Source organism: Ruegeria sp., assembly GCF_028066395.1.
Lineage (GTDB): Bacteria > Pseudomonadota > Alphaproteobacteria > Rhodobacterales > Rhodobacteraceae > Ruegeria.
The window spans coordinates 1-55,878 of the sequence record NZ_JALCBM010000024.1; the positions used below are offsets into that span (position 1 = coordinate 1).

Below are 55,878 nucleotides of genomic sequence, written 5' to 3' on the forward strand. Positions count from 1 at the left end.
CGCGGCCATGTCACCGGCACGTTCTTTCACCTGATTGCAGAGGCCTCGGCATGAGCGGTTTTGTCTCTTTCATCGGCTCCGGCCCGGGCGACCCGGAGCTGTTGACCCTGAAGGCTGTCAACCGGATGGGCAAAGCCGATGCGGTGCTGTTCGACGACCTTAGCAGCGGTCCGATCCTAAGCCATGCGCGTGAGGATGCCGATCTGGTGGGCGTGGGCAAGCGCGCCGGTCGACCGTCACCCAAGCAGGATCATGTCAGCCGGTTGCTGGTGGAATACGCGCAGACCGGCCAGCATGTGGTGCGCCTGAAATCGGGCGATGGCGGCATGTTCGGACGGCTTGAGGAGGAACTGGTGGCCCTGCGTGAGGCCGGGATCGACTATGAGATCATCCCCGGCATCCCCTCGGCCGTGGCAGCGGCGGCGGCGGCGGGTATCCCGCTGACCCGACGGCTGACGGCGCGGCGGGTGCAGTTTGTCACCGGCCATGATGTCAGCGGCAAGCTGCCCAAGGACCTCAACCTGCCCGCGCTGGCTGATGCGGGCGCGACCACCGTCGTGTTCATGGGCAAACGCACCTTCCCGCTGCTGGTCGAGGCGCTGAATGCCCATGGCCTGTCGCTGGATACGCCCGCGCTGATGGCCGAATCCGTCTCGACCCCCGACCAGGTGTTGCATCGGTCGACCATCGGTGCGCTGTCGGACCGACTGGCGGAAGAGATTGGAACCGCCCCCGCCCTGATCCTCTATGGCCCTTTGGCGGAGTTCGACGATGATTGAGCTGATCCTGATCGGCATCGGCACCGGCAACCCCGATCACGTGACCTTTCAGGGCGCGCAGGCGATCCGCGAGGCCGATCTGATCCTGATCCCGCGCAAGGGTGACAACAAGGCCGATCTGGCCGGAATTCGCGAGCAGATCATCGCGCAGGTCACCGAAACGCCGCCGCAGATCGCCTATTTCGACATCCCGCAGCGCCGGGCTGAGGACGGGTATCTGCGCGGCGTGGACGACTGGCATGACGCGATTGCGCTGCGCTGGCGTGCGGCGATGGATGCGCGTCCGCAGGCGCGCAAGGTGGCGCTGCTGATCTGGGGCGATCCGTCGCTTTACGACAGCTCTCTGCGGATTGCCTCGCGGCTGGACCCGCAGCCGAAAACACAGGTGATCCCCGGCATCACCGCGCTGCAGGCGCTGACGGCGGCGCATGCGATCCCGATCAACGATATCGGTGCGCCTTATATCGTCACCACAGGCCGCCGCCTGCGCGACGAAGGTTGGCCCGCAGAGGCGTCGAAAGTCGCCGTTATGCTGGACGGCGAATGCTCGTTCCAGAGTCTGGAGATGGCAGAGTATGACATCTGGTGGGGCGCCTATGTGGGTATGGCCGAGGAAATCCTGATCAAAGGCCCGCTGGATCAGGTGGCGGATGAAATTCTGCAAACCCGCGCCGCTGCCCGGTCGGAACACGGCTGGATCATGGATATCTATCTGCTGAAAAAGCGCGGGGGCTGACCGGAATTCTGACCCGCGCGCCCATGCGTGACAAACTGCGTGCGCTCATTAGCGATTTCTGGCAACACTCAGGCATCCGACGTCAAAGGAAGGTGCCCCGCGATGAAAGCGTTCCTGTCCGCCCTGTGCCTGCTGGCCCTGCCCGCCTGGGCGACCGAGCCCCTTGCCGGATGGGCCATCTATCCGACCAGCAAAAGCTATGACCAACTGGTCGATGCCACTAAGACGGCGATCAAGGAAAACGGGCTGATCGTAGTGACGCAGGCCGGCCCGACCAAAGCGGCGGCTGCGCGCGGGATCACCATTCCCGGCAATCGGGTGATCGGAGCGTTCAACAATGATTATGCGGTGCGGGTGCTGGAAACCTCGACCGCCGCGATGATCGAGGCGCCAATCCGCTTCTACGTGACCGAAGATGAGGATGGCACCGCCACCCTGTCTTACAAGACGCCCAGCTTTGTCTTTGCCCCCTATCTGCCCGAAGGCAGTGCAGCTTTGGCCGAAATTGCCGAAGAATTGGACAACAGGTTTCAGGATATCGCTGAATCCGCAGTCAAATAGTCACACTGGTGTGATCCGCCTTGCGTCCCGCGCTGTCCTCCGCAATCTGCAATGCAACGCAAATACCCGGAGCATGACTGATGCAGGACCCCTCACCCCGCGCTGCGGATCTTCTGGCCCAACGCCTGTATGAGGCCGGATGCCGCCACGCCTTTGGAATGCCGGGGGGTGAGGTTCTGACGCTGGTCGATGCGCTGGAAAAGGCGGGCATCACCTTTCACCTGACCAAACACGAAAACGCCGCCGGTTTCATGGCCGAGGCCGTGCATCACCGCGACCGCGCGCCTGCCATTCTGGTGGCGACGCTGGGTCCCGGCGCGATGAACGGGATCAATGTGGTGGCCAATGCGCTGCAGGACCGGGTGCCGATGATCGTGCTGACCGGCTGCGTCGATGCGGATGAGGCGCTGACCTATACCCATCAGGTAATGGATCATGCGCAGGTCTACCGCTCGATCACCAAGGGCACCTTCATGCTGACCGCCGATGGGGCCGATATCATCGCCGACAAGGCCGTGTCGCTGGCCAATCAGCCGCGCCCCGGTCCGGTGCATATCGATGTGCCGATCTCGGTTGCCGACATGCGGGTGACGGGCGTGAAAACGCGACGGCTGGCCAAGGCTGCCCCGGTGGCGCCGGGTGGTGAATGTCTGGAACAGGCCCGCCGCTGGGTGGCGCAGGCGGAACGGCCCATCGCCATTGTTGGTCTGGACGTGCTTTATGACGATTCACACTGCATCGTGCAGGCCTTTCTGGAACATTTCGGCATTCCCTTCGTGACCACCTACAAGGCCAAGGGTGTTGTGCCCGAGGATCATCCCTTGTGTCTGGGTGGCGCGGGCCTGTCGCCGCTGGCGGACAAACATCTGTTGCCGCTGGTGGAACAATCCGATCTGGTGCTGTGTCTGGGCTATGACCCGATCGAGATGCGCCCCGGCTGGCGCGAGGTCTGGGACCCCAAAGACAAGCGTGTCATCGACATTTCCGCCGTGGTCAACGACCACTACATGCATCAGGCCGGGCTTAATCTGGTGGCCGATACCGGCACCACGCTGGAGGCCATCGCCAAGGGCAACCCCGCGCGCGATACCTGGGTGGGTGGCGAACCGGCGCAGGTCAAGGCGGCACTGGCGCTGGCCTTTCCCACGGATGAAGACTGGGGCCCGGCAGCGGTGATCGCCGAAACCCGCGCCGCCCTGCCGCCCGAGACGCTGGCCACCGCCGACAGCGGCGCGCATCGCATCCTGCTGAGCCAGATGTGGACCTGCCACGAGGAACGCGGGCTGATCCAGTCCTCGGCACTGTGTACCATGGGCTGCGCGGTGCCGATGGCAATCGGTCTGCAACTGGCCGAACCCGACCGCCCCGTCATCAGCTTTTCCGGCGATGCCGGGTTCCTGATGGTTGCCGGAGAACTGTCGACCGCCGCCGAAATGGGCGGCAACCCGATCTTTCTGGTCTTTGTCGATGCCAGCCTCGCACTGATCGAGCTGAAACAGCGCCAGCGCCAGATGGGCAACCGGGGTGTCGATTTCGACCGCCACGACTTTGCCGCCATGGGCCGCGCCTTTGGCGGCAACGGCCACACCGTGCGCAACCGGGCCGAACTGCGCGCCGCGTTGCAAGAGGCCTTGAACGCCGACCGCTTCACCGTTATCGCGGCTGAGATTGACCGAGGAGGATATGATGGCCGCATCTGAAGGACCCCTGAAGGGCGTCAAGGTTCTGGACCTCAGCCGTATTCTGGCCGGACCCACCAGCACGCAGTTGCTGGGCGATCTGGGCGCAACTGTCATCAAGATCGAAAACCCCGCAACCGGGGGTGACGACACACGGCAATGGGGCCCTCCTTACGTCGAGGATGCAGACGGCAATCGCTCGGACCTGAGCGCCTATTTCATGTCCTCGAACCGGAACAAAAAATCGGTCGCGCTGGATATCGCCACGCCCGAAGGTCAGGCCGAGATCCGGCGGCTGGCGTCCCATGCGGATATCCTGATCGAGAATTTCAAACCCGGCGGGCTGGCCAAATACGGGCTGGACTATGCGACCCTGTCGCAGGAGTTCCCGGATTTGGTCTATTGCTCGATCTCGGGCTACGGCCAGACCGGGCCGAATGCGTCGAAACCGGGCTATGACCTGATGGCGCAGGGATATGGCGGGATCATGTCGCTGACGGGCGACCCGCAGGGCGCGCCGATGAAGGTTGGCGTGGGCATCGCGGATGTGATGTGCGGCATGTACGCCACCGTCGGCATTCTGGCCGCCCTGCGTCACCGTGACCTGACCGGCGAGGGCCAGCAGATCGATCTGGCGCTGGTCGATGCGCAGATCGCCTGGCTGATCAATGAGGGCGTGAATTACCTGACCTCGGGCAATGTCCCGCAGCGGCGCGGCAACGGGCACCCCAATATCGTGCCTTATGATGTTTATGAAACCTCGGACGGGCATGTGATCCTTGCGGTCGGCAATGACAGCCAGTTCCAGCGGTTCTGCGGCTTTATCGGCCATCCCGAACTGGCCGAGGACGCAAGATTTGCCACCAACCCCGCCCGTCTGGAACATCGCGACGCGCTGAATGCCATCCTGCGCCCGGCGGTGCAGACACTGGACACACGCGCCGTGATCGACGGGCTTGAGGCGCTGAAAGTGCCGGTCGGGCCGGTGCAGACGCTGGATCAGGTTTTCGACACCGATCAGGTCGCCGCACGGCAGATGCAGATCGACCTGCAGGCCGCCCCCGGACCGGTGCAATTGATCGGGAATCCCCTGCATCTGTCACGCACGCCTGTAACATATCGCAGCGCGCCACCGGTCTGCGGGGCCGACACTCAGGCCGTGTTGAGCGCCGAAAACCCCTTTGATGATTGAAACACATTGCCTATTTCGGCGGCATGTTGCTGAAACATGCCGTTGAATCGGCGGTTTTTTTCACCTTTCACACACACAGCTTTTCACCAATTCGAGAGCAGGGTCGATACTGTTACGACGCGCCTGCACACTCTGCTAAATCGAACAATGTAGAATTTCGCAATCAGATTGGACCCGAGCATGAAACAAGACGTTTTTGGACAGATGAACACTCTGACCCAGCCCGCAAGTGTCGAGGCGTGGGATGGTGTTCTGCTCGGGTTCATGGCGCATGCGGCGGTCACCCCGCAACATTTGGGCAAAGTGCTGGAGCTTGAGCCGGACTTTGCGCTGGGTCACGCGATCAAGGGTCTGTTCATGGTTCTGCTGGGCCGTCGCGAAATGCTGCCGGTTGCGGTCGAAGCGCTGAACGCGGCCAATGCGGCGATGGCGCGTCAGCCGGTTTCCGCCCGCGAACAGCTCTATGTCGAGGCGCTGTCCCTGTATCTGGCCGGGCATCTGGTGCAGGCCGTGCAGAAATTCGAAGACATCCTGCGCGATCATCCGCAGGACACGCTGGCGATGAAGCTCAGCCATGCGACCCGCTTTGTACTGGGCGATGCGCAGGGGATGCGCCGGTCGATCGAACGAGTGATGCCCACCTATGCGCCGGATCACGCGGGCCGTGGATATCTGCTGGGCTGTCAGGCCTTCGCGCTTGAGGAAACCGGCGCCTATGACAAGGCCGAGATTGCCGGGCGTCAGGCTCTGTGGATGGTGTCGGACGATGCCTGGGGCCTGCATGCGGTTGCGCATGTGCACGACATGACCGGCAATGCCGCACAGGGTCTGGACTGGCTGGCCGGGCGCGAGGACGCCTGGGCCCACTGCCACAACTTCCGCTATCACGTCTGGTGGCACAAGGCGCTGATGCATCTGGATCTGGGTCAGGTCGATCAGGTGATGGAGCTTTATGACACCCATATCCGTCAGGACAAGACCGACGATTACCGTGACATCTCGAACGCAACCTCGCTGCTGTCTCGGTTGGAGCTTGAGGGCGTCAATGTCGGCAATCGCTGGGAAGAGCTGGCCGATCTCAGCGCCGCCCGCACCGAGGATGGCTGCCTGATCTTCGCCGATCTGCACTATCTGCTGGCCCTGACCGGCGACAACCGCACCGATGCAACCGCCAAGATGCTGGGCCGCATCCGCAAGGACGCCGAACAGCCCAAGGACGACACCGCCCGGCGCATGGCCAATCCCGGTCTTTCGGCGGCGATGGGGCTTGAGGCCTTTGGTGACGGGCAATACGAGATCGCCTTCGACCACCTGTCGCATGCGCGCGGATCAATGCAACTGGCTGGTGGCAGTCACGCGCAACGTGATGTATTCGAGCGCATCACAATTGATTCCGGCCTGCGCGCCGGGCGTCTGGACGCGGTTGAGCGCATTCTGGACGACCGTCGCGCCAAACGGGCCGGGGGCGAGGATAACTACGCATTGGCGCGCCGCGCATTGATCGAAACGGCCCGCGACCGCGGCGACGCCCAAAGCGTCCCCGCCGAATAAGACAAAGACCAAGAAGGACAGAAAACGTATGGCGACCATATCGCCCGCTTCTGATTTTGCACCCGCTGCGGCCTCGGCTGCAACCCCTGCCCGCACGCGCGACCCGCGACTGGATTTCTATCGCGGCATCGCGATGTTCATCATCCTGATCGCCCATATCCCCAACGATCCATGGGCGCGCTGGATACCGGCCCGCTTCGGTTATTCCGACGCGACCGAGATTTTCGTGTTCTGCTCGGGCATGGCCTCGGCCATCGCCTTTGGCGGCGCGTTCTTGAAAAAGGGCTGGTGGATGGGCACCGCGCGCGTCGCCTTCCGCATCTGGCAGGTCTATTGGGCGCATATCGCGCTGTTCTTCTTTGTCGCCATGACCATGGCTGCGCTGAACGAGACGGGGTTGTTTGAAAAGAACTATATCTCGTCCCTGAACCTGCAGCATTTCTTCAACGATCCAGCGCCGCAACTGGTTGGGATTTTCACCCTGACCTATGTGCCCAACTACTTTGACATCCTGCCGATGTATCTGGTGGTTCTGGCGCTGATGCCACTTTACATGGCGCTCTACCGCGTCAGCTTCTGGCTGATGGCAGCGGTGTCGGTCGCCATCTGGTTCATCGCCCAGACCGGCGCGCTGGCCCTTCCGGCCGAGCCCTGGTCCGAGCGTCAGTGGTTCTTCAACCCGTTCGGCTGGCAATTGCTGTTCTTCACCGGCTTTGCCTTCATGCGCGGCTGGATACCGGCCCCGCCAGTGTCGAAAACCCTGATCTGGCTGGCGATTGCCTTCGTGGTTCTGTCCGCCCCCTTCGGGTCGTGGAAAGTCTTTACCTGGATCAACACTGCAGCGCCCGATCTGGGTGCGGTGCTCCGCAAGGGCTGGCCCCTGACCGAAGAGCTGCGCGGCAAGACCGAGTTTGGCTTGCTGCGCTATGTCCATTTCCTGTCGCTGGCCTATCTGGGCTGGGTCGCTGCCGGTGAACACGGCCACCGCCTGATCGCCACCGGCCACGGAACGGCGGCGCGCATCTGGCAAGGGCTGCTGGCCGTCATCACCAAGGTCGGGCAGCAATCGCTGGCGGTCTTCGTGTTCTCGATGGCAGCGGCACGCCTGATCGGGGTCGCCCTGGATCAGAGCGGGCGGGATGTTGCCAGCGTCTTTGCCGCCAACATGATTGGCTTTGCCATGATCATCGGCGTGGCCTATCTGGCCGCGTGGTTCAAGTCACAACCATGGAAGTCGAAGAAATGAACTTTACCCGTCGCGCATTCCTGGCCTCGACGACTGCCCTGGCCTTTGCCCCCTCCGCCTATGCGACGGGGGGTGAGGTGCCCTTTGACCGTCAGGACGTGATCGATCTGGCCCGCGATCTGGCCAGCCGTCCTTATGCGGAACGCGAGATGGTGCCGCAGGAATGGCAGGACCTGACATATCAGCAGTACCGCTCCATCCGGTTCCGGCTGGACCGCGCGTTGTGGTATGAGACCGAGACGCCTTTCAACGTCGATTTCTTCACGCCCGGCCTGTACTTCCCGCGCACAGTCAAAGTCTCGACCGTCGAGGATGGCATGACCACGCCGGTCACCTTCGATCTGGCGATGTTCGACAAATCCGAGGACGTGCCCGACCTGCCCATCGACGACACGCTGGGCTTTTCCGGCCTGCGCCTGCGCACCGAAATGCACCGTCCGGGCAAAACCGACGAGTTCTGCGTCTTTCAGGGGGCCAGCTATTTCCGCGCCATCGGGCTGCACGAGGTCTATGGCCTCTCGGCCCGGGGTCTGGCGCTGAAGACCGGCGACCCGGATGGCGAGGAATTCCCCGAATTCATCCGCTTCTGGCTGGAACGGCCCAAGCCCGGGCAGCGAGACATGGTAGTGCATGCGCTAATGGACAGCCCCAGCGTCACCGGGGCCTATCGCTTCACCGTCACCGCCGGGGCCGATTGCGTGATGGATGTCGAGGCGACCCTGTTCCCGCGCACCGAACTGCCCCATGTGGGCATCGCGCCGGGCACCTCGATGTTCCTGTATGATCAGACCAATCACAGCCGGTTCGATGATTTCCGCCCCGCCGTGCATGACAGCGACGGGCTGCTGGTGCGCAATGGCAATGGCGAGGTGCTGTGGCGCCCGCTGGCTAACCCAACCCGGTTGCAGATTTCTTCGTTCGTCGACACAAACCCGCGCGGGTTCGGCCTGATGCAGCGCAAGCGCAAGTTCTCGGATTATGCTGACCTCGAGGCCAAGTATCACAAACGCCCCGGCCTGTGGGTCGAACCCAAGGGTGATTGGGGCAAGGGCTCGGTCACTCTGGTCGAGATCCCCGCCGATCAGGAGATTTACGACAATATTGTCGCCTATTGGCGCCCCGCGACCCCCTATGCCGCAGGGCAGCAGGTCGATCTGTCCTATCGCCTGATCTGGGGCGAGGAGCCGCAGCGCACCCCGATGCCGCGCGTGATCAACACCGCAATGGGCGAAAACACCTTTGGCGAGGGCCGTCTGGCCGTTATCGACTTTGAGCCCAGCGATCTGTTTGAAGACCCCGAAGCGATGACGATCTTCGTCAACTCGCCCCATGCCGAAACCTCGGACGGGGTGTTGCAACGCAACCCCGACACTGGCGGGCTGCGGCTGGCGTTTTCCTTCCAACCGGCTGAGCGTAACCATGTCGAGCTGCGCGCGCAGTTGCTGCTGGACGGACAGGCCGCCTCGGAAGTGTGGCTTTATCGTTGGACCACATGAGCCGCGATCTGCATATCATGCCGCCCGAGGCGTCGCTGGCCATGCCCGCGCAGGATTTCGACCGCGATTTCCGTGACGCGCAGGTGCCTGCGGGGCGTCGCGCCTCGGCGGGGTTCTGGCGGGCACTGGCGTTTTCCCCGGCAATGGCGGCCACGGTGGGCCTGTTCTGGGTCATGACCGACTGGTTCGGCTCTGAAGGGATCAACCTGATCGAGGCCATCCTGCTGGCGTTGATCTCGTTCAACTTTTTCTGGATTTCCTTCACGGTCTGCACCGTTCTGCTGGGCATGGTCTCACTGTCGCGGCAGAACCAACCCAAGCGTGAGGCGCGCCCCCAGCCCCTGCGCGTGGCGCTGTTGATGCCGGTTTACAATGAGGTGCCGTGGAACGTGCTGGGCAATGCCCGCACGATGCTAGAGGATCTGCGGGCGCGTGGTGGTCAGCACCACTATGCCATGTTCATCCTGTCCGACACCCGCGACCCGGACATTGCCGCGCAGGAACAGGCCAGTATCGAGGCGCTGCGCACCACACTCGCCCCCGGGCTGGAGCTGTATTACCGCCGCCGCGAACAGAATACCGACCGCAAGGTGGGCAATATCGCTGATTGGGTCAGCCGCTGGGGTGCTGAGTGGGATGCGATGCTGGTGCTGGACGCCGACAGCCTGATGACGGGCCGCGCCATCTATCGCCTGACCGACGCTTTGGCGCGCGATCCGGGCGCGGGGCTGATCCAGAGCTATCCGCAACTGATCGGCGCGCAATCGGTTTTTGCCCGGATGCAGCAATTCGCCAACGGTGTCTACGGCATCGCCTTTGCCGAAGGTCTGGCCCGCTGGTGCGGGCAGGAAGGCAACTATTGGGGCCATAACGCCATCATCCGCACCAAGGCTTTCGCCTCCAGCGCCGGGCTGCCCAAGCTGCGGTCGTTCGGCGGGCAGGACAAGCTGATCATGAGTCACGATTTTGTCGAGGCCGGTCTGCTGCGCCGCGCCGGATGGGCGGTGCGGTTCCTGCCGCGCATTCGTGGGTCATATGAGGAAACACCCCCCACCCTCATCGACCACGCCCTGCGGGATCGCCGCTGGTGTCAGGGCAATCTGCAACATCTGAAACTGCTGGGCTCGACCGGGTTCCGCGCGGTCTCGCGGTTCCATATGTTCCATGGCGCGGTGGGCTATCTGATGTCGCCCTTGTGGTTTGCCCTGCTGGTGATGTGGGCGCTGATCGGACAGGGCAAGGACTCCTCGGTCCTGCATTACTTCAGCCCCGACAACCCGCTGTTCCCGCAATGGCCCGAGATGTCGGAGACCCGCCATGTGCTGATCATTCTGGTCATGTACGCGATGCTGCTGGCCCCCAAGGTTCTGGGCGTTCTGGCCCTGCCCCTCAGCGGCGTGCGCTATTCCGATTTCGGTGGCGCGGGGCGGTTTGTAACCTCGTTTCTGGCCGAAGTAGTGCTGTCGATCCTCTACGCGCCGATCCTGATGGTGCAGCAGATGATTGCCGTATTCCGCACCGCGCTTGGCCTGCAAAAAGGCTGGTCACCTCAGGCCCGTGACGGCGGCACCTATGGGCTGCGCACGCTGATCCTGTGCCACGCGCTGGAAACCGTCAGTGGAGTGGCGCTGAGCGTGGGTATCCTGGCCGGGCTGGTCTCGGTCTGGCTGGCTCCGATTGCCGTCAGCCTGGCGCTGGCAATCCCGCTTTCGGCGCTTAGCGGCGTGTCCGCTGGTCCGGCCCGCCGCATGGTTGGAATGCGCGAGGACTACCGCGAACCCGCCATCACCCGCTCGGCCCGCCGCTATCGCGGCGAACTGAAGCGGCTGGTCGAGGGCAAAGGCGTTGTGACCCCGGCAGAGTAATCAGCTGCCGGGCAGACCTTCGTACCAATCCACCATCATATCCGCCCAGCCCGTGGGCACGGAATGCCCGCCGGGGAATAGGGCAAACTCCAAAGCGCTGCCCTCGGCGCAGTTTGCCCATTTGCGGCGCATGAACTGGTCGGTGGTGCTGAACCCGGTGGGCTTGGTGTCGGGGCATTCATTGGCCACGCGCCAGATCTCCAACCCTGCGAAGATATCGCCCTGATGGAACCGGCCTCCGCCCAGAATGCGCCCTTCCAGCGGCACCACATTGTCGGTCCAGCCATGAGTGTGGAACATCCGTATCGGCCCCTCGCAGGCCTCGGGGTGCGGTCGCCAGAACCCGCCCGAGACCGGGACATAGGCCGAGAACGTCTCGGGCGCGGCGCAGGCCAGATAGTTCACCATGAACCCGCCTGCCGAGAAGCCGCCCAGAACCACGCGATCGCTGTCGATGCCGAACCGGTCCGCCGCGTCCTCGACCACTTCGGTCAGAAAGGCGGTCTCGTCTCGACCCTCCCATCCGGGGTAGAAGTTCCAGCTTTTGCGCCCGTTGCGCAGCGCCCCTTCGGGTGCCATCACCGCATAGCCGCGATCCAGCAACGGATCGACCATGCCGCGATTGCGCATCGTGCCCGCGCCGCTGCCGCCATAGCCGTGCAGAAACACGACCAACGGTGGGTTTTCTTCGTCGGGCAGCTCGATATGGTATTCGCCGGACGGGGTTTCACACACCCCTTCGTCCGCGCCACAGGCGGCAAAGGCCGATTGCGCCGTCAGGGCCAGGCCAAGCGCCAGCCAATGTTTCACTGTCATCCTATGTCCCCTGTGTAACGATCCACCGGCAGCCCCGCGCGCACCCAGCCCGGCCCGGCAGCCGAGCCCAGCATGCCCTCAGGCACGTCGATGATATTGGAAAACCCCGCTTCGGTCAGGTGATTGCTCAACCGGGCCGAGCGTACCCCCCGCGCGCAGATCAACGCCACCGGGGTGGCGGTATCGCCACCCACCAGTTGCGTCAGCGCCTGCACGAAATCGTCGCGGCGCATGTCCAGCGGTGTGGCGGCCTGCCCGACGCCGGTGCTTTTCCATTCGCGCGGCGTTCGGATATCGACCAGCAGGATATCGCCTGCCAGCGCCTGCGCATGCGCCTCAGCCACGCTCAGCTGCCCACCCGCGTAATCCTGCGGGATCAGACGGTATTCGCGAATGGCAAACCCGGCGGCCGCGGCAGCGCCACCGCCCAAAAGGACCCATCTGCGGGTTCGTTTCGCTGTTTCCGGCACGCCGTCCTCATCTCGCTTTGTTGACCGCTTTTACCATAGCTAGGTCACATATGCCGCGCCGAAATCCCGGGGGCGGATCAAGTTCACGTCATTATCGCCGGGAAAAAATACATCCACCCGATGCGTTTAGACTCGGCTGTTCACCTTGCAATTTCCGGCCAGCCAATAAATTATCGCTAGAAATTCGTTCCAAACGACCGCCCAGACCGGAGTATCGCAATTGTCCCTATTCCTTATCGCGGCCCTTCCCTTTCTCGGCGCTGTCTTTCCCGCCCTGCTGATCCGCGCAGGCCGCAATGCGGCGGCCTCGGCGGCGGGGCTGACCAGCTTTCTGGCCTTTGCCGGGCTGCTGATCCACGCGCCCGCCGTGATGCGGGGCGAGGTTGTGACCGCGCGCTTTGACTGGATACCGGGGCTGGGGCTGAACGCCAATTTCATGCTGGACGGGTTGGGCTTTCTGTTTGCGTTGCTGATCCTGGGCATCGGTCTGCTGATCATCCTTTACGCGCGGTTCTACCTGTCGCGCGAGGACCCGATGGGGCAGTTCTACACTTATCTGCTGCTGTTTCAGGGCGCGATGGTGGGGATCGTGCTGTCCGACAATATCCTGCTTCTGCTTATTTTCTGGGAGCTTACGTCGCTTAGCTCATTCCTGCTGATCGGCTATTGGAAACACCTGCCCGAGGGGCGGCAGGGCGCGCGCATGGCGCTGGCCGTGACCGGATCGGGCGGGCTGGCGATGATCGCGGGGATGCTGATTCTGGGCAATATCGTGGGCTCATACGACCTGAGCGTCATTTTGCAGAACAAAGAGCTGATCCAGTCCTCACCCCATTACCTGCCCGCGCTGATCCTGATCCTGCTGGGCTGTTTCACCAAATCGGCGCAGTTTCCGTTCCACTTCTGGCTGCCGCACGCGATGGCCGCGCCGACGCCGGTTTCGGCCTATCTGCACTCGGCCACCATGGTGAAGGCGGGGCTGTTCCTGATGGCGCGGATGTGGCCGGTGCTGGCGGGGACGGATGCGTGGTTCTATATCGTCGCCACCACCGGGCTGGTGACCATGCTGATTGGCGCGGTGATCGCGCTGTTCAAGGATGACCTGAAGGCGCTGCTGGCGTTCTCCACGGTGTCGCATCTGGGACTGGTGACCATGCTGCTGGGCTTTGGCACCAAGATCGCCGTGGTCGCGGCCATCTTTCACATCATCAACCACGCGACCTTCAAGGCGGCGCTGTTCATGACCGCCGGGATCATCGACCACGAAACCGGCACGCGCGACATCAAGCGGCTGGGCGGGCTGCGCCACCTGATGCCGATCACCTTTACCATTGGCATCATTGCCGCCCTGTCGATGGCGGGCCTGCCGCCGTTGAACGGGTTCCTGTCCAAGGAAATGATGCTGGAAGAGACGGTTCATACCACGTGGCTGAACTCGCATTATCTGGTGCCGGGTCTGGCGCTGGTGGCGGCGCTGTTCTCGGCCGCGTATTCCTTCCGCTTTGTGGGTCATGTCTTCTTTGGCCCCGAGCGTGAGGATTACGCCGCGCACCCGCACGATCCGCCCGTTGGCCTGTGGCTGGCCCCGGCGTTTCTGGTGGTGCTGGTGGTGCTGATCGGCCTGAACTCTGCCGTGCTGGTGGGGCCGCTGGTGGCCACCGTGTCCAGCGCGGTGATCGGGGGCGAGAAGCTGCCCTATTACTCGCTGAAACTGTGGCATGGCTTTACGCCCGCGCTGTACATGTCGGTTGTGGCGACGCTGGGCGGTCTGTTCCTGCTGTCGCTGCACCGCCGGGCCGACCATGTCTGGAACGCCCTGCCCCGGCCCGAGGCCAAGGTGATCTTTGACGCCGTCATCGCCGCCCTGACCCGGTTCAGCCGCTGGATCACGGATGAGCTGCATAATGGCGTCATCAGCCGCTATGCCATCATCCTGATCGCCTTCACCGTGGGGCTGGGATATTACGCCTATGCCACCGGCACCATCGGGCTGGAAACCCGCGTGCCGCTGCCCGCGCAGACCATCCCGATCATCGGCTGGATCTGCCTGGTGGGCGCGACGTTGGCGATCATGTGGTTCCACCGCAACCGTCTGTTGTCACTGGTGCTGATCGGCGTTGTGGGCCTGATCGTGTCGATGGCGTTCAACTATCTCTCGGCCCCCGATCTGGCGCTGACCCAGATCTCGGTCGAGGTGGTGACGATGATCCTGCTGCTGCTGTCGCTGAACTTCCTGCCGACCGAAACCCCGTGGGACAGCACAGCCCCGCGCCGGTGGCGGGATGCGGCGATCTCGGTCGTGGCGGGCCTTGGCACCGGCGGGCTGATCTATGCCTTGATGCTGCGCGATTTCGCTTTCCCGACGATTTCCGAATTCCATCTGGCGAATTCCTACAAGGGCGGCGGCGGCACCAATGTGGTCAACGTGATCCTCGTGGATTTCCGGGGCTTTGATACCTTTGGCGAGATCATCGTGCTGGGCATCGCCGCGCTGATCATCTTTGCCCTGACCGAGTCCGTGCTGGGCACCAATGTCCGCAGCTATCTGCTGAACCGCAAACCGCACTGGCCACAATCGGGCGACGCGCATCCGCTGATGATGGTGGTCGCAACCCGGGTGATGATGCCGATTGCCTTGATGGTCGGCGCCTATATCTTCTTCCGCGGCCACAACCAGCCCGGCGGCGGTTTCATCGCCGGTCTGATCGTCGCCATCGCCTATCTGATGCAATACATGGCCAGCGGTTATACTTGGGCGATCGAGAGGCAGCGGTTCTATTACCACGGCACCATCGGCTGGGGCGTGCTGATCGCCGCCGCCACCGGATTGGGCGCATGGTTCAATGACCGCCCCTTCCTGACCAGCGATTTCGGCTATATTCACTGGCCCCCGCTGGAGGAATTCGAATGGGCCACCGCCATCCTGTTTGACACCGGCGTGTTCCTTGCCGTTCTGGGCGCGGTGATGCTGGCGCTCGACAGCCTGTCGCGGTTTGCATGGCAGCCGGGTATGGCGCAGGAACATCCGATGGATATCAACCCGTTGCGGGACGCTCCGCCAGACGAAGACCAAGACGAAAAGGAGCACGCCTGATGGAAGCGCTGGTAGCCTCTGCCGTAGGCGTTCTGACCGCCGCCGGGATTTTCCTGATCCTGCGCCGCCGGACATTTCCGGTCATTCTGGGCCTGTCCCTGCTGACCTATGCGGTGAACGTGTTCCTGTTTGCCACCGGACGGCTGGCCCTGGATGCGCCCGCCGTTCTGAACAAATACAAGGACGTGCCCTATACCGACCCACTGCCGCAGGCGCTGGTGCTGACGGCCATCGTGATCTCGTTCGGGATGACGGCGGTGATCGTGATGATTGCACTGTCTGCCTATCTATCCTCGAAGGATGACCATATCGACATGACCGCGCAGGACAGCGTGGACGCGCCGGGAGAAGACGCATGAACCATTGGATCGTTGCGCCGATCGTCCTGCCCGCGATTCTGGCCCCCTTCATCATCATGGTCCTGCGCTATCATCTGGACCTGCAGCGCATCTTCTCGGTGGCCGGCGTTGTCGGGTTGCTGGGCATCGCCCTGACCGTCACCGCGCAGGCCATGGGCGGGGATATTCAGGTCTATGAGCTGGGCAACTGGCCCGCGCCTTTCGGCATCGTGCTGGTGCTGGACCGGCTGTCGGCAATGATGGTGCTGCTGACCGCGCTGCTGGCCTTGCCCATTGTGCTATACGCGATTGCATCGGGCTGGGATGACCGGGGCAAGCATTTCCACGCCCTGTTCCATTTCCAGCTGATGGGCGTCTGTGGAGCCTTCCTGACCGGCGACGCCTTTAACCTGTTCGTGTTCTTCGAGGTCCTGCTGATCGCTTCTTACGGTCTGATGACCCATGGCGGCGGTGCGGTGCGGCTGAAGGCCGGGGTGCAATATGTCACCTATAACCTGCTGGGCTCGACCCTGTTCCTGTTTGCACTGGGGACGATCTATTCGGTGACCGGCACGCTGAATATGGCCGATCTGGCCGTCCGCGTGGCCGATATCCCGCCCGAGGACACCGCCCTGCTGCGGGTTGGCGCCGTGCTGTTGCTGCTGGTCTTCTGCATCAAGGCCGCCGTGCTACCGCTGCATTTCTGGCTGCCCGCCAGTTATGCTAATGCGCCGCTTCCGGTGGCGGCGCTGTTTGCGATCATGACCAAGGTCGGGGCCTATTCGATCCTGCGCGTCTATACGCTGGCCTTCGGGCCGGATGTGGCGGTGACCGAGGGGCTGATCGGCGACTGGCTGCAACCGGCGGCCCTGCTGACTCTGGCCATCGGCGCAATCGGCATTCTGGGCACGCAGCATATCGCCCGGATGGTGGCCTTCTGCGCCATCGCCTCGATGGGGACGTTGCTGATCGCAATCTCACTGTTCACACCGGGCGCGACGGCGGCGGCGCTGTATTACATCTACCATTCGACCCTTGCGACCGCGCTGCTGTTCCTTGTGGCCGATCTGGTGATGCAGCGTCAGAGCGGTGCGATTGCGCCAAAACCGCCGATGCCGCAAAGCGGGCTGATCTCGGCCCTGTTCTTTGTCGGCGCAATCGCGCTGGCCGGGATGCCGCCGCTGTCGGGGTTCATCGGCAAGCTGCTGGTGCTGGACGCGGCGCGCGATGCGCCGGATGCCAATGCAATCTGGGCGGTGATCCTGATCGGCTCGTTCGTCACCATCGTGGGTCTGGCCCGCGCTGGCACGATGATCTTCTGGAAAAGCCACGACGCGCAGGTGCCACCGCCCGAAGACGAGGCTGAACCGGCCCCCGCACCCGCGCCCGAGCCGCAACCGGGCCTTGCCTTCACCTCGATCTTTGGCGCGGTTCTGGGCCTTGTGCTGCTGACCATCTTTGCCGGACCCGCTTTGGGATATGCCCGCAAAACGGCCGAGCAACTGTTCTCGCCAGACGCCTACATCACCGCCGTATTGGGAAGGGATGAGTAATGAAGCTGCTGCACCGGATATTCCCCCATCCCCATCTGACGATCCTGCTGACGCTGGTCTGGATGCTGCTGGCCAACAAACCCTCGCTGAACTCGCTGGTCTTCGGGCTGATCCTGGGGATCATCATCCCGTTTATCACTCAGCCCTATTGGCCCGACCGCCCCAAGCTGCGCAACTGGCCGATGATCGTGGAATACATGCTGGTCGTGCTGTGGGACATCGTCATGGCCAACATCACCGTCGCCCGGATCATCCTGTTCAAACGCGACGCGGACCGGCAGCCCAACTGGGTCTGCATCCCGCTTGAACTGCGCACGCCCGAGGCGATCACGGTTCTGGCCGGCACCATCACCATGACCCCCGGCACGGTCAGCTGCGATCTGTCAGCGCAGGGACATAACCTGCTGGTCCATTGCCTGGACGCCCCCGACCCGGATGCGGTGCGTGACGAGATCAAGCAGCGCTATGAACGCCGCCTGAAGGAGATTTTCGAATGATCATGTATGCCATTTACTTCGCCTTCGCCTGTTTCGGTGCCGCAATCATGATGTGCCTGTGGCGGATCATCACCGCCGAAGGGGTCGGCACCCGCGTTCTGGCGCTGGACACGATGGTGATCAACACCATCGCCCTGATGATCCTTTACGGGCTGGATCAGGGCACCGAGATCTTCTTCGAGGCCGCCATGATCATCGCCATGCTCGGCTTTGTCTCAACCGTGGCCTATGCGCGCTTCATGCTGCGCGGCAATATTATCGAGTGAGGGCGGCATGACAGTCATATTCGAACTGCTGATCACCGTCTTCCTGATCGTTTCGGGCATCTTCGGCTTTGTCGGATCGTTCGGCATGATCAAGCTGAAGGACCCGATGTCACGGCTGCACGCGCCCACCAAAGCAACGACGCTGGGCGTGGGCGGCGTGCTGTTGGCTTCGATCTGCCATTCGGTCCTGATCGAGGGGCACCTGTCCCTGCACGAGCTGCTGATCACCCTGTTCCTGTTCCTGACCGCCCCGATCACGGCGCTGTTCATTGCCAAATGGCACATTCACCGCCATGAAAAGCCCGAAGACCTGCCGGACGCGGGCGAGGATGAGCTTTGGGCCACCCACGCGGTCGAACAGGTCGAGGACGTCCCCGACCACAGCACGAACTGAGCGCCATGCACATATCTCCGCTGCCCCTGACCCGCGATCTGGTTCTGATTGGCGGCGGGCACACCCACGCGCTGCTGCTGCGCAAATGGGGCATGAACCCCCTGCCCGGCGCACGCGTCACCGTCATCAACCCCGGCCCCACCGCGCCTTATTCCGGGATGCTGCCCGGTTTCGTGGCAGGCCATTACGCGCGGGAGGAACTGGATATCGATCTGGTCCGCCTGGCGCGCTTTGCCGGTGCGCGGGTGGTGCTGGGCGCCGTGAACGGCATCGACACCGACAAGCGCGAGGTTCATGTACCGGGCCGCCCGCCGGTGGCGTTCGATGTGGCCTCGGTCAATATCGGCATCACCTCTGACATGCCCACCCTGCCGGGTTTTGCGGATCATGCGGTTCCGGCCAAGCCTCTGGGCCTGTTCGCAGCCCGCTGGGGGGACTATCTGAACGGCGCAGGCCCGGCGGCGGTCGCGGTCATCGGCGGCGGTGTCGCGGGGGCCGAACTGGTCATGGCCATGGCCCACGCCCTGCGCGCCAAGGGCCGCATAGCGCAGGTTACCCTGATCGACAGCGCCTCTGCCCTGACCGCGACCGGGGCCAAAACCGCTGCCACCATCCGGCAGGCGATGCAGGCGCTTGGCATCACGGTGATCGAAAACGCTACCATCGCCCGGATCACCTCCGATCATGTCGCGCTGGATGATGGGCGTCAGATCACCGCCGATTTCGTCACCGGTGCCGCAGGCGCACGCGCCTATGACTGGGTGACCAAGACGGGTCTGGACCTGCAGGACGGCTACATCCGCGTCAACGGTTGCCTGCAATCCAGCGACCCGGCCATATTTGCCGCCGGGGATTGCGCGCATCTGATCGAGGACCCGCGCCCCAAGGCGGGCGTTTATGCGGTGCGCGAGGCTCCGATCCTGTTCGACAACCTGCGCGCCGCCTTGGGCGCGGGCCGGATGCGGCGGTACAAGCCCCAAAAGGACTATCTGAAGCTGATCTCTCTGGGTGGGAAATCGGCGCTGGCCGAGCGGTTGGGAACCTCGTTCAGCGGCCCTTTGATGTGGCAATGGAAAAACCACATCGACCAGACATTCATGAACAAGTTCCGCGACCTGCCACAAATGCCAGCGCCCGCCCTGCCCCGCCACCACGCCGCTGGTCTGGCCGAGGCACTGGGGGACAAACCCATGTGCGGCGGCTGCGGGGCCAAGGTCGGGCGTGGAGCCCTGCGGGCTGCGCTGCGCGACCTGCCGCCACCCGAACGCGCGGACGTGACCCCTCTGCCCGGCGACGATGCGGCGCTGCTGCATACAGGTGGGGCGCGGCAGGTCATGACCTCGGACCACCTGCGCAGTTTCACGCTGGACCACGTCCAGATGACCCGCATCGCGGCCGTGCATGCGTTGGGCGACATCTGGGCGATGGGTGCCGCACCGCAAGCCGCCACAGCCACAATCATCCTGCCCCGCATGTCCGCTGAATTGCAGCACCGCACCATGGCCGAAATCATGACCACCGCGCAGGATGTCATGCGACAGGCCGGGGCCGAGATCGTCGGCGGCCACAGTTCGATGGGCGATGAGATGACCATCGGCTTTACCCTGACGGGCCTCTGCGACGGTGACCCCATCACCCTGTCCGACGGTCAGGCAGGGGACGCGCTGATCCTGACCAAACCGCTGGGCAGCGGTGTCCTGATGGCCGCCGAAATGGCCGGTCAGGCAAAGGGGGCGTGGATCGCCGAGGCTCTATCCCTCATGACGCAGCCCCAAAGTGCGGCCGCGCGTCTTCTGGCGGGCGCGCATGCGATGACAGACGTGACCGGCTTTGGTCTGGCAGGACATCTGAATGGCCTGTGCGAGGCTTCAGATTGCGGCGCGGAAATTGATCTGGATGCAATCCCAGTAATGACCGGCGCATTGGAGTTGAGCGCCCAAGGCGTGCGGTCAACGATTTTCGACGAAAATCGTTCCACCGCTCCGGAACTGCCCGAGGGTGGCAAAGCCGACCTGCTGTTTGATCCGCAGACCGCGGGCGGATTGCTGGCCGCAGTCGCGGCTGATCAGGCCGATAGATTGTGCTTGGACCTGCAACAGGCGGGCTACAAGGCAGTTGTGATCGGGCACCTGACCGAAGCGCCCGGGTTGCGGCTTCAAAGCTGATCCAAGACCTGTTCAACCTGCGTGGCGACATCCGACAGTCTCGCAGCATCCAATGTCACGGCTTGGATCTGCGCAATCACTTCTACATTCTGTGCCCGGCGGGATTTGGTGTAGGCCGGGTCGTAATGCTGCTCCATCAAAGCCTGCGTCAACGCGCGCTTGTCGCCCGCATCGATCAGCGCCAACCAACCCTCGACCACCTCATGCCCGCGATGCAAACGCAATGGTGACAGCCGATCCCGCAGCCGCTCGGTGTCGGACAGGATGTCGTCATAGGCCGAAACCAGATAGGCCGCGCGCGCCTTGATCGGGGCAGCGATTGTGATGCGCGGCGCCGCGCGCAGGGCCGACCAGAGGCTGGGCGGCAGGATCAGCGATCCGATCTTGGACGATTCCGCCTCGACCACCACCGGACGGGCCGGGTCCAGACGGCATAAAGCAGCGGCCAGAGCGGATTCGAAGGCTTTCTGACTGGGCTGGCCGCCCGGCATTTCGCCCAGCAATGACCCGCGATGGTTCGCCAGCCCCTCAAGATCCAGCACCTGCACTCCGCGCGCCTGCAACAGCGCCAAAAGATCCGTCTTGGCCGTGCCGGTATACCCGTCCAGCGCCACCAGACGATGCGGCAGCGGATCATCATATAGATATCGGTTCACCAGACGGCGGTAAGTTCGATAACCGCCCTCGACCACCTCGGCCCGCCAGCCGATCTGCTGCAACATCCAGGTGAACGAACCCGATCTCTGCCCACCCCGCCAGCAATAGACCAGTGGCCGCCAGTTGCCCTCATGATGGCTGAGATGGGTTTCGATGTGGTTGGCGGCATTGCGAAACACCAGCGCCGCGCCCAGTTTACGGGCCAGAAACGGGCTTTGCTGGACATAGATCGTGCCAACCCGCGCCCGTTCCTCATTGTCCAGAACCGGCAGGTTGATGGCGCCGGGCAAGTGATCCTCGGCATGTTCCGCTGGGCTGCGGACATCGATGACGGTGTCGAACGGATGCTCGTAAAGCTGCGGCAAGCTGGAGAATTTCAGAACCATATCGGTGGATTAACCCGCATGCAGTGGAAAGGAAAGACGCCGCTCAGCCCTGTGACACCGCTTCGATCAGTTCGGGCCCGCTGGCGCGGTTGGAGTTCACGGCCCGACCGACGCGGTGAAATTCCAGCATATCCTCAGGACCCGGTTTCATCAGTCGTGCCGCACCTTTGCCCGCCTCGCCCAGCCACAGTGGCCAGTCGTCAGGGTTCAGGATCAGCGGCATGCGATGATGGATCACGCTGAGCGATTGGTTCGCAGCCGTGGTCACGATCGCGCAGGTGCCCTGCCGCGCCTCTTCAGGCCCCCAATCCTGCCAGACACCTGCGAAGGCGATAGGTGCGCCATCACGGCGCTGGATGTACCAGGGCTGGCGTTGCCCGTCTTCGGTCTTGGTCCATTCGTAAAACCCGGTCGCGGCAATCAGGCAGCGGCGTTCCCGGCAGGCCGCGCGAAAAGCGGGTTTTTCCGCAATCGTCTCGGCCCGTGCGTTGATCAGCAGCGGTCCGGCATTTTCGGCCTTGTACCAATGCGGCAGGAACCCCCAACGCAGCGCGCCCAGCTTGCGCCCGCCCTCATCGCTGCGCACCACATGCACCTGATTGGTCGGGCAGACATTGTAGTTCGGTGTCTGAGGCGTGTCATTGGCCGGTTGCGCAGCAAACAGCTGCGCCATCGCATCGTTTGGAAGAGTTATTGCAAACCGTCCGCACATCGGTAATGAACTTTCAATAATTGTTTCACACAGGCACAGGGTTCCACGCGGGCATATGGCACAACAAACAGCGAATTCCCTCAAAAGCAAAGCTCTGGGCGATCTGGATGCGGGCAAACTGCCACAGGCGTTGAAGAAAGCCCAGTTGGGGGTCAAGAAATTCCCCAAGGATTCCGACTATCACGCCATTGCCGGTTTCGTGCTGACCGAGATGAAGCGCTACAAGCAGTCGATCCCGCATTTCATCGAGGCTGCGCGGATGAAGCCGGATGATCCGCAATTCGTGGAAAACCTGGCCAATGCCCTGATGCAAACCGGCCAGATCCCGCGCGCGCTGACCTATGCGGAACAGAAGCTGGAGCAGTTTCCCAACAACAAGGAACTGGTCCGTGTCATCGATGAAATCCAGTTGAAGGGTCAGAACTGGCGTCTGATCATCGATCACGCCTCGCAGAGGCTGCAAAGCGATCCCGACAATGCCAAGCTACTGTCAACTCGCGCACGCGCCTATGGCAAGATCGGCTTTGTGGAACACAGCAGCCGCGATATCACACGCGCTTATGAGATTGCGCCCGAGGACATCAGCATTGCGTTTCAGAGGGCTGTCGATCTGCATCAGGCGGGCGATAAAGAGGGCAGCGCAGGTATTCTGCAGGATATTCGGACGCAAGAGCCCCTGCACGCCACGACATTGCTTCAACTGGCCAGCATAGCCTCGAAAGATCAGGTGGATGAGTTGTTCGACGCCACCGAACAGGCGATCTTTGAAAGCGAGCATACAAATTCCGTTCTGGAATTCGCCCAGGCGCACCTGATCTCGAAACGCGACGGGTTGGAGGCGGCCCTGCCGCAATTTGCCATCGCCAACGCAGCGCAACATGACACCAACCCCTATGATTTTGCGGTGGAAGAGAAAAAGCAGCGCCAGATTTGCGACATGTTCCCGGCTGCGGCTGCAAATGTCTCGTCAGGCCATGTCGAAGGGCCGGTGCCGATCTTCGTAATCGGCCAGCCGCGTTCCGGCACGACGTTGATGGAGATGATGCTCAGCTCGGCCCCCGACATTGCCGGGTGCGGAGAGCTGACGCTGGGCGCGGACCTGTCACAGCAACTGGTCGAGGACGGCAACGCCTTCGACACCGATGCCGCCCGGGCGTTCGCCGAAGAGTTCAGGAAACTGATGCCACCGATCCCCGACGGCTCGACCGCCTTTGTGGACAAGATGCCGCATAACTATCAGCGGGTCGGGTTCTTGCTGGCCGCCTTCCCCAACGCCAAAATCATCAACATGCTGCGCGATCCGCGCGATGTTGGTTTGTCGAAATGGATCAGACGCTTCCCCGCGCCGGGTATGCGCTATGCCTCGAACCTGTCGTCCATCGCGCATTCGGCCAATATGTACCGCACATACATGGCGCATTGGGATCAGGTCTTTGGCGACCGTATCCTGACTGTTCCTTACGAGGATCTGGTGGCCGACCCGGAAACCCACAGCCGCAAGGTCGCTGAGTTCTGCGGCATCACCTGGCATGAACAGATGATGCACCCGGAGGAAAACACCAAACAGGTGCGCACGGCGAGTATCGATCAGGTGCGCAACAAGATCTCGACCAAATCCATTGGCGGCTGGCGCAAGGTGGCGGATCAGATTCAGCCGATGCTGGACGGGATCGATCCGCAACTGTGGCCGGAATACGATTTCAGCTGAGACCACGCCGACAAAACCAAACAACGAAAAAGGCCGCCCGGACGGGGCGGCCTTTCTTGTCAGGTGCAGCAGCTTATTTCTGCTTGATCCGCCCGTCCAGATAGGGCTGATACGGTGCGTTCTCGGCCAGATACTCTGCCGTCACATCCGCCAGGTCGGGGCCGAAATCATAGGCGTTCTTGTCATCGCCTTCGAACATCTTGTAACCATCGCCGCCATTGCGGACATAGTTGTTGGTCACCACCAGATAGGTTGCCGCCGGATCGATTGGCACGAAACCGTCACCCTCGGCCACCATGACCTCGGTGATGCGGCCTTCGTTCGGGGCCACGGACGGGTCCCAGACAAAGGTCATGCCGGCAACCTGCGGGAAGCGGCCCTTGACCTCTTCCACCTGGCTGACACCGTTTTCCAGCGCGTCAATGACGCCTTGACCGCTGATCTCGAAGGTCGACAGCGTGTTCTGGAACGGCAGAACCGTCAGCACCTCGCCCATGGTCACTTCGCCCGGATCGATCGAGGCCCGCAGCCCGCCCGCATTGGCGATGGCAAGCTGTGCGCCCTGATCGGCAACACGCGCCAGCATGGCGTCGGCCACCAGATTGCCCATCTCGCATTCCTGCACCCGGCAAACCGCACGGTCGCCTTCGATTGCAGCGGCCGAATTGGCAACCACGCGCTTCTTCATCTCTTCAATCGGGGCGCCCATTTCGGCAACCCGCGCCGCGACATCCGGGTCCGGCGTGACCGAGGCGTCCAGCAGAATCGGCTCGCCTTCGGCAGAGATCAGATTGCCGTCGTCATCGAAGGTCAGAGTGATCTCGCCCAGGAATTTCGAATAGGCATAAGCCTGAACCACCGGCACATCCCCGACCATGGTCGGATAGGGACCTGCCGCGCGCTCTTGCGTGTTGGACAGCAGGGTGTGCGAATGGCCGCCCACCACCAGATCAAGCCCGGGGACCTGTTCGGCAATCTCAAGGTCCTTGGCCAGACCCACATGGTTCAGCGCGATGATGATGTTCACGCCTTCATCCTGCAACGCCGCAACATCAGCCTTCAGACTTTCGATTTCATCCTGAAACACCACATCCTTGCCGGGGCTCGACGTATCCACCGTATCGGTCGCCAGCGCCGAGATGATGCCGATCTTCTGGCCGCCGACCTCAAGCACCACATGGTTTTCTACCTTGTCCTTCAACTCGGCGGACGAGGACAAATCCAGATTGCCCGAAATCACCGGAAAACTGACCGCTTCGATGAAATCCGCCAGACCCTGTGGGCCGTCGTCGAATTCGTGGTTGCCTACAGCCATCACGTCATAGCCGATGGCCTCCATGAATTCAGCCTCAGCCGCGCCTTTGTAGGTGGTGTAGAACAGCGACCCCTGAAACGGATCGCCCGCATCCAGCAGCAGCACATTCTGGTCGGCCAACTCGTCGCGTTTGGTATCCACGATGGTTTTCAGACGCGCGACACCGCCAAAACACTTGCCTTCGGCCTCATCTTCGGCGCCGCAGGTGGAATCGTATTTGTTGATGGATTCGATACGGCTGTGAATGTCATTTGTGTGCAGAATCGTCAGCTTGTACTCGGCCGCGGCCATGCCTGCGGTCAGGCCCAGAACGGCTGCTGACGCGAGAAAACGGGTAAACATGTAGAACTCCCTTATTTGTGATTGCGCAGATCGTGCGCCGAGTATTGCAAAGAGTCAAAGGGGTAAATCCGGCTTGATTCTACCTGCCGCGCGGGGCATCACGGCGCCATGCTGATCTACAAGATTTTCCGGGCCGAGGAATGGGCCACCCTGCAAGCCAATGGCGCATCCGATGGCGCGCCGATTGATGTGTCGGATGGGTTTGTTCATTTCTCGACCGCCGAACAGGCGGCTGAAACCGCGGCCAAACATTTCGCCGGGGCGCAAGGGCTGGTTCTGCTGGCCTGCGAGGCGGATGCGATGGGCGATGAGCTGAAATGGGAAGTGTCACGCGGCGGCGCCCTGTTCCCGCATCTTTACCGTCAGATACACATGACGGATGTGATCTGGTCACGCCCCCTGCCCTTTGAAGGCACCGCGCACGTCTTCCCGGCAGAGATGCAATGACCGGCCACATCGACCCCGACCGCGCCCAGTTCGAGGCCTTCAAGGGGCTGGACCGCGATCACCCGATCGAGATGCTGAACCTCGTCCGATTTCGTGACACCGCCTCTTACCCCGAGGGTCACGCGTTGGCCAATGCCGGGCTCAGCGGGGCTGAGGCCTATGGCCACTACGGGGCCGAGACTGCGCCGATCATTGCCCGCCTTGGGGCGTCGATCCTGTGGCGCGGAACATTTCAGACACTGCTGATCGGGCCCGAGGATGAAGAATGGGATGAGGTGTTCATCGCCCGCTACCCCTCGGCCCATGCGTTTTTGGAAATGGTCACCGACCCGGCCTATCAACAGGCGGTCGTGCATCGGCAGGCGGCGGTTAGGACCTCGCGCCTGATCCGCTGTGCGCCTGCGACAACCGGAGCTTCATTCGGATGAAACTGACCGAAAGACTGGGCCTTGCCGCCCTGCACAAACTGGACCCCGAAACCGCCCATGGGTTGTCGATAAAGGCGCTGAAGGCGGGGCTTGCGCCTGCGCCGGGGCCGGTGACCTCGGCTCGGTTGAAAACCCGGGTTGCCGGGCTGGACCTGCCCAACCCGGTGGGGCTGGCCGCAGGGTTTGACAAGAACGGCGAGGTTCTCGGCCCCCTGTCCCGCGCGGGCTTCGGGATCATTGAGGTCGGCGCAGTGACACCGCGCCCGCAGCCGGGCAACCCCAAGCCGCGCCTGTTTCGCCTGACCGAGGACCGCGCCGCCATCAACCGCTTTGGCTTCAACAATGAAGGGATGGAGGTCATGGCGGCGCGTCTGGCCAACCGCCCCAAGGATGCGGTGATCGGGCTGAATCTGGGCGCCAACAAGGACAGCAACGACCGGCCCGGCGATTTCGCCAAGGTGCTGGCCCATTGCGCCGCGCATCTGGATTTCGCCACGGTCAATGTGTCCTCGCCCAATACCGAGAAACTGCGCGATCTGCAGGGCAAGGCCGCGCTGGGGGCTCTGCTGGCCGGTGTGATCGAAACGCGCGACGCGCTGCCGCGTCCGCTGCCGGTGTTCCTGAAAATCGCACCCGATCTGACCGAGACCGAGTTGCAGGACATCGCCGAGGTTGCCGTGGAAACCGGCGTGGACGCAGTGATTGCCACCAACACCACCCTGTCGCGGGACGGGCTGCAAAGCTCGCATCGGGATCAGGCGGGCGGGTTGTCCGGCGCGCCTTTGTTTGAAAAATCCACCCGCGTGCTGGCACAGTTGAGCCAGTTGCTAGACGGTAAGGTGCCTTTGATTGGTGTCGGCGGCATCAGCACCGCCGAACAGGCCTATGCGAAGATTTGCGCCGGAGCTTCTGCGGTGCAGTTCTATACCGCGATGGTTTATGGTGGCCTGTCGCTGGCCGCCGAGATCGCGCAGGGTCTGGATGGTCTGCTGGCACGGGACGGGTTTGAGACCGTAACGCAGGCCGTGGGCAGCAAACGAGAGGACTGGCTATGATCGAATACTGGCACAACCCCCGCTGTTCCAAATCCCGCGCAGGTCTGGCCTTGCTGGAGGAAAACGGGGCCGAGGTTCAAGTGCGCAAATATCTGGACGATGCGCCCTCGGCGGACGAATTGCGCGCGGCGCTGGCGCTGTTGGGCGGATCGGCGATCGACATGATGCGTACCGGTGAAAAGCAGTTCAAAGAGCTTGGGCTGACCGAGACCTCGCCCGAGGATGCATTGATCAAGGCCATGGCGGAACATCCGATCCTGATCGAGCGCCCGCTGGCCATCGCAGGCGACAAGACCGCCATCGGACGCCCGCCCGAGAAGCTGCTGAACCTCCTCTAGGCCACCTGCGCCTCAAGCCTTGGATAGCGCCAGCCCATGGTCAGGGCGCGAGCGATGTTCAAGACCATCAGCGCCGCCCAGAGACCGTGATTGCCGAAGGCCGGAACCAGCAGGAACAGCGCCACCACATAGATCGCGACCGACTGGATCATCGCGTTGCGCATGGCGCGTGTCCAGGTGGCACCGATGTAGATACCGTCGAACATCCAGCTGGCCACCCCGATGACGGGTGCGAGCGCCGCCCAGAACAGGAAGTCGCGCGCCGCCGCACGGACCTCGGGCGAGGTTGTCATCACGTCGATCAGCGCGGGTCCGGCCAAGAAAAAAACCAACCCCAACACCAGCGCGCCGCCGACGCCCCATTGCATGGTGATCACCGAAGCACGCCGCACGCGCTCCCGGTTGCCTGCGCCGACAGCGCCGCCCACCAGCGCCTCGGCGGAAAAGGCGATGCCGTCCAAGGCCGAGGCGGTGATTTCCAGAAACTGCACCAGCACCTGATTGGCCGCCAGATTCACGTCCCCTAGGTCCGAGCCCACGAACAGGAAGGTGGTGAACGCCCCGGTCAGCAGAACGGACCGCACCATGATATCGCCATTGACCTGCATCATACGGCGCAGACGGGCTCCGTCAAAGATGCGCGGCCAATCGCGCCACTGGTTCCCGGTAAACGCCGCGCGGCACAGCCAGAGGCCCAGCGCCAGACCGGACCATTCGGCGATCAAGGTGGCGATGGCGACCCCTTCGACGCCCCAGCCCAACCCCAGCACAAACCACAGATCCAGCAGGATATTCAGCCCGTTCATCCAGATTTGCAGAAGGAATATGCCACGTGTCCGCTCGATGGCGATCAGCCAGCCGGTTATGGCATAAAGCGCGATCGTCGCGGGGGCGCCCCAGATGCGTATCTGTAAATAGTCCCGCGTCAGCGCCTCGACCTCGGGGCTGGCGGGGGACAGGGCGAAGGCACCCCAGAACAGGCCGACCTGCGCGATGATGAAGATCAGCCCGGCAGTGCCGCCCAGCAGCAGGCCGCGCATCAGCAGCGCCCCGGTCTCGGCCGTATCTCCGGCCCCGCGCGCCTGCGCCACGAGGCCGGTTGTGCCCATGCGCAGGAAGCCGAAAATCCAGTAAATAGCGGTCAAGATCACCGCGCCCATGCCGACCGCCCCGATCGGGGCCGCCTGCCCCATCTGACCGACAACACCGGTATCGACCAGACCCAGAATGGGCACGGTCGCGTTGGACAGCACAATCGGCAGCGCGATTTTCAGCACGCGCCGGTGGGTGATGGGCGCGGCCTCGGGCGGCATGATCAGCTCTGGCCTGCGCGCGCCTGCGGCATCAGGAAATGCCCGGTGCCCTGCGCGAACAGCCGGGCGTGATTGTCCTGCCACGCCTCAACCCGGACCGAGGCGTAGCGCCGCCCGGCGCGGTTGATGAACGCCCGCGCATAGGCGTCACGCGGCAGGCCCGAGCGCAGATAGTCGACGGTAAAGTCGATGGTCTTGGGAAAGCGGATGTTTTCGTCGGTCAGGATATCCTCGGCCCCGATCTCTCCGCTTTCGATGCGGGGGAACAGGTGTTCCCAACTCAGGGTGATCACAGCGGTAACCTCTAAGAAGGCCGCCGTGACGCCGCCATGAAGGGCGGGCAGGAACGGGTTGCCGATCAGCTTTTCGTCAAAATTCAGCACGCCGGTCAGTTCATCGCCGCGGCGGTCGAAATGGATGTTCAGGAACCGGATATAGGGCACCCCTTCGACCAGAGCCGTCAGGGCCGCATCGCGGCGTTGCTTGACCACCTGCATGGGTTCAGGACGAGGACGTGCCATCTATGCGCCCTCCACCGTAAACGCACCGGATGCGGTGGCGACGGGGCGATCCGTGTCCTCATCCGTGGCAGTAGCCCGCACAAAAGCCACGTTGCGGGTGATGTGATAGCAGGTGGCGCGAGTGTGGATGCTCTGACCCGGGGTCGCCGCGCGCATATAGTCGATGCGCAGGTCGATGGTCGCGGTGCCGCCGGGTGCCGAAGGGTGGCTCATGACCGCAGCACCGCAACAGGTGTCCAGCATGGCCGAAACCGCGCCGCCATGGATCACCCCGGTTCTGGGATCACCAATCAGTTGCTCATTGTAGGGCATCGAAATCTCGGCCTCGCCCTCGCCGATATGGGTCAGCTCCAGCCCCAGCGCCTTGGCGTGTGGAATGGCCTCGATGAACTGGCGGGCTAAAACTGTCTTGTCGACCATTGGGTTGGGTCCTGTCCTTGTGCCTGCCCCTATATGCGCCCGCGCCCGGGCAAAGGGCAAGCCCGCCTGTTGCGCTTGACCCCACGACGCCCTAGGTTGCAGCCCAAGGAGATCAGGAATGTCCGGCAACCGTTTGTCATTCAAAGAGATGTGCGCCGAGTTCGACGTGACCCCGCGCACGCTGCGGTATTACGAGTATATCGAACTGCTGCAACCCGACCGCGAAGGTCGGTCCCGGTTTTATGGCCCGCGCGAGGTTGCCCGGATGAAACTGATCCTGCGGGGCCGCAAGTTCGGCTTTGCGCTGGAAGAAATCCGCCAATGGCTGCTGATTTACGAAGATCAGGGCGATCAGGCGCAAATGGCCGCGTTCATCGAAATGGCCGACCGCCAGATGGAGGAACTGCGCCAGCAACGCCAGCAGTTGGACGAGGCGATGGACGCCCTGCAACAGCTGCGTGACCAGACGGTTGGTTTGCTGAAATAGACCCTCCCCACCCTTGACGCAGGGTAAGAAAATTGCGCCCCGCGTGATTTACGTGTTCGGATGTTACGTCAACTTAATTGTGACGCAGCGTCCGCATTACGTAAACGTCATTCATGTGTTGTAAAACGTCCATCGACTGCGCAACTCAACCCGAACGACGCCAGTGATGAGAGTTTGAAACATGACCGAAGACCTGATGACCATCCGCGATATGTGCGAGACATATGACGTCACGCCGCGCACCTTGCGGTTCTACGAGGCCAAGGAGCTTTTGTTCCCGATCCGCGAAGGCCAGAAGCGTCTGTTCACCAAACGCGACCGCGCGCGCCTGAAGCTGATCCTGCGCGGCAAGCGCTTTGGCTTCAGCCTTGAGGAAATCCGCCAGCTTCTGGACCTTTACCATGTGGGCGACCAGCAGGTGACCCAGATGACCCGCACCTATGAGATTGCGTGCGAACGTCTGGCCGACATGGAATCACGCCGCGAAGAGCTGACCCAGGCCATCGACGATCTGAAAGAGCAGTTGCGCTGGGGCGAAAAGGTCATCGCCTCGATGAAACAGGAAAAGAAAGCGGCTGAATAAGCCCTGCCACCCGGACATCTGAATTAAGGGAGCTTCACATGCCCGTCTACAACGCGCCGACCAAAGACACACAGTTCATTCTGCACGACGTCCTGAACATCTCGACCTGGGATGTTCCGGGATATAGCGAACTTGAGCCCGAATTTACCGGCGCGGTTCTGGATGAGGCAGGCAAGGTTGCCACCAATGTCCTGCACCCGCTGAACGTGGTGGGTGATACCGAAGGCTGCCGTCTGGAAAACGGTGTGGTCTATACCCCCACCGGCTTCAAGGACGCGTTCGAGCAGATGAAAGAAGGCGGCTGGACCGGCCTCGACATGCCCGAGGAATATGGCGGCCAGAACATGCCCTATGTGCTGGGCACCGCGGTGGGTGAGATGTTTTCCGCGGCAAATCAGGCCTTTGTGATGTATCAGGGCCTGACCCACGGCGCGGCCTCGGCCATTCTGGCGCATGGGACCGACGCGCAGAAGAACACGTACCTGCCCAACATGGTCAGCTGCGAATGGACCGGCACCATGAACCTGACCGAGCCCCATTGCGGCACCGATCTGGGCCTGATGCGCACCAAAGCAGAACCGCAGGGTGATGGCAGCTACAAGATCTCGGGCCAGAAGATTTTCATCTCGTCCGGCGATCACGACATGGCCGACAACATCATCCATCTGGTGCTGGCCAAAATCCCCGGCGGCCCTGAAGGCATCAAGGGCGTGTCACTGTTCATCGTGCCCAAGTTTATCGTCAACGAGGACGGCTCGCTGGGTGAGCGCAACGGCGTGTCGGTCGGCAAGATCGAAGAGAAGATGGGCATCCACGGCAACTCGACCTGCGTCATGAACTATGACGAGGCCACCGGCTGGCTGCTGGGTGAAGAACACAAAGGCATGCGCGCCATGTTCACCATGATGAACGAAGCGCGTTTGGGTGTGGGGATGCAGGGCCTGGCACAGGCCGAGGCCGCGTTCCAGAACGCTCTGGAATACGCCAAGGACCGCCTGCAGGGCCGCGACGTGACCGGTGTGAAAAACCCGGACGGACCCGCCGATCCGCTGATCGTGCATCCGGATATTCGCCGGAACCTGATGGATCAGAAAAGCTTCACCGAGGGCGCACGGGCCTTCATCCTGTGGGGCGCGACCATGATCGACAAGGCGCATCGCGCGGGTGATAATGACGCGGATGGTCTGATCTCGCTGTTGACCCCGGTCATCAAGGGCTTCCTGACCGATCAGGGCTATGACATGACCGTTCAGGCGCAGCAGGTCTATGGCGGCCACGGCTACATCGAGGAATGGGGCATGTCGCAATACACCCGCGACGCCCGTATCGCGATGATCTACGAAGGCGCCAACGGCGTTCAGGCGTTGGACCTTGTGGGCCGTAAACTGGCGCAGGATGGCGGCAAACACGTCATGGCCTTCTTCGAGATGGTTAAATCCTTCTGTAAGGAAAACGGCGGTAAGGATGAAGCCTATGACAAGGCCTTCATTGAACCGCTGAAAGCAGCGTCCAAGGATCTGCAGGCCGCAGGCATGTATTTCATGCAGGAAGGCATGAAAAATCCCAACAACGCGCTGTCCGGCTCTTATGACTTCATGCACATGTTCGGCCATGTCTGCCTGGGCCTGATGTGGGCGCAGATGGCCAAAGCCGCGCAAGAGGCGCTGGACGGAGGGGCCTCGGACAAGGACTTCTACGAGACCAAGATCAATACCGGCCGTTTCTACATGGCCCGCCGCCTGCCCGCCACCGGCATGCATCTGGCGCGCATCCAAACCGGCGCGGACACGGTGATGGCACTGGATGCAGCGAATTTCTAAACTCACTTTGGGTTCGGGCAACTCTGCCCGGCCCCTTGAAAGGACATCGCATGCCAAAACGCTTTCGCCTGACCCGCCGCTTCCCGGTCGCCATGACCGAAGACGGCTACCGCAAACTGCGCGGTTTCGCCCGCGAGGCTGGTTTGGACGAAGGCGAAGCGCTTTCCTTTCTGTTCGAAAACTTCAACAGCGTGATCAATGAGGAGAACCTGATCCATCGCCTGCGCATCTTCAATTCTGAGCTTGAGGCGCGCAAGCGGTGAGGGTTGAGCAGAACTCGGCAGCCAGCGCGGGCGTCGCGGTTGGATGCCTCCGGCGGGAGTATTTTTGAAAAGATGAAGACGAGATGCGCCCCTGCCATCGGGCAATTGCCGTCAGGACAGGAGCGACTTCACCTTTTACGGTCATCAGCTCTCCAGCCTGTACCGCAAAGCCATCAAAACAGAAGAAAGTTAATTGAAGGTTACGACATCAACTTCATCTTTTCACAAATACTCAATTCCGACCTAACCACGCACACCACGGGAGGGGTGATCGCATGACCATCAAGCTGCACTGTTTCGGAGAGAGCGGAAACTCCTACAAAGCCGCGCTGGCGCTGGAGATGTCCGGGCTGGAGTGGGAACCGGTCTTTGTCGATTTCTTCAAGGGCGTCACCCGCACCCCGAAATACCGCGCCACGGTCAACGAACTGGGTGAGGCGCCGGTTCTGGTCGATGGCGATTTTCGCACCAGCCAGTCCGGGGCCATTCAGGCCTATGTAACCGAGAAATCCGGCAAGTTCGGCGGCAAGGACCGCGACGAAAATTACGAGATTTTCCGCTGGGTGCTGTGGGACAACCACAAGCTCAGTTCAACGGCTGGCATGACGCGGTTTCTGATGAACTTCTTGCCCGAAGAACACCGCAACCCGGATGTGATCGCCTTTAATCAGGGCCGCCTGAAGGCCGCCTATGACATCCTGAACACTCATCTGGACGGTCGCGACTGGATCGTGGGTAACGGCGTGACCAATGCCGATCTCAGCTGCTGCGGCTACCTTTATTACCCCGAACCATTCGGCTTTGATCGTGCCGACTGGCCCCATATTGACGCCTGGCTGACGCGCCTCAGCGAACAGCCCGGCTGGAAACACCCCTATGACCTGATGCCCGGCAACCCGTCGGATCGAGCTTGAGGAGAAGACCCATGACCGAAGCCTATATCTATGACGCCCTGCGCACCCCGCGCGGCAAGGGTCGCAAGGATGGCAGCCTGCACGAGGTGACCTCGGTGCGCCTGTCCGCGCTGACCCTGAACGCGATGAAAGAGCGGAACAATCTGGAAGGCCACGCCGTCGAGGATGTGATCTGGGGCAACGTCACGCAGGTGATGGAACAGGGCGGCTGTCTGGCGCGCTCGGCGGTTCTGGCATCCGATCTGGACCAGTCGATCCCCGGCTTGGCGATCAACCGGTTCTGCGCCTCGGGCATGGAGGCCGTGAACCTTGCGGCCAATCAGGTCAGGGGCGGCGCAGGTGAGGCGTATATCGCCGGTGGGGTCGAGATGATGGGTCGCGTACCTATGGGCAGCGACGGCGCGGCGATTGCCGTTGATCCCAGCCTCGCGATGGAGACCTATTTCGTGCCGCAGGGGATCTCGGCAGACATCATTGCCACCGAGTACGGGTTCAGCCGAGACGACGCCGACGCGCTGGCGGTTGAATCTCAGAAACGGGCCGCCAAGGCGTGGGAAGAGAACCGGTTCGAGAAATCGGTGATCTCGGTCAAGGATCAGAACGGATTGACCATTCTGGACCGCGACGAATACATGCGCCCGGGCACCGATATGCAGTCGCTTGGCGCGCTGAACCCCTCCTTCCAGATGATGGGTGAGCAGATGCCCGGTTTCGACAAGGTGGCGATGCTGAAATACCCGCACCTTGAGCGCGTTAATCACATCCACCACGCGGGCAACAGCTCGGGCATCGTGGACGGTGCGGCGGCTGTGCTGATCGGCAACAAGGAATTCGGTGAGAAGTATGGGCTGAAGCCCCGCGCCCGCATCAAGGCGACCGCCAAGATCGGCACCGATCCGACCATCATGTTGACCGGTCCGGTTCCGGTGACCGAGAAAATCCTCGCCGACAACGGCATGAAGATCAGCGATCTGGACCTGTTTGAGGTGAACGAAGCCTTTGCCTCGGTCGTGCTGCGGTTCCAGCAGGCGTTCGACGTCGACCCCGCGCTGGTCAACGTCAACGGCGGTTCCATCGCGATGGGCCACCCGCTGGGCGCGACCGGAGCGATGATCATCGGTACCCTGCTGGACGAGTTGGAGCGGCAGGACAAGGAAACCGGTCTGGCAACGCTCTGCATTGCATCCGGCATGGGTGCGGCAACGATTATCGAGCGCGTCTGATGCCCAAGCTGGACCTTTCACAAATCCCCATTCGGAGCGGCTCGGGCTATCCGGGCAAGCTGGCCCGCGCTGGCGATGGCCGCTTTGTCCAAGGTGTTGGCGATGCGGGCGGGTTGACCCAGTACGGCGTTAACATCGTTCGGCTGGAACCGGGTGGGCTGTCGTCACTGCGTCACTACCATATGGAGCAGGACGAGTTCGCCATCATCCTCAGCGGCACTTGCACGCTGATCGACGATGAAGGCGAGCATGAGATGCTGCCCGGTGACTGTGCTGCCTGGCCCGCAGGTGAGGCCAATGGCCATCACCTTGTGAACAACACCGATGCGCCCGCGACCTTTTTGGTGGTGGGCACGCGGACCCCGACCGAGACCGGCTATTACAGCGACATAGACATGATGGTGAAGTTTGATGCCGATGGCTTTCGCTTCACCCGCAAGGATGGCAGCCCGCTGACGGCTGACCAGATTGGAGATGACGATGACTGATTTCACTCTGACAAAAGACGCGGACGGCGTCGCGCTGATCACCTGGGACGTGCCCGGGAAAACCATGAACGTGATGTCCTTTGACGGGCTGGCGCTGCTGAGCGATCTGATCGATCAGGCGCTGGCGGATGATGAGGTCAAGGGGATCGTTCTGACCAGCGGCAAGGAAGGCTCGTTTGCCGGTGGCATGGACCTGAACCTGCTGGCGGTGATGAAGGAACAGGCGGGCGACAACCCGGCCAAGGGCCTGTTCGAGGGCACGATGCAGATGCACGCCCTGCTGCGCAAGATCGAGATGGCGGGGATGGACCCCAAGACCAAGAAGGGCGGCAAGCCGATCGCCACCGCCCTGCCCGGCACCGCCGCCGGGATCGGTATGGAACTGCCGTTGTCCACGCACCGCATCTTCGCGGCCGAGAACCCCAAAGCGAAATATGGCCTGCCCGAGATCATGGTCGGCATCTTCCCCGGCGCGGGCGGCACCACGCGGATGGTGCGCAAGGTCGGCGCGATTGCGGCGGCTCCGCTGCTGCTGGAAGGCAAGATGCTGGACGTCAAAAAGGCCAAGGGCGCGGGTTACATTGATGAGATCGCCGCCGATCCTGTGGCTGCCGCCAAGGACTGGGTGCTGAACGCCAAGGATGCCGATCTGGTCAAGCCGTGGGATGCCAAGGGCTATAAGATGCCCGGCGGCGCGCCCTACCACCCCGCAGGCTTCATGAACTTCGTCGGAGCCTCGGCGATGGTGAACGGCAAGACCCAAGGCGCGTTCCCTGCGGCCAAAGCGCTGCTGAGCGCGGTTTACGAGGGGGCTCTGGTCGATTTCGACACCGCGCTGAAGATCGAGGCGCGCTGGTTTACATCCGTGCTGATGAACCCCTCCTCTGGTGCGATGATCCGGTCGCTGTTCCTGAACAAGGAAGCGCTGGAGAAAGGCGCTGTGCGCCCCGCAGGTGTGCCGGATCAATCGGTCAAGAAGATCGGTGTGCTGGGTGCGGGCATGATGGGCGCGGGCATCGCGCTGGTCAGCGCGCAGGCCGGAATGGAGGTTGTGCTGATCGACCGCGATCAGGAGGCCGCCGACAAGGGCAAAGCCTATACCGAGGCCTATCTGGACAAGGGCATCAAGCGCGGCAAATCCACGCCGGAAAAGAAGGATGCCATGCTGGCGCGCATTACTGCGACGCCTGATCTGGACGCTCTGAAAGGCTGCGATCTGATCATCGAGGCCGTCTTTGAAGACCCCGGCGTCAAGGCCGAGATGACCAAAAAGGTCGAGGCGCTCATCCCTGAGGATTGCATCTTTGCCTCGAACACCTCGACCCTGCCGATCAGTGATCTGGCGAAGGCCAGCGTGCGGCCCGAGCAGTTTATCGGCATTCACTTCTTCTCACCGGTTGAGAAGATGTTCCTGGTCGAGATCATCAAGGGCAAGGAAACCGGTGATCGCGCGGTGGCCAAGGCGCTGGACTATGTCCGTCAGATCCGCAAGACGCCCATCGTGGTCAATGACGCGCGGTTCTTCTACGCCAACCGTTGCATTATCCCGTATATCAACGAAGGCGTGCGGATGATTGCCGAGGGTATCAGCCCGGTTCTGATCGACAATGCCGCGCGACAGTTGGGCTTCCCCGTCGGGCCGATCCAACTGACCGATGAGACCTCGATTGATCTGGGTGCCAAAATCGCGCGGGCGACCAAAGCGGCGATGGGGAATGCTTATCCCGAAAGCCCCTCGGACGATCTGATCTTCTGGATGGAGGAACAGGGTCGTCTGGGCCGAAAGGCCAATGCCGGGTTCTTCGACTACGACGACAAGGGCAAGCGCGTCGAATACTGGAAAGGACTGGCCGAGAAATACCCGCTGGCCGAGGATCAGCCCGATCTGATCGAGGTGCAGGAACGCCTGATGTTCGCACAGGTTCTGGAAGCGGTCCGCGCGCTGGAAGAAGGCGTGCTGGAAGACATCCGCGAAGGCGATGTCGGCGCCATTCTGGGCTGGGGCTTTGCGCCGTGGTCCGGTGGCCCGCTCAGCTGGTTGGACATCATCGGCACGCCCTATGCCGCCGAACGCTGTGACCAATTGGCCGAAGCTTATGGCGAACGTTTCACCTGCCCGCCGCTGCTGCGCGACATGGCTGAAAAGGGCCAAAGCTTCTACGGTCGCTTCGATCCCGAAGCCAAGGCGGCGTAACGAGAAAAGCTGGCGCATAATACCCCCTCATGCGCCAGCTTCCCCACCATAGGACCGTCGGTCCTATTCCTGGTGGGTAATCATCATCCATTCAGGCCGCAGAAACAGCGTCGGCATCGGGGGCCGTCCCGGACGCCCCGGTCGCCGGATGCCAGATGGCGGGCGGATCGGGAAGATCGGGTCCTGTGGGATGGGTGCAGGCAGCGCGCCCAGCGGGTTGGCAATCGCCGTGACGCTGCCCTTGCTTGCAATCGCATCAATCAGCGGCGCCGCGCTTTCGTCATCGGCCACCTGATAGGCCCGTTGCCCCGAGGCAGTGCCCATCCCGAACCGGGCCGCCGGGCAATAGGCCTGCAACCCGCCTTCGATAAAGACCACCTGATCCTGATCGAAAAACAGCGTACTGACCTCAAAACAGGTCCCCGGCGCGCGTGAATTGAGATGGCAGATACCGCTCAGCAACCGCGCGGGCACGACCGAGACACCATCATCCGAAGGATCAACCTTGCTGTGGTCCAGCGCCATCCCCTGTTCGGGCATCAGCCAGACCGCGCGCCCGTTATAGGCAGCCCGGGCGGGCACCTGAACCGGCAGATTCTCGGGCCGGATTTCGCCGGCGGGTATGGTGATCACATCTGTCGACACCCGGCGGATTTCCTTGAACCCGTTATCCCGCGTCCGCACCAGATCGCCGGTTTTCAGATGCTCCACCCGTTTCCACCCGGCGGTCGTGGCGACCTTGGTCCCGTGAACCAGTCCACCCCGTCGGCATGACAACCCCTGATGCAGATGCGTCGGACCGGCCTCTGGCCTGCGGTCCGAAAAACTCGAAATACTCACAACTTCCAACACGTGCCGAACCCCCTTTGGCACAAACAAAACACTCCGTCAGGGCTAGCATGGAAATTTCAGGGAGGGCTTAGTTTTGACACATTTGGCTCAAATTGAGGCGATTTCAGGTCATGTTAACCAGTATTGCGCATACAATACTGGTTCAATGCAAGGCTTTGAACCTTTGGTGGAAACTATGGGATCGTGACGGGATCAAAGCTATAGCCGAATCTCTGAATATCCTCGGCGCAGGCCTGTGCAATCGCGGCGCGAGACCGGGCCGAATAGTATGGCCGGTAATCCGCGCGCCGGTCCGAGGGGTTCAAATGCGGCAATTCCACCCGAAACCCGAGGTGATCAAACAGCGGCCTTGTATCCTCGTCGAACCGTTCCAGCCGGATATAGGCATTGCATTGCTCGACCCCATCGGCGCGGGTCATGTAGCTGCGCGCCGGGGTTTGCCGGAAAGATCGCAATGTGGCGGGGTGCAGGATGAACGGCTCGAACGCCAAGGTCTTGGCCAACGACACGGCAGGGTGATCAAAGCTTTGATCGCGCAGCCAGTGGTAATAGCTGACGGCCCTGTCCCACGGGTTGCGCACCAGGGTAAAGGTGAACATGGCCTGTATCTGATCCGCAGAAACCAGCCCGTCGATATCACTCAACGTGGCGTGTTTCCACAACCGCCCTCGGGCCTTCAGCGCCTTGACGCGCTTGCGCCGCCGCTGCGCTTTTGGGGTATCACCCAACAGGATGTCATCTTTCATCGCCCGCTGTTCCAATGCACTGGCCAGCGACGTGCCCCCGGTTTTCGGGATATGCACAAAGATATAGGACCGGCCGGTCGAGATGATCACGACGCCGCCACTTCTGCGCGTCCGGCCCGCCATCCCAGCACCGCGCCCGCGGTGGCGATCAGCCCGATCCCGGTGATCTGCATCACGCCGATGGTCTGCCCAAAGGCCACCCATGCAAACAGGGGGCCAAAGATCATCACGGAATATTCGAACACCGCCACATATGACGGCTCACCCAGTTGATATGCCTTGATCAGCATGAAGACCGCAGCGGTGGACCCCACCGCCTGTATCACGATCCAGGGCAGTGCGGGTTGCATCGCCCAGACCCAGCCTCGGGTAGCAAAGCCACCCTCTGTGGGCATGAATGTAAAGAGTGTCACGCCAATCGCCCCGGCCAGGGCCAGCATCAGGATCATCCCGGTCAACAGGGCAAGCGTGCTTTCTTCGGCGCAATGGCTGCGGGTAATGATTGCGCTGAGCGCATAAAAAAACCCGCCCGCGACAGGCAGCAGGGTGCGGAAGTCAAACTCTGCCGGGTTGGGTTGCAACACACATAAGGTCCCGAGGAACCCGATCAGCACCGCCGCGATACGCCATGGGCCAATCGGTTGCCTCATCGCCAGCGCCGAGATCAGCAGAACAAAGATGGGCGAGGTGAACAGCCCTGCCAGCGCCTGTGCAATCGGCAAAATGGCCAAGGCGGTAAAATAGAACAGCAAGGCCACCGTGATCAGCACACTGCGCAAAACAACCGGACCCGGACGTTTGGGCCACATCCCCCCCAGCCCCAGCAGCGACAAGCCAACAACCAGCGGCAGCATCAGCGCGGCGCGGCTCAGATGGAATTGCCACAGGCCGATCGTGTCGGCCAGCAGGATGACGAAATTGTCGATCACCCCGATGATGGCCATGGACCCGACCATCAGAAATGACGCCAGTGTCGGAGAAGTGGGTTTGCCTGCCTGCATGTCCGCGAATTAGTCCTGATCCACAGCCCGGCAACCCCGAACCTTGGCGCCATCCAGCACCAAAGTGATTGGTGATGCAACAGGTTTGCGCCCCGGGAATTCACCATGCTATGCTTCCATAAAACGATAACGAGTAGCATTTCCCGATGACGATGACGGCCCTGAAACAGTATCAGCGGATCGAGGCGACCGGATTGTGGCGCCCCTCGCCCGACGAACAACGGCGCGAGGTTGTGGTGTCTATCGGTGAGGCGACGTTGACGATCTCGGATTTCAACGACCGGGCGCTGACGCATTGGTCACTTGCCGCGTTAGAGCGGCAGAACCCGGGCGCGTTTCCGGCGGTGTTCAACCCCGATGGCGATCCGGGTGAGACGCTGGAACTGGCGCAGTCTGAGACCACCATGCTGGACGCCATCGACCGCCTGCAACGCGCCATCGACCGCGCCCGCCCGCATCCCGGGCGGCTGCGCTGGTTGTCGGTTGCGGGCGTGGTGCTGGCTGTGCTCGCGGTGCTGCTGCTGTGGCTGCCGGGGGCGTTGCAACGCCATGTGGTCTCGGTGGTGCCCGAGATCAAACGGCAAGAGATCGGCGCCACCATCCTGCAACGGATCGAGCGTGTGTCGGGCCGTGCCTGTACCTCAGCCGATGCGCAGGCCTCATTGGATCAACTGGCGCGGCGCACCGGTGTGGACCGGGTTGTCATCCTTCCTGCGGGTGTGCCCGACAGCCTCAACCTGCCGGGGGGTACGGTCCTGTTGAACCGGGCCTTGGTCGAGGATCACGAGGACCCCGCCGTTGCCGCCGGATACATCATCGCCGCCCGCGCGCGGGCCGATCAGAAAGACCCGCTGGACGATCTGCTGGACCGGACCGGGCCTGCCTCGGCCTTCCGCTTGCTGACCACCGGTCAACTGACATCCGAGAATATCGACAGCTATACCGAGCAGGTCCTGTCCGAACCCCGCCCCGCCATCGCTGATGGCGATCTGCTGGCAGTCTTTGCACAGGCCGCCCTGCCCTCGACCCCCTACGCCTATGCGCGCGACATCACGGGCGAGACGGTGCTGGGCCTGATTGAGGCCGACCCGATGGCAGGTCGCACGCTGGAACAGGTGCTGCCGGACCGCGATTGGGTCCGGCTGCAGAATATCTGTGGTGAATAAGTCCGGTTACTTGGTCCCGAACATCCGGTCGCCTGCGTCCCCCAGACCGGGCATGATGTAACCCTTGGAGTTCAGCTCCCGATCCAGCGCGGCGGTGACGATCTTGACGTCCGGGTGCGCCTCTTTCATCCGCGCGACGCCTTCGGGCGCGGCCAGCAGGCAGAGGAAACGGATATCGGTCGCGCCGGCCTCTTTCAGCAGATCAATCGCGGCGGCCGAGCTATTCCCCGTCGCCAGCATCGGGTCAACGGCGATAACCAGGCGGTCCTTCAGCCCCTCAGGGGCCTTGAAGTAATACTGCACCGGCTTCAGCGTTTCCTCATCGCGGTACAGGCCAACAAACCCAACACGCGCCGAGGGGATCAGCTCCAGCACCCCGTCCAGCATCCCGTTGCCCGCCCGCAGGATCGAGACCAGCGCCAGTTTCTTGCCCGCGAGGATGGGGGCGTCCATCTCCTCCATCGGGGTTTCGATATGGCGGGTGGTCAGCGACATCTCGCGCGTGACCTCATAGGCCAGCAGCAGCGTGATCTCGCGCAACAACTGCCGGAACACGGCGGTCGAGGTGCCCTTGTCCCGCATAAGCGTCAGCTTGTGCTGCACCAGCGGGTGATCGACGACGGTCAGATGGTCGCTCATGTTCTCTCCAGTCTTGTCTTGACCCGCGCGCGGGTGTCTTCATCGCAAAAGGCCGCATTCAGGGCGGTTTCGTTCAGGGCGGCGAAATCCTCGGCATCCCAGCCGAAGGCCTGGTTCAGCATCTCATATTCGCGGCGCATGGTGGTATGGAAAAACGGCGGGTCGTCAGTGGACACGGTGACCTTGACGCCCGCGTCGCGCAGCCGCGCGATCGGGTGGGCCGCGAAATCGGGGAACAGGCCCAGCACCACGTTCGACCCCGGGCAGACCTCAAGCGTCACATCCCGGTCAACGAGTTCGCGCAGCAGATCGGGGTCTTCGATGGCGCGCACACCGTGGCCGATGCGTTCGACGCCTAGGTCACGCACCGCGTCGCGCACGCTGTTGGGACCGCCAAATTCCCCCGCATGAGTGGTCAGGCGCAAACCAGCCTCGCGCGCGCAATCAAAGGCCCATTTGAAATCACCCTGAGCGCCAATGGATTCGTTGCCGCCCATGCCGAACCCGGTGATCCAGTCGCCCGCGGTTTCCGCCGCGCAAAAGGCGCTGGCCTTGGCCTGTTCGGCGCCGAAATGGCGCACGCAGGTGACGACACCGCGCAGGGTGATGCCGAATTTGTCTTCGGCCTCATCAGCAGCGTCCTGAATGGCGGTCAGGTAGTCGCGCCACGCATGCAAATCGCCGCCGCCGCAGAAATCGGGGCTGAGGAAGGTCTCGGAATAGACTACTCCATTCGCCGCGCTTTCTTCCAGAATGGCCAGCGTCAGGCGGCGGAAATCCTCGGGCGACTTCAACACTTCGCAGGCGGCCTCATAGACCGACAGGAAATGGGCAAAGTCGCGAAAATCATAGGACCCGTCCGGCTTGAAGATGCCACTCAAGTCGATGCGCTTTTCGTGGGCCAGTTGGCGGATGAACGCGGGCGGGGCCGCGCCTTCGTGATGCAGGTGCAGTTCGATTTTCGGCAGGTCTGCGACGGTCATAAAAAGGTCCTTCCCGGCCCTTGCGCCGGTATGTTGAGGTGTTTGGCAATGCTGGCGGCGATGTCGGCAAAATCGACCTTGCCGATCTGCCCTGCGCCCTGCCCGGCGATCAGCACCGGCACCTGTTCGCGGGTGTGGTCGGTGCCGGTCCAACTTGGATCATTGCCGTGATCGGCGGTCAACAGCAACAGATCGTCCGGGCGCAGCTTTTGCAGGATCGCGCCGATTTCGCGGTCAAACCACTCCAGCGCCCTTGCATAGCCACTGATATCGCGGCGGTGGCCATAGAGGCTGTCGAATTCGACGAAATTGGCGAAGGTCAGGCTGTCCTCTTCCGCCTCATCCACTAGATCTGAGAGATGCCCCATCAACTCGGCATCCGAGCCTTTACGCAGCGTGTCGATCCCCTGCATCGAGAAGATGTCGCCGATCTTGCCCACCGCATGCACGCGACGGCCTGCGTCCTGCGCCCAGTTGGTCAGCACCGGCGCGGGCGGCAGGATGGCGAAATCCTTGCGGTTGGTGGTGCGGGTGAACCCCTGTTCGGGCGAGCCGATGAAAGGCCGCGCGATGACCCGGCCCACCTTCATCTCATGCAGGCGCGGGGCCAGCGTTTTGCACATGTCCAGCAGGCGGTCGAGGCCAAAGCTGTCCTCATGCGCGGCGATCTGGAACACGCTGTCGGCAGAGGTATAGCAGATCGGCCAGCCGGTCCGCATATGCTCGGCCCCCAGTTCGGCGATGATTGCGGTGCCCGAGGCGTGGCAATCGCCGAGAATACCCTCCGTCCCGGCGGCCTGAGCAGCGGCGCGGCTGAGGTCATCCGGGAAGGACGGCGTGGTATCAGGGAAATAATGCCAGTCCCACGGCACCGGCAATCCGGCCAGTTCCCAATGGCCCGAGGGCGTGTCCTTGCCCGGCGAATGCTCCCGCGCGCAGCCCCAGAGGCCGGTCGGTTCAGCCGTAAGCCCCGGCGTCGCCGCGCCCGAGGCCAGACGGGCGGCCGCCCCCAGCCCCAACGCATCCAGATGCGGCAGGTGCAGGGGGCCGGAGCGTCCATCCTCGGCCCGCCCCTCGGCACAGGCCTGCGCGATATGGGCCAGCGTGTTGGCACCGGTATCGGGGGTGTTGCCGTTGAAAAACTGATCGGCATCCGGCGCGCCGCCGATGCCAACGGAATCCATCACCACCAGAAACGCGCGGGTCATGGGGTGATCCTTTCATGGACCAGATTGGGCGCATCCACCGGGGTTTCGCTGAGCGTCACCGCCTGCAAGACGGTTGCCGCCGCCTGACTCGCAGCCTCTTCCCGCGCGGCGTGAACCACCGCCAAAGGCTCGCCTTTCGAGACGCGCGTGCCCAAAGTCAGCAGGTTCGACAGGCCGACCGCCGGGTCGATCTCATCACTCTCAACCTGCCGCCCGCCGCCCAGCGCGACAACGGCCAGACCCAACGCCTCGCCATCTATGGCGGCGACGTACCCGTCATAAGGGGCCGGAATCTCGCGAATGACATTCGCCTCGGGCAGGAACCGTGCCCAATTGTCGGTGAAATGGACCGGCCCGCCGACGGCTGCCATCATGCGGCCAAAACGCTCAGCGGCCCGCCCGTCGCGGATAATCTCGGCGATTTGGGAATACCCGGCCTCGAATGTGTCGCACATGCCCGCGTCGACCAGCAAAGTGCCACCCAGTTCCGCTGCAATCTCGGCCAGAGGCGACACACCGCCGCCGGTCAGAACCTTCATCACCTCGGCCACTTCCAGCGCATTGCCCAGTGCCAGGGCCAGCGGTTGGTTCATGTCGGTGATCACGGCAGAGGTCCGGCACCCGGCGGCATTGGCCGTCTCGGACAGAGCCTGCGCCAGCTTGTGGGCCTCGTCATGGGTTTTCATGAACGCACCGCTGCCGACCTTGACGTCCAGAACCAGCGCATCCGGGCTGGCCGCCAGTTTCTTGGACAGGATCGAGGCGGTGATCAGATCGAGGCTTTCCACCGTCGCCGTCACATCGCGCACCGCGTAAAGCCGCTTGTCGGCAGGGGCGATCTGCCCCGTCGCGCCGACAATGGCCGCACCGGTATCCTGCAATATCTGCGTCAGACGCGCCTGCCCGATCTGCGTTGTCACGCCCGGGATCGCCTCCAACTTGTCCAGCGTCCCGCCGGTATGACCCAAGCCGCGCCCCGAGATCATCGGCACATAGGCCCCGCATTCCGCCAGCGCCGGGGCCAGTACCAGGCTGACACAATCCCCGACGCCACCGGTCGAGTGTTTGTCGATCACCGGACCGTCCAGATCCCAGGTCAGCACCTCTCCGCTGTCGCGCATAGCGATGGTCAGATCGGCCCGTCCCTGCGCGCCCAGCCCACCCATGCAGACGGCCATGGCAAAGGCCCCGGCCTGCGCATCGCTGACCCCACCATCGGCGAGGCCTTGCGCGAACCAGATCAGTTCTTCGCGGCTGGGCACGTCACCCCGACGCAGCTTGGCAATGATCGAGCGGGCGTCCATCCGGTCAGGTGCCTTCCATATGCGCGGCCCCAAAGGCGCCGGGCAGCAATTGGCCAATGGTGGTTTCCTGTTCCTTGCCGTCCGCAGTGGCCAGCGTCACCTTGACATCAGCCCGGCCGAACTCGGCCAGTTTCTGACGGCACCCGCCACAGGGCGGCACCGGCTGCGGGCTGGAGGCAACCACATAGACCTCGGTCAAATCCCGTTCCCCCGCCGCGACCATGGCGGCAATTGCCCCTGCCTCGGCACAGGTGCCTTCGGGATAGGCCACGTTTTCCACATTGCATCCGGAATAGACCACGCCCGAGCCCGACCGGATCGCCGCGCCGACCTTGAAATTCGAATAGGGCGCATAGGCATTTTCCCGCACGGACAGGGCGGCATCTTTAAGCGACATGGCGATTCCCCAATTTTTGATCATCTGGTCAGAAACACATACCCTAAATGAAACCGAAGGGGGAGTTGAAGCCCCAAAAGGCCCGGATTTTTAACCCAAGGTCGTGTTGAAAACCCCGGGCAACGTGACCTCAAGCAGTTCGACATCCTGCGAAGGGTCGGCCAGCCGCGTGCGCATGCCGGGCGGGATGACAAAGGCGTCGCCCTGTTCCAGCCGGTAAGGCTCGCGCCCGTCGCCTTCCAGTGTGACCTGCCCGTTCATGACGAAGGTAAAGTGGATATCGGTGTCATGGCTGGCCCAGACCGGATCACTCTGCCCCCTGCGCACCACCTGAACCCCGGCCACGCCCTTGGTGTTTTCCGCAATCGTGGTGTCACGGCAGATATACCCCGGCAAACGGAACGGGGCCCAGTCAGCACCCTCGGCCCGGTTGAAGACAAACCGCTGGCCCTGCCATTCGCGATCGGGGCGCAGATGCGGGGTGGGCAGTTCCATCTCATGGTCGATTTCGGTGACATGTTCGGCGGGTACGCCAATCTCGATCACCTGAACGTTGTCGGACGCCTCAAGCACGCGGTGACGGATTTCAGGGGGCTGGATGAAACAGTCGCCCGCGGTCAGGCGCATCTTGTCGCCCTGATCCTCATAGACCACGTCGACCCAACCGTGGATGCAAAAGATCAGCTGAAACCCGACCTTGTGGAAATGCACCATATCGGGCACCGGCCCGCCATCGGGAATGCGGATATGGCTGGCGATGATCGACCCGCCCAACCGGTCCGGCACCAGATCACGATAATGCATCCCGGCCCGCCCGATGATCCACGGCGCCTGATCCTTGAGCCTGCGGACAACAAAGGAATGCACCGTCTCTGGCATGACCATCGGCGGGTTCAATTCGTCAATCTCGATCCGGGTGCCGTTGGGGGCCACCAGATGGCGCTGACCATTGGCAAAGCCGTCCGGGTCCTCGGTCAGGATGCGCAGGGTGCCGGGGCTTTCCGGCGCGTCCTTTTCCACCCGCACCCGCAACCCGTGACCCGAAAACACCGCAACACGCGGGTCATCTGCCGGATAGATCATGTCCATCCGCATGCCCAGCACCTTGGTGTAAAAGGGAATATCGTCGCGCAGCTCTTGTGTCGGCAGACGGATTTCAGCGCGGGTCTGGGCGTGGGGTGATGTCATTCACTGTCTCTTCGATACCGGGTTTTGACCATCCGATCAGAACAGAGGCCAAGATACCAACCGAAAAGAACATTTCCAGCGTTTCTTCCAACGCAAACAGCCGCGCCCACATCATGGTCGACAGGCTTGTGGCATAAGCACTGCTGAATTCCTCCAGCACCTGCGCCGTGACCGCGCAGGCACCAGCCAGCAGAAAGATCATCAGGAACGGCTCTCTTTGACGGAATGCCCGCAGGCCATTCGGTACGCCATGCCATATCAACCCGCCAAAGACGATCACGGCCAGAACAACCCGTACCGCTGTTACGTCAAGCACATCATCAAGGCCGCTGAGGATCATGAAACCCGGGCTGCCTTCGGGATACACCTGGGCCTCCAACTCACGCTCGGTCAAAAGCAGGCAGACAACCGCGATGTAAAGGCGTGTTATCCCGGTGTAGCGTTTCAGGGCGATCAGACCCGCGACAAGCAGCGCAACCGCCGCAATCGTTTCGATCGGCCCGCCTTCGTGGCTCAACGCCATCGCCCGCAATGGCCAGATGGCAGTGAAACATACGACCGAGACCGCTGCTATGGCAGCCGTCAAGGTTACGAGGCAGACACCCCCGCCGCCACCAAAAGGGGCAGAGATCGCGTCTCTGGCCGAAATATCTGCCTTGAATGCCATCTGATGCTTGCTTGAACCTGAATTTGACTGTGCAATGGATGTGTAGGGAAACGCTGCCACTTCAAACACGCACCGATCACGATTTGGCGACCGACAGCTCGCACGCGGCGTAGCCAAGCCCGGAAAAGTGGTTTAATGCTAAATCAAATTCGCGAAGGGAGCTGAAACGCTGATGTCCGACACACCCAACCTGCGACAGGCCGCACTTGACTATCACGCGCATCCCAAGCCCGGAAAGCTGGAAATCAAGGCCACCAAACCGATGGCAAACGGGCGCGATCTGGCACGGGCCTATTCCCCGGGCGTGGCCGAGGCGAGCCTTGAGATCAAGGCAGATGCGGACAATGCCGAGAAATACACCGCGCGCGGCAATCTGGTGGCCGTGGTCTCCAACGGGACGGCGGTGCTGGGGTTGGGCAATATCGGCGCGCTGGCCTCGAAACCGGTGATGGAGGGCAAAGCGGTCCTGTTCAAGAAATTCGCCGGCATCGACTGTTTCGATATCGAGGTGGATCAGCCGGACCCCGAAAAGCTGGCCGATATCGTCTGCGCGCTAGAGCCGACCTTTGGCGCCATCAACCTTGAGGATATCAAGGCTCCGGACTGTTTCATCGTCGAAAAACTGTGCCGCGAGCGGATGAACATCCCCGTGTTTCACGACGACCAGCACGGCACCGCCATTGTCGTGGGGGCTGCGGCCAAGAACGCCCTGCATGTGGCGGGCAAAAAATTCGAAGATATCAAGATCGTCTCGACCGGCGGCGGGGCGGCAGGGATTGCCTGCCTGAGCATGCTGGTCAAGCTGGGCGTCAAGCGCGAGAATATCTGGCTGTGTGACATTCACGGGCTGGTCTATGAAGGCCGGGCTGAGGATATGAACCCGCACAAGGATCAGTTCGCGCAGAAAACCGACCTGCGCACGCTGGACGATGTGATCGGCGGCGCGGATTTGTTTCTGGGTCTCAGCGGCCCCAATGTGCTGAAGCCCGAAATGGTCGAGAAAATGGCCAAGCGCCCGATCATCTTCGCGCTGGCCAATCCAACGCCGGAAATCCTGCCCGATGACGCCCGCGCGGTTGCCCCCGATGCGATCATCGCTACCGGACGCAGCGATTTTCCCAATCAGGTCAACAACGTATTGTGTTTCCCCTTCATCTTCCGCGGCGCGCTGGACGTCGGCGCGACCGAGATCAATGACGCCATGCAGATCGCCTGCGTCGACGGCATTGCCGAGATGGCCCGCGCCACCACCAGCGCCGAGGCCGCAGCGGCCTATAAGGGCGAGCAACTGACGTTCGGCCCCGAATATCTGATCCCCAAACCCTTTGACCCGCGTCTTGTGGGCGTGGTGTCCTCCTCGGTGGCCAAGGCGGCGATGGACAGCGGGGTGGCGAAACGGCCCATCGAAGATATCGAGGCCTATAAGGAAAAGCTGAACCAGACCGTGTTCAAATCCGCCCTGCTGATGCGCCCGGTGTTCGAGGCCGCAGCCGTCGCCTCGCGCCGGATCGTCTTTGCCGAGGGCGAGGATGAGCGCGTGCTGCGCGCCGCGCAGGCGATTTTGGAAGAAACCACCGAAACACCTATTCTGATCGGTCGCCCGGACGTGATCGACGCGCGCTGCGAACGGCTGGGCCTGACGGTGCGCCCGGGTGAAGACTTTCAGATCGTGAACCCGCAGGACGACCCGCGCTATTACGACTATTGGACCTCGTATCACGAGATCATGCAGCGCCGCGGCGTGACCCCCGATCTGGCCAAGGCGATCATGCGCACGAACAACACGGCGATTGCGGCGATCATGGTGCATCGGGGCGAGGCTGACAGCATGATCTGCGGCACGTTCGGCGAATATCGCTGGCATCTGAACTATGTTGAACAGGTTCTGGACAATGGCAGCCTGCGTCCGCATGGCGCGCTGTCGCTGATGATCCTGGAAGACGGCCCGCTGTTCATCGCCGACACCCATGTGCGGCAACTGCCCTCGCCCGAGGAACTGGCCGAAAGCACCATAGGCGCCGCCCGTCACGTGCGCCGCTTCGGGATCGAGCCCAAGATCGCCTTCTGCTCACAATCGCAATTTGGCAATCAGGCCGAAGGGTCCGGCAAACGCCTGCGCGCCGCGATCGAGATTCTGGACAGCGCGCCCCGGGATTTTGTCTACGAGGGCGAAATGAATCTGGATGCCGCGCTGGACCCGGTGCTGCGTGACCGCATTTTCCCGAACTCGCGGCTGCAGGGCGCGGCGAATGTGTTGATCTTCGCCCATGCGGATGCGGCCAGCGGTGTCCGCAACATTCTGAAGATGAAGGCCGACGGGCTTGAGGTCGGTCCGATCCTGATGGGCATGGGCAACAAGGCGCATATCGTGACGCCCTCGATCACGGCGCGGGGCCTTCTGAATATGGCGGCCATCGCCGGGACGCCGGTGGCGCATTACGGATAGATCGGGCTGATTCTTGTGGTCACGGCTTTTGCACGCAGAACTTTGCAGATTTGCAAAAGCCTTGACCATTTGATGCAAAACCCCGCCTCACCAGATGGTTTGCAAAAATTTGCAGGGTGCCCTGCAACATTCTGCAAAGATTTTGCGATAAACTGACGCGCCGTCCGGCGTGTCGCTTGCTCGGTGTTCGGGGAATGATAACAGATTGCCCCAAGGGCATGAGGAGGAGAACGCCATGACATATCAGGACGTTTATGAAAGCTGGAAATCCGACCCCGAGGCGTTCTGGATGCAGGCCGCAAAAGGGATCGACTGGGTTCAGCCCCCCAGCAAGGCGCTGTTTGACGACAACGCGCCGCTTTATGAATGGTTCTGTGACGCCAAGGTGAACACCTGCTGGAACGCCGTCGACCGCCATGTGGAAAACGGACGGGGTGAGCAGACTGCGATCATCTATGACAGCCCGATCACCCAGACCAAGCGCGAAATCTCATACGTCGAGCTGCGCAACCGCGTGGCCACTCTGGCCGGTGCCCTGCGCGCCAAGGGGATTGAGAAAGGCGACCGTGTGATCATCTACATGCCGATGATCCCCGAAGCGCTTGAGGCGATGCTGGCCTGCGCGCGGCTGGGTGCGGTTCATTCGGTGGTGTTCGGCGGCTTTGCCAGTAACGAATTGGCCGTGCGGATCGACGATGCCAAGCCCAAGGCGATCATCGCGGCGTCCTGCGGGATGGAGCCGGGCCGCGTGGTGCATTACAAACCCCTGCTGGACGGTGCCATCGACATGGCCGACCACAAGCCCGATTTCTGCGTGATTTTCCAGCGTGAACAAGAGGTTGCGGAACTGATCCCCGGTCGCGATGTCAACTGGCACGGGTTCCAGTACGGGGTCGAGCCTGCGGAATGTGTTCCGGTGGACGGCAACGATCCGGCCTATATCCTCTATACCTCGGGCACAACCGGAGCACCCAAGGGCGTCGTGCGCCCGACCGCCGGGCATCTGGTGGCGCTGAACTGGACCATGAAGAACATCTACAACGTCGATCCGGGCGATGTGTTCTGGGCGGCCTCGGATGTGGGCTGGGTCGTGGGCCATTCCTATATCTGCTACGCCCCGCTGATCCACGGCAACACCACCATCGTGTTCGAGGGCAAGCCGGTCGGCACCCCCGACGCGGGCACCTTCTGGCGGGTGATCTCGGAACATAAGGTCAAAAGCTTCTTCACCGCCCCGACCGCCATCCGCGCCGTCAAACGCGAAGACCCCAAAGGTGAGCTGATCGCCAAATACGACCTGTCGCACCTCAAGGCGCTGTATCTGGCCGGGGAACGGGCCGACCCGGACACGATCATCTGGGCGCAGGACGCGCTGAAGGTGCCGGTCATCGACCATTGGTGGCAGACCGAAACCGGCTGGACCATCGCGGGTAACCCGCTGGGGATTGAGGAGTTGCCGGTCAAGCTGGGCTCACCCGCGAAACCGATGCCGGGTTATGACGTGCAAATCCTTGATGAAGGTGGCCACCCGATGAAACCGGGGGAGTTGGGGGCCATCGCGGTGAAACTGCCCCTGCCTCCGGGCACTCTGCCAACCCTGTGGAATGCCGAGGACCGGTTCCACAAATCCTATCTGACCCACTTCCCCGGCTATTACGAAACCGGCGATGCCGGCATGATCGACGAGGACGGGTACCTCTATATCATGGCGCGCACCGATGACGTGATCAACGTGGCCGGGCACCGTCTGTCCACCGGCGGGATGGAGGAGGTTCTGGCCGCCCACCCCGACGTCGCCGAATGCGCCGTGATCGGCGTGTCGGATCAGTTGAAAGGTCAGATGCCGGTCGGGTTCCTGTGTCTGAACGCGGGTGCAGGCCGCGATCACGGCGAGGTCACGCAAGAAGTGGTCAAAATGGTGCGGGACAAGATTGGCCCGGTGGCCGCCTTCAAACTGGCCGTGGTGGTGGACCGGCTGCCCAAGACCCGCTCCGGCAAAATCCTGCGCGGCACGATGGTGTCTATTGCCGACGGTAAGGACTACAAAATGCCTGCCACCATCGACGATCCCGCCATTCTGGACGAGATCACCCAAGCCCTACAAACCATCGGCTACGCGCAATAACGTAGGTCGGGCGGCCTTGCGCCGCCCGCCACTCACGTCACGCTTGCAACCTGCCGCAAGCCCCCTACTGTCATCCCGAGACAGTGAGGGCCCATGACACACACCAATATCTGGCGTCTGAGCGCCACGGACCTGACAGCGCTGACCCGCACCGGCGACCTGAGCGTCGAAGACGCCGTCCAAAGCACGCTGGACCGGATGGATCAGGCCAATCCTGCCCTGAACGCGGTGGTCGAGGATTTGCGTGTCGAAGCGCAGGAACGTGCGCGGCAACTGGATCAGGCCCGCGCCAACGGTGCTGAGACCGGGCCGCTGCACGGGGTGCCGGTGACCATCAAGATCAATGTTGACCAGAAGGGGCACGCCACCTCAAACGGCGTTATCGCCCTGAAAGAGGCGATTGCCCCTGATGACGCCCCGATTGTCACCAACCTGCTGAACGCGGGTGCCGTGGTGATCGGGCGGACCAATACGCCCGAGTTTTCTTTCCGCGCCGATACCGACAACCCACTGCACGGGCGCACGCATAATCCATGGGGTCGGCATATCTCGCCCGGAGGGTCCTCGGGCGGTGCCGGGGCGGCGGTGATGGCGGGGATCGGTGCGCTAGGGCATGGCAACGATATCGGCGGCAGTCTGCGGTTTCCAGCAGCGGCCAACGGGGCGGTGACGGTCAAGCCCGGCCTCGGTCGGGTTCCGGCCTGGAACCCGGGGCAAAAAGCCGAACGCGGGCTGCTGGCGCAATCCATGTCGGTGCAGGGGCTGCTGGCTCGCTCTGCCGCCGATCTGCACCTGTCCATGCCCAGCCTGATCGCCCCCGACCCGCGCGACCCGTTCCACGTCCCCCTACCCTGGCGCAGCAAGGATATCGATGCTCCGATCCGGGTCGCCTTTACCAAGAACACCTTTGGCTATGCCCTGCACGCGGACGTCGAAGCGGCGCTCGACACCGCCCGCGATGCGCTGACCGATGCCGGATATCTGGTCGAGGAGATCGATCCGCCCGATGTGTTCGAATGTGGCCGCAACGGATATCGCGCCCTGATGGGTGAGGTGCTGACCCTGATGCGCGGCGATATCGAGGCAGCAGGCTCCCAAACGATCCGCGATATCTTCGAGGTCTATTTTCAGGAATTCCCCCCGATCCTCGAAACCGATCTGCTGCGGATGATGGCCAAGCGCAGCCACTATGCGCGCGAATGGTCGCTGTTCATGCAGACCTACCCTCTGGTCCTGTCCCCCTTCCTGCCGCAGCCCTTTTTTAAACCCGACCGCGACACCGAAGGCGCCGAGGGCGTGCATGAGGTTCTGGGCTGCGCGGTTTATTCCTATGCGATGAACTTCCTCGGCCTGCCCGCCGCCTGCGTGCCCGCGCGACTGGCGGAACTGCCCACGGGGCCGCAACCGATCAACGTACAGATCGCTGCCCGGCGATGGCGCGAGGATCTGGCCGTGGACGCCGCCGCAGCCATCGAATCGCGCGTGGGGCAGATGGCCCCAATTCTGTGGGACAGGATGGCCACAGGCACCTGAGGCCGCCAAGCTATCGATATGCCAGACAAAATTGACCCCGGGTTTTGACGCCCGGGGTCCGCGTTCTAAAATAGCCCGGATTTCTGATGACGAGCGTAGCACCACCCACCCTCGCCAGCGCGAAAACTGCGCAATCATTCGAAAACACCGTTGGATGGCCACTCACTTCCATCCTGGCGTGTCCTCCAGGCAAGATCACATTAACAAACGGTTTCTTTAACGCCTGTGAACTGGTTCACATAAGCCGTCAGAAATTTTCCGCCGGGTGAGAATTCAGGTGAATTGCTCGGAAATCAGGCGCTCTTCCAACCCGTGGCCGGGGTCGAACAGAATGCGGTGCTGCACGGCGGGTTCCGAGCTGATTTCCACCCAGTCGATATCGGGGAAGGAAATCGAATCGGCCGCCACGATGACCGGTCGTTTGTCGGCCTCGATCACATCGAATCTGACCTGCGCCACCTTGGGCAGCAAGGCCCCGCGCCAGCGCCGGGGTCGAAACGCCGCGATCGGCGTCAGCGCCAGAACATCCGCCCCGATCGGCACGATCGGCCCATGGGCAGAGTAGTTATAGGCCGTCGATCCGGCAGGCGTGGACAGAAGCGCGCCGTCGCAAACCAGTTCATCCATACGCACACGCCCGTCGATACTGATCCTCAGGCGCGCGGCTTGTGGCCCGGCGCGCAGCAACGAGACCTCGTTGATCGCCAGCGCCTTGTGCGTTTTGCCCGCCTGATCCATCGCCGTCATGGTCAGGGGGTTGATGACCTCTTCCTCGGCCTCGGCAAGGCGCGTCATCAGGTCAGTTTCGGCATATTCGTTCATCAGGAACCCGATGGTGCCGCGATTCATGCCGTAGACTGGCGTGTTCAGGTGCTGAATCCCTTGCAGCGTGTGCAGCATGAACCCGTCACCACCCAACGCCACCACAACATCCGCATCCCGCGGTGCCGCGTTTCCATAACGGGCCACCAGCGCATCGCGGGCGGTTTGCGCCACTTTCGCATCGCTGGCGAGAAAAGCGATTCTCTTAGTCATCAATTCCGGTTTCCGGTGCTGCACATTTGGTTCCGAAACAAACACACCTTTCCGCAATAGGCCAGAGTTGACGCCCCTGCGGGCCAATTCGTCGCTTTACAACCTTTCTCGTCCGTTCAGTTTCCGATAGGAAATCCGCCAAAGACACACCCCAGCCCTGTGGAGCCATTATGAACGCCAATCTTCGTGACACCGGTTTCTTCACCCAACCCCTGTCTGATCGCGACCCCGAGCTGTTCGGCTCGATCACGTCCGAACTGGGCCGCCAGCGCGACG

The 55,878-nt window shown here is 62.3% G+C and carries 52 protein-coding genes; 33 read left to right on the top strand and 19 right to left on the bottom strand.

Annotated features, from left to right (window positions below):
- The first annotated feature begins 50 nt into the window (after positions 1-50).
- The 9 genes from cobA to mdoH all read left to right on the top strand — a co-directional run bounded on the left by cobA (position 51) and on the right by mdoH (position 11,105).
- Complete coding sequence (gene cobA, locus MPJ51_RS09620) at positions 51-779, top strand: uroporphyrinogen-III C-methyltransferase (protein WP_298385337.1); 729 nt, start codon at positions 51-53, stop codon at positions 777-779.
- The gene (gene cobF / locus MPJ51_RS09625) at positions 772-1,515 is read left to right on the top strand and encodes a precorrin-6A synthase (deacetylating) (protein WP_298385340.1); all 744 of its coding nucleotides are present in this window, start codon (positions 772-774) and stop codon (positions 1,513-1,515) included. Before cobA ends, cobF begins: the two co-directional genes overlap by 8 nt.
- A gap of 102 nt (positions 1,516-1,617) precedes the next feature.
- Positions 1,618-2,076, top strand: coding sequence for a DUF302 domain-containing protein (locus MPJ51_RS09630; protein ID WP_298385343.1), 459 nt, complete (start codon positions 1,618-1,620; stop codon positions 2,074-2,076).
- 80 nt (positions 2,077-2,156) lie between these two features.
- Complete coding sequence (locus MPJ51_RS09635; RefSeq protein WP_298385346.1) at positions 2,157-3,776, top strand: thiamine pyrophosphate-binding protein; 1,620 nt, start codon at positions 2,157-2,159, stop codon at positions 3,774-3,776.
- Complete coding sequence (locus tag MPJ51_RS09640; protein ID WP_298385349.1) at positions 3,763-4,947, top strand: CaiB/BaiF CoA-transferase family protein; 1,185 nt, start codon at positions 3,763-3,765, stop codon at positions 4,945-4,947. Before MPJ51_RS09635 ends, MPJ51_RS09640 begins: the two co-directional genes overlap by 14 nt.
- A 180-nt stretch (positions 4,948-5,127) precedes the next feature.
- The gene (locus MPJ51_RS09645; RefSeq protein ID WP_298385352.1) at positions 5,128-6,498 is read left to right on the top strand and encodes a tetratricopeptide repeat protein; all 1,371 of its coding nucleotides are present in this window, start codon (positions 5,128-5,130) and stop codon (positions 6,496-6,498) included.
- 28 nt (positions 6,499-6,526) lie between these two features.
- Positions 6,527-7,744, top strand: a complete 1,218-nt coding sequence (locus MPJ51_RS09650; RefSeq protein ID WP_298385354.1) for an OpgC domain-containing protein — start codon at positions 6,527-6,529, stop codon at positions 7,742-7,744.
- A complete protein-coding gene (locus MPJ51_RS09655; protein WP_298385477.1) occupies positions 7,741-9,240 on the top strand; it encodes a glucan biosynthesis protein G in 1,500 nt (499 codons plus the stop codon). Before MPJ51_RS09650 ends, MPJ51_RS09655 begins: the two co-directional genes overlap by 4 nt.
- On the top strand, positions 9,237-11,105 hold the full coding sequence (mdoH, locus tag MPJ51_RS09660; protein ID WP_298385357.1) for a glucans biosynthesis glucosyltransferase MdoH: 1,869 nt from the start codon (positions 9,237-9,239) through the stop codon (positions 11,103-11,105). Before MPJ51_RS09655 ends, mdoH begins: the two co-directional genes overlap by 4 nt.
- Here mdoH and MPJ51_RS09665 read toward each other — a convergent pair whose 3' ends face one another.
- Together MPJ51_RS09665 and MPJ51_RS09670 are read right to left on the bottom strand one after the other, a co-directional pair.
- The gene (locus MPJ51_RS09665; protein WP_298385360.1) at positions 11,106-11,921 is read right to left on the bottom strand and encodes an alpha/beta fold hydrolase; all 816 of its coding nucleotides are present in this window, start codon (positions 11,919-11,921) and stop codon (positions 11,106-11,108) included.
- Positions 11,918-12,391: a rhodanese-like domain-containing protein gene (locus MPJ51_RS09670; RefSeq protein WP_298385363.1), complete on the bottom strand. Its 474-nt coding sequence runs from the start codon at positions 12,389-12,391 to the stop codon at positions 11,918-11,920. The genes MPJ51_RS09665 and MPJ51_RS09670 overlap by 4 nt, the downstream gene beginning before the upstream one ends.
- 220 nt (positions 12,392-12,611) lie before the next feature.
- Here MPJ51_RS09670 and MPJ51_RS09675 point away from each other — a divergent pair, with 220 nt between their 5' ends.
- The 7 genes from MPJ51_RS09675 to selD are packed head-to-tail and all read left to right on the top strand — an operon-like array spanning position 12,612 to position 20,698.
- Entirely contained in the window at positions 12,612-15,485 is a 2,874-nt protein-coding gene (locus MPJ51_RS09675) for a monovalent cation/H+ antiporter subunit A (RefSeq protein ID WP_298385366.1), read from the top strand.
- Entirely contained in the window at positions 15,485-15,844 is a 360-nt protein-coding gene (locus MPJ51_RS09680) for a Na+/H+ antiporter subunit C (RefSeq protein WP_298385368.1), read from the top strand. Before MPJ51_RS09675 ends, MPJ51_RS09680 begins: the two co-directional genes overlap by 1 nt.
- Positions 15,841-17,376 carry a monovalent cation/H+ antiporter subunit D gene (locus MPJ51_RS09685; protein WP_298385371.1) on the top strand — a complete coding sequence of 512 codons (1,536 nt, stop codon included), beginning with the start codon at positions 15,841-15,843 and terminating at the stop codon, positions 17,374-17,376. The genes MPJ51_RS09680 and MPJ51_RS09685 overlap by 4 nt, the downstream gene beginning before the upstream one ends.
- Positions 17,376-17,873 (top strand): Na+/H+ antiporter subunit E, encoded by a 498-nt coding sequence (locus MPJ51_RS09690; protein WP_298385374.1) that lies wholly within the window; start codon positions 17,376-17,378, stop codon positions 17,871-17,873. The genes MPJ51_RS09685 and MPJ51_RS09690 overlap by 1 nt, the downstream gene beginning before the upstream one ends.
- Positions 17,870-18,139 carry a K+/H+ antiporter subunit F gene (locus tag MPJ51_RS09695; protein ID WP_298385377.1) on the top strand — a complete coding sequence of 90 codons (270 nt, stop codon included), beginning with the start codon at positions 17,870-17,872 and terminating at the stop codon, positions 18,137-18,139. The genes MPJ51_RS09690 and MPJ51_RS09695 overlap by 4 nt, the downstream gene beginning before the upstream one ends.
- A gap of 7 nt (positions 18,140-18,146) precedes the next feature.
- The gene (locus MPJ51_RS09700) at positions 18,147-18,533 is read left to right on the top strand and encodes a Na+/H+ antiporter subunit G (protein ID WP_298385380.1); all 387 of its coding nucleotides are present in this window, start codon (positions 18,147-18,149) and stop codon (positions 18,531-18,533) included.
- A 5-nt stretch (positions 18,534-18,538) separates the two neighbouring features.
- Positions 18,539-20,698 carry a selenide, water dikinase SelD gene (gene selD, locus MPJ51_RS09705; protein ID WP_298385383.1) on the top strand — a complete coding sequence of 720 codons (2,160 nt, stop codon included), beginning with the start codon at positions 18,539-18,541 and terminating at the stop codon, positions 20,696-20,698.
- Here the strand turns inward: selD and mnmH are convergent.
- Positions 20,689-21,741, bottom strand: coding sequence for a tRNA 2-selenouridine(34) synthase MnmH (mnmH, locus tag MPJ51_RS09710; protein ID WP_298385386.1), 1,053 nt, complete (start codon positions 21,739-21,741; stop codon positions 20,689-20,691). The genes selD and mnmH overlap by 10 nt on opposite strands.
- Before the next feature lie 43 nt (positions 21,742-21,784).
- Positions 21,785-22,453, bottom strand: coding sequence for an SOS response-associated peptidase (locus MPJ51_RS09715; protein ID WP_298385388.1), 669 nt, complete (start codon positions 22,451-22,453; stop codon positions 21,785-21,787).
- Positions 22,454-22,508: 55 nt separating this feature from the next.
- On the opposite strand from MPJ51_RS09715, the gene MPJ51_RS09720 reads away from it, so the two are divergent.
- The gene (locus MPJ51_RS09720) at positions 22,509-24,161 is read left to right on the top strand and encodes a tetratricopeptide repeat-containing sulfotransferase family protein (protein WP_298385391.1); all 1,653 of its coding nucleotides are present in this window, start codon (positions 22,509-22,511) and stop codon (positions 24,159-24,161) included.
- A gap of 73 nt (positions 24,162-24,234) precedes the next feature.
- Here MPJ51_RS09720 and MPJ51_RS09725 read toward each other — a convergent pair whose 3' ends face one another.
- Positions 24,235-25,818, bottom strand: coding sequence for a bifunctional metallophosphatase/5'-nucleotidase (locus MPJ51_RS09725; protein WP_298385394.1), 1,584 nt, complete (start codon positions 25,816-25,818; stop codon positions 24,235-24,237).
- A 108-nt stretch (positions 25,819-25,926) separates the two neighbouring features.
- Between MPJ51_RS09725 and MPJ51_RS09730 the strand changes: the two genes are divergently transcribed.
- The 4 genes from MPJ51_RS09730 to arsC are packed head-to-tail and all read left to right on the top strand — an operon-like array spanning position 25,927 to position 28,086.
- Positions 25,927-26,265 carry a DUF952 domain-containing protein gene (locus MPJ51_RS09730; RefSeq protein WP_298385396.1) on the top strand — a complete coding sequence of 113 codons (339 nt, stop codon included), beginning with the start codon at positions 25,927-25,929 and terminating at the stop codon, positions 26,263-26,265.
- Positions 26,262-26,693: a DUF1330 domain-containing protein gene (locus MPJ51_RS09735; protein ID WP_298385398.1), complete on the top strand. Its 432-nt coding sequence runs from the start codon at positions 26,262-26,264 to the stop codon at positions 26,691-26,693. The genes MPJ51_RS09730 and MPJ51_RS09735 overlap by 4 nt, the downstream gene beginning before the upstream one ends.
- Positions 26,690-27,748, top strand: coding sequence for a quinone-dependent dihydroorotate dehydrogenase (locus tag MPJ51_RS09740; protein WP_298385401.1), 1,059 nt, complete (start codon positions 26,690-26,692; stop codon positions 27,746-27,748). Before MPJ51_RS09735 ends, MPJ51_RS09740 begins: the two co-directional genes overlap by 4 nt.
- Positions 27,745-28,086, top strand: coding sequence for an arsenate reductase (glutaredoxin) (gene arsC / locus MPJ51_RS09745; RefSeq protein WP_298385404.1), 342 nt, complete (start codon positions 27,745-27,747; stop codon positions 28,084-28,086). The genes MPJ51_RS09740 and arsC overlap by 4 nt, the downstream gene beginning before the upstream one ends.
- Here arsC and MPJ51_RS09750 read toward each other — a convergent pair.
- Genes MPJ51_RS09750 through MPJ51_RS09760 form a run of 3 tightly spaced genes read right to left on the bottom strand, consistent with a single transcriptional unit; the run spans position 28,083 to position 30,340 of the window.
- Complete coding sequence (locus tag MPJ51_RS09750; RefSeq protein ID WP_298385407.1) at positions 28,083-29,399, bottom strand: MATE family efflux transporter; 1,317 nt, start codon at positions 29,397-29,399, stop codon at positions 28,083-28,085. The genes arsC and MPJ51_RS09750 overlap by 4 nt on opposite strands.
- 2 nt (positions 29,400-29,401) lie before the next feature.
- The gene (locus MPJ51_RS09755; RefSeq protein ID WP_298385409.1) at positions 29,402-29,920 is read right to left on the bottom strand and encodes a PaaI family thioesterase; all 519 of its coding nucleotides are present in this window, start codon (positions 29,918-29,920) and stop codon (positions 29,402-29,404) included.
- A complete protein-coding gene (locus tag MPJ51_RS09760) occupies positions 29,921-30,340 on the bottom strand; it encodes a PaaI family thioesterase (RefSeq protein WP_298385412.1) in 420 nt (139 codons plus the stop codon). It lies immediately after the preceding gene.
- A gap of 118 nt (positions 30,341-30,458) precedes the next feature.
- Between MPJ51_RS09760 and MPJ51_RS09765 the strand changes: the two genes are divergently transcribed.
- From MPJ51_RS09765 to MPJ51_RS09800, 8 genes are all read left to right on the top strand, one after another.
- Positions 30,459-30,827, top strand: a complete 369-nt coding sequence (locus MPJ51_RS09765) for a MerR family DNA-binding transcriptional regulator (protein WP_298385414.1) — start codon at positions 30,459-30,461, stop codon at positions 30,825-30,827.
- A gap of 181 nt (positions 30,828-31,008) precedes the next feature.
- The gene (locus tag MPJ51_RS09770; RefSeq protein WP_298385417.1) at positions 31,009-31,410 is read left to right on the top strand and encodes a MerR family DNA-binding transcriptional regulator; all 402 of its coding nucleotides are present in this window, start codon (positions 31,009-31,011) and stop codon (positions 31,408-31,410) included.
- Positions 31,411-31,448: 38 nt separating this feature from the next.
- Positions 31,449-33,230 (top strand): acyl-CoA dehydrogenase C-terminal domain-containing protein, encoded by a 1,782-nt coding sequence (locus tag MPJ51_RS09775; RefSeq protein WP_298385419.1) that lies wholly within the window; start codon positions 31,449-31,451, stop codon positions 33,228-33,230.
- Between the two features lie 50 nt (positions 33,231-33,280).
- Positions 33,281-33,493: a hypothetical protein gene (locus tag MPJ51_RS09780; RefSeq protein ID WP_298385422.1), complete on the top strand. Its 213-nt coding sequence runs from the start codon at positions 33,281-33,283 to the stop codon at positions 33,491-33,493.
- A gap of 275 nt (positions 33,494-33,768) precedes the next feature.
- Positions 33,769-34,407 (top strand): glutathione S-transferase family protein, encoded by a 639-nt coding sequence (locus MPJ51_RS09785; protein ID WP_298385425.1) that lies wholly within the window; start codon positions 33,769-33,771, stop codon positions 34,405-34,407.
- A gap of 11 nt (positions 34,408-34,418) precedes the next feature.
- Complete coding sequence (locus MPJ51_RS09790) at positions 34,419-35,630, top strand: acetyl-CoA C-acetyltransferase (protein ID WP_298385428.1); 1,212 nt, start codon at positions 34,419-34,421, stop codon at positions 35,628-35,630.
- Complete coding sequence (locus tag MPJ51_RS09795) at positions 35,630-36,118, top strand: cupin domain-containing protein (RefSeq protein ID WP_298385431.1); 489 nt, start codon at positions 35,630-35,632, stop codon at positions 36,116-36,118. The genes MPJ51_RS09790 and MPJ51_RS09795 overlap by 1 nt, the downstream gene beginning before the upstream one ends.
- The gene (locus MPJ51_RS09800) at positions 36,111-38,312 is read left to right on the top strand and encodes a 3-hydroxyacyl-CoA dehydrogenase NAD-binding domain-containing protein (RefSeq protein ID WP_298385434.1); all 2,202 of its coding nucleotides are present in this window, start codon (positions 36,111-36,113) and stop codon (positions 38,310-38,312) included. Before MPJ51_RS09795 ends, MPJ51_RS09800 begins: the two co-directional genes overlap by 8 nt.
- 63 nt (positions 38,313-38,375) lie before the next feature.
- Here MPJ51_RS09800 and MPJ51_RS09805 read toward each other — a convergent pair whose 3' ends face one another.
- The 3 genes from MPJ51_RS09805 to MPJ51_RS09815 form a co-directional block, all read right to left on the bottom strand.
- Positions 38,376-39,185, bottom strand: a complete 810-nt coding sequence (locus MPJ51_RS09805; protein WP_337959811.1) for a Hint domain-containing protein — start codon at positions 39,183-39,185, stop codon at positions 38,376-38,378.
- Between the two features lie 152 nt (positions 39,186-39,337).
- Positions 39,338-40,000, bottom strand: a complete 663-nt coding sequence (locus MPJ51_RS09810) for a sulfotransferase family 2 domain-containing protein (protein WP_298385437.1) — start codon at positions 39,998-40,000, stop codon at positions 39,338-39,340.
- On the bottom strand, positions 39,997-40,911 hold the full coding sequence (locus tag MPJ51_RS09815; protein WP_298385440.1) for a DMT family transporter: 915 nt from the start codon (positions 40,909-40,911) through the stop codon (positions 39,997-39,999). Before MPJ51_RS09815 ends, MPJ51_RS09810 begins: the two co-directional genes overlap by 4 nt.
- Positions 40,912-41,063: 152 nt before the next feature.
- Between MPJ51_RS09815 and MPJ51_RS09820 the strand changes: the two genes are divergently transcribed.
- Positions 41,064-42,077, top strand: a complete 1,014-nt coding sequence (locus MPJ51_RS09820; protein ID WP_298385484.1) for a hypothetical protein — start codon at positions 41,064-41,066, stop codon at positions 42,075-42,077.
- A 6-nt stretch (positions 42,078-42,083) separates the two neighbouring features.
- On the opposite strand, the gene upp is transcribed toward MPJ51_RS09820, so the two are convergent.
- From upp to MPJ51_RS09855, 7 genes are all read right to left on the bottom strand, one after another.
- Positions 42,084-42,716, bottom strand: coding sequence for a uracil phosphoribosyltransferase (gene upp / locus MPJ51_RS09825; RefSeq protein ID WP_298385443.1), 633 nt, complete (start codon positions 42,714-42,716; stop codon positions 42,084-42,086).
- Positions 42,713-43,699 carry an adenosine deaminase gene (locus MPJ51_RS09830; RefSeq protein WP_298385446.1) on the bottom strand — a complete coding sequence of 329 codons (987 nt, stop codon included), beginning with the start codon at positions 43,697-43,699 and terminating at the stop codon, positions 42,713-42,715. The genes upp and MPJ51_RS09830 overlap by 4 nt, the downstream gene beginning before the upstream one ends.
- On the bottom strand, positions 43,696-44,907 hold the full coding sequence (locus tag MPJ51_RS09835; protein WP_298385449.1) for a phosphopentomutase: 1,212 nt from the start codon (positions 44,905-44,907) through the stop codon (positions 43,696-43,698). The genes MPJ51_RS09830 and MPJ51_RS09835 overlap by 4 nt, the downstream gene beginning before the upstream one ends.
- Positions 44,904-46,211, bottom strand: a complete 1,308-nt coding sequence (locus tag MPJ51_RS09840; protein WP_298385453.1) for a thymidine phosphorylase — start codon at positions 46,209-46,211, stop codon at positions 44,904-44,906. The genes MPJ51_RS09835 and MPJ51_RS09840 overlap by 4 nt, the downstream gene beginning before the upstream one ends.
- A gap of 4 nt (positions 46,212-46,215) precedes the next feature.
- On the bottom strand, positions 46,216-46,608 hold the full coding sequence (locus MPJ51_RS09845; RefSeq protein WP_298385456.1) for a cytidine deaminase: 393 nt from the start codon (positions 46,606-46,608) through the stop codon (positions 46,216-46,218).
- 90 nt (positions 46,609-46,698) lie between these two features.
- On the bottom strand, positions 46,699-47,796 hold the full coding sequence (locus MPJ51_RS09850; RefSeq protein WP_298385459.1) for a cupin domain-containing protein: 1,098 nt from the start codon (positions 47,794-47,796) through the stop codon (positions 46,699-46,701).
- On the bottom strand, positions 47,765-48,463 hold the full coding sequence (locus MPJ51_RS09855; RefSeq protein WP_298385462.1) for a hypothetical protein: 699 nt from the start codon (positions 48,461-48,463) through the stop codon (positions 47,765-47,767). Before MPJ51_RS09855 ends, MPJ51_RS09850 begins: the two co-directional genes overlap by 32 nt.
- Before the next feature lie 172 nt (positions 48,464-48,635).
- On the opposite strand from MPJ51_RS09855, the gene MPJ51_RS09860 reads away from it, so the two are divergent.
- The 3 genes from MPJ51_RS09860 to MPJ51_RS09870 all read left to right on the top strand — a co-directional run bounded on the left by MPJ51_RS09860 (position 48,636) and on the right by MPJ51_RS09870 (position 54,567).
- The gene (locus MPJ51_RS09860) at positions 48,636-50,909 is read left to right on the top strand and encodes an NADP-dependent malic enzyme (RefSeq protein WP_298385465.1); all 2,274 of its coding nucleotides are present in this window, start codon (positions 48,636-48,638) and stop codon (positions 50,907-50,909) included.
- A gap of 235 nt (positions 50,910-51,144) precedes the next feature.
- Entirely contained in the window at positions 51,145-53,034 is a 1,890-nt protein-coding gene (gene prpE, locus MPJ51_RS09865; RefSeq protein WP_298385468.1) for a propionate-CoA ligase PrpE, read from the top strand.
- Between the two features lie 93 nt (positions 53,035-53,127).
- The gene (locus MPJ51_RS09870) at positions 53,128-54,567 is read left to right on the top strand and encodes an amidase family protein (protein WP_298385471.1); all 1,440 of its coding nucleotides are present in this window, start codon (positions 53,128-53,130) and stop codon (positions 54,565-54,567) included.
- 273 nt (positions 54,568-54,840) lie between these two features.
- Here the strand turns inward: MPJ51_RS09870 and MPJ51_RS09875 are convergent, their stop codons facing one another.
- Positions 54,841-55,602, bottom strand: a complete 762-nt coding sequence (locus MPJ51_RS09875) for an NAD kinase (RefSeq protein WP_337959812.1) — start codon at positions 55,600-55,602, stop codon at positions 54,841-54,843.
- Between the last annotated feature and the right edge of the window lie 276 nt (positions 55,603-55,878).

Coding starts and splice junctions, on each gene's coding strand:
- MPJ51_RS09755 (WP_298385409.1), bottom strand. CDS start 29,920: ATGGCACGTCCTCGTCCTGAACCCATGCAGGTGGTCAAGCAACGCCGC.
- MPJ51_RS09685 (WP_298385371.1), top strand. CDS start 15,841: ATGAACCATTGGATCGTTGCGCCGATCGTCCTGCCCGCGATTCTGGCC.
- MPJ51_RS09795 (WP_298385431.1), top strand. CDS start 35,630: ATGCCCAAGCTGGACCTTTCACAAATCCCCATTCGGAGCGGCTCGGGC.
- cobF (WP_298385340.1), top strand. CDS start 772: ATGATTGAGCTGATCCTGATCGGCATCGGCACCGGCAACCCCGATCAC.
- cobA (WP_298385337.1), top strand. CDS start 51: ATGAGCGGTTTTGTCTCTTTCATCGGCTCCGGCCCGGGCGACCCGGAG.
- MPJ51_RS09770 (WP_298385417.1), top strand. CDS start 31,009: ATGACCGAAGACCTGATGACCATCCGCGATATGTGCGAGACATATGAC.
- MPJ51_RS09760 (WP_298385412.1), bottom strand. CDS start 30,340: ATGGTCGACAAGACAGTTTTAGCCCGCCAGTTCATCGAGGCCATTCCA.
- MPJ51_RS09715 (WP_298385388.1), bottom strand. CDS start 22,453: ATGTGCGGACGGTTTGCAATAACTCTTCCAAACGATGCGATGGCGCAG.
- mnmH (WP_298385386.1), bottom strand. CDS start 21,741: ATGGTTCTGAAATTCTCCAGCTTGCCGCAGCTTTACGAGCATCCGTTC.
- MPJ51_RS09775 (WP_298385419.1), top strand. CDS start 31,449: ATGCCCGTCTACAACGCGCCGACCAAAGACACACAGTTCATTCTGCAC.
- MPJ51_RS09785 (WP_298385425.1), top strand. CDS start 33,769: ATGACCATCAAGCTGCACTGTTTCGGAGAGAGCGGAAACTCCTACAAA.
- MPJ51_RS09845 (WP_298385456.1), bottom strand. CDS start 46,608: ATGTCGCTTAAAGATGCCGCCCTGTCCGTGCGGGAAAATGCCTATGCG.
- MPJ51_RS09735 (WP_298385398.1), top strand. CDS start 26,262: ATGACCGGCCACATCGACCCCGACCGCGCCCAGTTCGAGGCCTTCAAG.
- MPJ51_RS09655 (WP_298385477.1), top strand. CDS start 7,741: ATGAACTTTACCCGTCGCGCATTCCTGGCCTCGACGACTGCCCTGGCC.
- MPJ51_RS09855 (WP_298385462.1), bottom strand. CDS start 48,463: ATGGCATTCAAGGCAGATATTTCGGCCAGAGACGCGATCTCTGCCCCT.
- MPJ51_RS09815 (WP_298385440.1), bottom strand. CDS start 40,911: ATGCAGGCAGGCAAACCCACTTCTCCGACACTGGCGTCATTTCTGATG.
- MPJ51_RS09700 (WP_298385380.1), top strand. CDS start 18,147: ATGACAGTCATATTCGAACTGCTGATCACCGTCTTCCTGATCGTTTCG.
- mdoH (WP_298385357.1), top strand. CDS start 9,237: ATGAGCCGCGATCTGCATATCATGCCGCCCGAGGCGTCGCTGGCCATG.
- MPJ51_RS09725 (WP_298385394.1), bottom strand. CDS start 25,818: ATGTTTACCCGTTTTCTCGCGTCAGCAGCCGTTCTGGGCCTGACCGCA.
- MPJ51_RS09640 (WP_298385349.1), top strand. CDS start 3,763: ATGGCCGCATCTGAAGGACCCCTGAAGGGCGTCAAGGTTCTGGACCTC.
- MPJ51_RS09840 (WP_298385453.1), bottom strand. CDS start 46,211: ATGGACGCCCGCTCGATCATTGCCAAGCTGCGTCGGGGTGACGTGCCC.
- MPJ51_RS09830 (WP_298385446.1), bottom strand. CDS start 43,699: ATGACCGTCGCAGACCTGCCGAAAATCGAACTGCACCTGCATCACGAA.
- MPJ51_RS09730 (WP_298385396.1), top strand. CDS start 25,927: ATGCTGATCTACAAGATTTTCCGGGCCGAGGAATGGGCCACCCTGCAA.
- MPJ51_RS09720 (WP_298385391.1), top strand. CDS start 22,509: ATGGCACAACAAACAGCGAATTCCCTCAAAAGCAAAGCTCTGGGCGAT.
- MPJ51_RS09780 (WP_298385422.1), top strand. CDS start 33,281: ATGCCAAAACGCTTTCGCCTGACCCGCCGCTTCCCGGTCGCCATGACC.
- MPJ51_RS09630 (WP_298385343.1), top strand. CDS start 1,618: ATGAAAGCGTTCCTGTCCGCCCTGTGCCTGCTGGCCCTGCCCGCCTGG.
- MPJ51_RS09800 (WP_298385434.1), top strand. CDS start 36,111: ATGACTGATTTCACTCTGACAAAAGACGCGGACGGCGTCGCGCTGATC.
- MPJ51_RS09665 (WP_298385360.1), bottom strand. CDS start 11,921: ATGACAGTGAAACATTGGCTGGCGCTTGGCCTGGCCCTGACGGCGCAA.
- MPJ51_RS09650 (WP_298385354.1), top strand. CDS start 6,527: ATGGCGACCATATCGCCCGCTTCTGATTTTGCACCCGCTGCGGCCTCG.
- MPJ51_RS09835 (WP_298385449.1), bottom strand. CDS start 44,907: ATGACCCGCGCGTTTCTGGTGGTGATGGATTCCGTTGGCATCGGCGGC.
- MPJ51_RS09740 (WP_298385401.1), top strand. CDS start 26,690: ATGAAACTGACCGAAAGACTGGGCCTTGCCGCCCTGCACAAACTGGAC.
- MPJ51_RS09875 (WP_337959812.1), bottom strand. CDS start 55,602: ATGACTAAGAGAATCGCTTTTCTCGCCAGCGATGCGAAAGTGGCGCAA.
- MPJ51_RS09765 (WP_298385414.1), top strand. CDS start 30,459: ATGTCCGGCAACCGTTTGTCATTCAAAGAGATGTGCGCCGAGTTCGAC.
- MPJ51_RS09645 (WP_298385352.1), top strand. CDS start 5,128: ATGAAACAAGACGTTTTTGGACAGATGAACACTCTGACCCAGCCCGCA.
- MPJ51_RS09820 (WP_298385484.1), top strand. CDS start 41,064: ATGACGGCCCTGAAACAGTATCAGCGGATCGAGGCGACCGGATTGTGG.
- arsC (WP_298385404.1), top strand. CDS start 27,745: ATGATCGAATACTGGCACAACCCCCGCTGTTCCAAATCCCGCGCAGGT.
- MPJ51_RS09790 (WP_298385428.1), top strand. CDS start 34,419: ATGACCGAAGCCTATATCTATGACGCCCTGCGCACCCCGCGCGGCAAG.
- MPJ51_RS09860 (WP_298385465.1), top strand. CDS start 48,636: ATGTCCGACACACCCAACCTGCGACAGGCCGCACTTGACTATCACGCG.
- upp (WP_298385443.1), bottom strand. CDS start 42,716: ATGAGCGACCATCTGACCGTCGTCGATCACCCGCTGGTGCAGCACAAG.
- MPJ51_RS09850 (WP_298385459.1), bottom strand. CDS start 47,796: ATGACATCACCCCACGCCCAGACCCGCGCTGAAATCCGTCTGCCGACA.
- MPJ51_RS09870 (WP_298385471.1), top strand. CDS start 53,128: ATGACACACACCAATATCTGGCGTCTGAGCGCCACGGACCTGACAGCG.
- MPJ51_RS09680 (WP_298385368.1), top strand. CDS start 15,485: ATGGAAGCGCTGGTAGCCTCTGCCGTAGGCGTTCTGACCGCCGCCGGG.
- selD (WP_298385383.1), top strand. CDS start 18,539: ATGCACATATCTCCGCTGCCCCTGACCCGCGATCTGGTTCTGATTGGC.
- MPJ51_RS09695 (WP_298385377.1), top strand. CDS start 17,870: ATGATCATGTATGCCATTTACTTCGCCTTCGCCTGTTTCGGTGCCGCA.
- MPJ51_RS09750 (WP_298385407.1), bottom strand. CDS start 29,399: ATGCCGCCCGAGGCCGCGCCCATCACCCACCGGCGCGTGCTGAAAATC.
- prpE (WP_298385468.1), top strand. CDS start 51,145: ATGACATATCAGGACGTTTATGAAAGCTGGAAATCCGACCCCGAGGCG.
- MPJ51_RS09635 (WP_298385346.1), top strand. CDS start 2,157: ATGCAGGACCCCTCACCCCGCGCTGCGGATCTTCTGGCCCAACGCCTG.
- MPJ51_RS09690 (WP_298385374.1), top strand. CDS start 17,376: ATGAAGCTGCTGCACCGGATATTCCCCCATCCCCATCTGACGATCCTG.